We start from the raw sequence: 55,780 nt of genomic DNA on the forward strand, positions 1-55,780 counted from the left end.
CGCGTTCGGTGCGGAAGGCCGCTTCGCGGCGTGTCTTATATGGCCTGCGGCCGCTCACTTGTGCGGAACTCGCCTCGAGGGTGGGCACCGAAGACTCTCCCGGACCGTGAGGCTCGCGTGGGTCGAGCCAAAGCGCGCGGCCGCATCGTCGACAAGCACGCCGACACCAGCGCGAGGAAGGCATTGGGCAATCGGGTACCGGCAACCGCTTCCGCATCGACCCGGAGTTCCGGGCGCGGCTAGGGCCGACGACGGCACGACACAACGGCTCTCCTGCCAGCTGACCGTGTCGTCGTGAGAGACCTTGGCGTCCACCCTCGAGGCGAGTTCCGCACAAGTGAGCGGCCGTAGGCCAAATAGATACATGGGCCGCGCAGCGGCCTTCCGCACCGAACGCGGAGGACCTGTCTGAGCAGCGAGGGTGGGCGCCAAGGTCTCCCCGCGAAGCGCCCAAGTGTACAAAGCGACGGCCCAGCCGAGCCCGCGATGCCGAAGGCGAGCCATGTGCAAGGTGCCAACAAATGCCCGGCATGCCGAGCGCTCGCCCCCGGTAATCCGCGAAGAACCAAAAAAAGGCCCGGGTTTCCCCGGGCCTTCGAGTGAAGCAGACGGGTTGCCCCGGTCTGCCTTGTTCAGAACGCGACGCTGGTCTTCAGACCGAGGACGAACGCATTGTCACGCTGGCTGCTGCCACCCGGATCCTGGATGTACTGGAGGTTCGGACGGATCGCGATCGAGGGAATCGGCGACCAGCTGTAGAACACTTCAGACACACGCTCGTAACCGCGGTTGACGATCGTGTTCGAACCGGTGAGCTCGTTGATCAGGCGCTGGTTCTTCGCGGCGTAACCGCTGGCATACGAACCACCGAAGGCGGCACCGATGAAGTCGTTCGGGCGACCGAACGGGCCCTTGTACTCCATGCCGAGTGCGATCTGGTTGTTCGTGGCCGAGGTGGCGTGGTCGGCGGACGTGATGTTCAGGAACACCGTCGCGCCTGCACCGCCAGCCTCACCCGTAACCTGCTGCTGGAAGGTGATCCATGCGCCCTTGCGTGCGTCGTGCTGCAGCGGCTTGTCGCCGGTGAGCGCGATCGGCTGGCGGTTCACGTCGAGGTAGAGATCGTTACCCTTGGACGTGTTGTACCAGACGCCAGCGCGGTACGAACCCGGCAGACCGTTGACAGTCGGCTTCCAGCCGAACTCCAGCGGAATGAGCGCGCCGGTGGTGCCGCTCGGGAAGTCGGGCACGAGGCCCTTGTGCTGGGCGTACGAATCGTCGACGTACTTCGGGTTGACCTGGTACGCGGCGATCTGCAGGAACGTGTTTTCGGTCGTCGCGTACTTCAGCACCGTGGCCCACTGGCTGGTCGGCCAGTTGACCCAGTAGTCGCCCACGATGTTACCCGGCTGGGCACCGCAGAACGTCAGGTTCTGGAAGTCGCACGAGAACTGGTTGATGTCCTCGCCGACCGGCAGGCGACCCAGCTTCCAGGTCAGGCGGTCGTCGAAGAACTTCTGCTCCAGGGAGAACACCGTGAGGTGCCAGGTCTGGCCGCGACCATAGACTTCCTGAATGAGCTGGTTGTTACCGATGTGGGCATCGGCGCCGATGTTGCGGCCGTTACGGTCGGTGACGAGGACGGTGAACTTCGCACCTTCCCAGCCCCAGAGCTTCTGCAGATCGAACGAGGTGCCGAGCTTCCACTGGTCGGTGTAGCGGGTGATCTGGCGATCGCCGCCGGAGTAGTTGTGCGCGAGTTCCGAGCCGTAGCCCAGATCGAAGGTGACACCCTCATCGGCGAGACGCGAACGCGTTCCGCCCCAGTCACCGAAGAGGTACTTGCTGGTCGACATGCTGCTGAAGTCGGACTTCATCGTGTCGTCCGCATGGGCGGCGGTAGCGCCGAGACCGAGGCAGGCGAGCATCAGACCGGCGAGGGGGCGCTTAGAAAAATGATTGAGCATTACCCTTCTCCCTGAAAAAAATTAAGCTTTTTCGTACTTGGCTTTTGATTATTTAAGTTGCAACGCACAATACTCCCCGTGCGATCAACCGCCGCATTCTAGTGTTTTTGTCGTACTAATGTGTGGGCATTGCGAATTCTGCGCCGGCGCTTTCATCGTGGTTCAGCCAGCGCTGTGTAACGGCCTTCTGTTTTGTATAAAAACGCACGGATTCAGGGCCGTGAGCGTGGTGATCCCCCATCAGGCTCTTTTTCCAGCCGCCGAAACTATGAAAAGCCATGGGAACGGGGATGGGGACATTTATGCCGATCATGCCTACCTGAACGCGATGCGCAAATTCTCGCGCAACGTGTCCATCGCGTGTGAAGATCGCCGTGCCATTACCATATTCATGTTCATCGACCAGCTTCAACGCACTGGCGAAATCCGGCACCCGAACCACGCAAAGAACGGGTCCGAAAATCTCTTCCTTATAGATACGCATGGCGGGGGTGACGCGGTCGAACAGCGTGCCGCCGACGAAGAAGCCCTGTTCGCAACCGGCGACCTGGTAGCCGCGGCCGTCCACGACGAGTTCGGCTCCCGCCGCCACGCCGTCGTCGATATAGCCGGTGATCCGGTCTTTGTGGATCCCGGTAACGACCGGACCCATCTCCACCGTTTCGTCCATGCCGTTGCCGATGCGCAGCGCCTTCACGCGTGGCGCGAGCTTCGCTACGAGTGCATCCGCCGTGGCTTCGCCGACCGCCACTGCAACCGAGATCGCCATGCAGCGCTCGCCGGCGGCGCCGTAGCCCGCGCCGATCAAGGCGTCGGCGGTCTTGTCCAGGTCCGCGTCGGGCATGACGAGCATGTGGTTTTTCGCGCCGCCCAGGGCCTGCACGCGCTTGCCCTGCGAGGTGCCGCGCGCGTAGATGTACTCGGCGATCGGCGTGGAGCCGACGAAGCTCACCGCGCGCACGAGGTCATGGTCGAGCAGGGCATCCACGGCGGTCTTGTCGCCGTTGACCACGTTGAAGACCCCATCGGGCAGGCCGGCTTCCTTCAGGAGCTTCGCCAGTTCCAGTGCGAGCGAGGGATCGCGTTCGGAAGGCTTGAGCACGAAGGTGTTGCCGCAAGCGATAGCCATGGGGAACATCCACATGGGCACCATGGCGGGAAAGTTGAATGGCGTGATGCCGACGCAGACGCCGATCGCCTGGCGCATGGTCCAGGCATCGATGCCGTTGGCGATCTGCTCGGTGTACTCGCCCTTGAGCAGTTCGGGGATACCACAGGCGTACTCGACGACTTCCAGGCCGCGCACTACCTCACCCCTGGCGTCGGAAAGCACCTTGCCATGTTCGGCCACGATGATCCGCGAGAGGCGATCCATATCGCGCTCGATCAGTTCCTTGAGGCGGAACATGACGCGCGCGCGCTTCAGCGGCGGCAACTGCGACCAGGCAGGGAAGGCGGCGTGCGCAGCGCGCACGGCGTGGTCGACATCGGCCACGGAGGCGAGATCCACTTCGGACGCGACGACACCGCGAGCCGGATCGTAGACCGGCGACGAGCCGGACGGCGTACCGGCGTACGGCTTGCCGGCAATGAAGTGAGCGATGCGGGGAAGGGTGTTGCTGGAGGGCTGGGCGGACATGGCGTGGTTACTCCGATCGCGGCGCCGTTAGCGCGCGATCATCCATTCGTGGGCGGGATCGTTGCGGAAATGCCATTCGCGGCGCGGGCCGGCCATGACATTGAGGTAATAGCCGCGGTAGCCGTGTGGCATGACCACGGGGTGGTAGCCGCGAGGCACCATCACCACGTCGTGGTCGCCCACGGCCATCGACTCGTCGATATCGCGGTCGTCCGTATAGACGCGCTGGAAGGCGAAGCCCTGTGGCGGATCGATGCGGTGGTAATAGGTTTCTTCGAGGACGCTCTCTTCGGGCAGGGCGTCGGTATCGTGCTTGTGCGGCGGGTAGCTGGAGGAGTGGCCGGCGGGCGTGAGCACCTCGACCACGAGCAGCGATTCGGCCTGCTCCGTTTCCGGCAGCACGTCGCACACATAGCGGGTGTTGGCGCCGGTGCCGCGCACGGAGCGCTTCATCGAACCTGGCTCGATCAGACGCACATCCAGGCGGCCGCTGGCCGGCGCCGAGGCAATGGCGAGCTCGGCGTCCGACTGCGCGGTGACCTTGTAGACGGACGAGGGCGGCGCGTAGATCGCATGCGTGGAGCGGTCTTCGAAGACGCTGTCGCGTCCGCCGAGATGCTTCCAGTCGTGGTCGCCGACCACGACGTCCACCGTACCGGTGAGGATGACCAGGCAGCCTTCTCGGTCGGCGGGCAGCGAGATCTCGGTGGTCTCGCCGGCGGCGAGACGCCGTGCTTCGAAGCCCACATGCTTCCAGTGCGCCGATTCGGGGGTAACGCGAACGATGGCCTCGCCCTCGGCGGCGGCCTTGACCAGCAGGCTCATGCGACCTCCCTCACCGGCACGCCGTCGAGCAGCGAGCGCAGCGTGTTGTAGCCTTTTTCGGCGAACGCGTAGCTGGGCGCGACGGCAGGGTCCTGCTCGGCCTCGACGACCAGCCAGCCCTTGTAGCCGTGGCTCTTCAGCCGGTCGACGATGCCGGCGAAGTCGATACAGCCGTCACCGGGCACGGTGAACGCGCCATTGAGGACGGATTCGAGGAAGGTCCAGTGACGGTTGCGCGCCATGCGTACGACGCCCGGCCGCACGTCCTTGCAGTGCACGTGACAGATGCGATCGATATGCCTGTCCAGCACGGTGAGCGGATCGCCGCCGCCGAAATAGGTGTGCCCACTGTCGAACAGCAGGCCGACTTCGTCGCCGGTATGGGCCATGAGCTGGTCGACATCCTCCGGCGATTCGACGTAGGCGCCCATGTGATGGTGGTACGCAAGACGTACACCGCGGGAGAGTGTGAATTTCGCGAACTCCGTGAGATTGTCGCCGTAGCGTTTCCAGGCTTCCGCCGTACGCAAGCGCGGGCGCTTGTAGAGAGGATGCGGTTCACCCTGGATGGCGTCGGCCACTTCCCCGTAGACCATGACCTTGCAGCCGTTCTCGGCAAGCAGGCGAAGGTGGGTCTCCACGGCGACGATCTCCTCCTTCGCCGGACGCGCCGCCGCGCGACCGCTGTACCAGCCCGAGACGACGTCGAGGCCGTAACCGGCCATCAGCTCGCGCAACGCGGTCGGATCTTTCGGGAACTTGTTGCCGAGCTCGAAGCCTTCGTAGCCGATCGCCTTGCCTTCGCTGAGCGCGGTGGAGAGCGGTGTCTCGCCACCGAGCGAGGGAAGGTCGTCGTTGCTCCAGGAGATCGGGTTGATGCCGATGCGGATGGGATCGTTCTTCATACTGGCGTGTTCCTGGCCTTGCGGCCCACGGTGGCGGATTCATAGCCCGCGCGCGCGTCGCGCACGGCTTCCCGCGTGGAAACTTCGGGCACCGCCACTTCCCACCATACGCCGCCCTCCTCGGTCGTGCGTGTGTGGTCGGTATCGATGCTGATGAGATAGGTGCGGTCGGCGTCGCGTGCACGTTCCATGGCCGCTTCCAGGCCGGCGATGTCGGCCACGTGCTCGGCGATGGCGCCGAGCGCACGGGCGTGCGCGGCGAAGTCGATCGTCGGCATGCCATGCCTGCCTTGCAGGCAGTCGTCGAACATGTTGTTGAACGGTGCGCTGCCGGTGGCCTGCTGGAGGCGGTTTATGCAGCCGTATCCGCGGTTGTCGAGCAGCACGATGATGAGCTTGGCGTCGAGCATCACCGAGGTGGCGATCTCCGAGTTCATCATCAGGTAGCTGCCGTCGCCCACCATGACGATGACTTCGCGTTCGGGCGCGGCCATCTTGGCGCCGAGACCGCCGGCGATCTCGTAACCCATGCACGAGTAGCCGTATTCCATGTGATAGCCGCCCGGGGTTTCCGTGCGCCAGAGCTTTTCGAGTTCGGCGGGCAGCGTGCCGGCGGCGCAGAGCACGATATCGTCGATGGTGGAGCGCGGCGAAGAGCGTTGTACGGCGCCGATCACTTCACCGTCGTAAGGCAGCCGGCCCGATGGCGCGCTGCGTTGCCCGGTGATGCGCGCGACCACGTGCACCCACTCGCTCGCGGCGTCGCGGGCACGCGTGCTCCAGGCATCGGGAGCGGCCCAGTCTTCGAGGCCGAAGCTCAGGTCGTCGAGCACTTCGCGCGCGTCGCCGATGACTTCCAGGCCGTCGCCCTTCAGGGCATCGAAGGCGTTGACGTTCACCGAGAGGATCGGTACGTGCGCGAACAAGGCGTTCGAGCCGGTCGTGAAGTCCTGCAGGCGCGTGCCGACGGCGATGATCAGGTCGGCATCGCGCAGGAGCGCATTCGCCGAGGATGAACCGGAGACGCCGGCCGGTCCCAAGTGGAGCGGATGGTTCCACGGCAGGGCGCCCTTGCCCGCCTGCGTCTCGCAGACCGGCACACCGTGCTTGTCGGCGAAGTCCAGGAGCGCGCGCGAGGCCTTCGCGTAGAGAACACCGCCGCCGGCGATGATCACCGGGCGCTCCGAGGCTTCGATCGCGTCGAGCGCATACATCAGCTCGTCGTCGGTCGGTTGCGGTGCGCGGAAGACGATCTCGCGCGGCTCGAAGAACGAGGCTGGGAAATCCCAGGCTTCGGCCTGGACATCCTGCGGCAGGGCGAGCGTGACCGGTCCGCAGAGGGCGGGATCGGTCAGTGCGCGAATCGCGCGGGGCAGCGCGACCAGCAGCTGTTCCGGGCGGACGATGCGGTCGAAGTAACGCGAAACCGGGCGCAGCGTGTCGTTGACCGAGACCGTGCCATCGGAGAAATCCTCGAGCTGCTGGAGCACCGGATCCGGCGCGCGCGAAACGAAGATGTCACCCGGAAGCAGCAAGACGGGCAGGCGGTTCACATGGGCCAGCGCGGCGGCGGTGACCAGGTTCGTCGCCCCGGGGCCGATGGACGTCGTGACCGCCATCATGCGGCGACGCATGTGGGTCTTGGCATAGGCGATGGCGGCGTGCGCCATCGCCTGTTCATTGTGCGCCCGGTAGGTCGGCAGTTCGTTTCGCGACGCGTAGAGCGCTTCGCCGATCCCGGCCACGTTGCCGTGGCCGAAGATGGCGAAGACGCCGCCGAACAACGGCGTGGACTCGTCCGAGTCCGCATCGCGGCCGCGCAGCGCGGCAAGATAGCGAATCAGCGCCTGGGCGGTGGTGAGGCGAAGGGTTGCACTCATGCGGCAGCGCCTTCTTTCACGCGTCGATCCGGGGTGCGGCGTGCGTCGCGCCACAGTGCGATCATCCGTTCGAAGGCCGCTTTGGCCTGCGCCACGAGGGTCGCGTCGTCGATCGTGCCGGCGAGCCAGGCCGAGGCCGGCTCGATGAACAGCGTGCGGCCCACGGCGAAGCCACGCACGGTCGAACTCTCGACGGCATCGGCAAAACCGGCGGCCAGGGCATCCTCGGGGGCGTTGAGGCCGAGCAACAGCACGCCGCGGCAGTACGGATCGCGCTCGTGGATGAGTGCGTCGATCGCACCCCAGGCTTCGCGGCGCGGTGGGCAGAGCTTCCACCAGTCGGGGCGGATGCCGAGGTTGTAAATGCGCTTCATCGAGCGCAGCACCTGGTCGTCACGGTGCGCGGCGTCCTTGCAGCCCGGTGGAATGACTTCGAGCAGCAACTCGTGGCCGCTGGCTTTCGCCGCGTCGTACAAAGCCAGCAGCTGGGTTTCCTGCTCGACACGATGCATGGCGTCCGCATCCGGATCGAAAGCGACCAGGCACTTGATGACGTGTTCCTTCGGCCAGCTGACCAACTGGGTGCCGATCGACCGGCCGCGCTCGAATTCGAGCGGGTTGGAGCCGGGCACTTCGACGGGGCGACCGATCCACCAGCCGCGGCCACTGGCCGCGTTGAGCGCATCCTGGCCGTAGCGGTCGTCGGCGAGCAGGCCGATGTGGCCGTGCAACTGGCCGGCGCGCTCGGTTGCCGCCACGGCCTCGACAAGCAGCTCCTTCAGGCGTGGAATCCTGCTTTCCTCGCCGCCCACTTCGCGGCTCAGCTCGAAAAACGGCGTGCGATGGTCGAAGGCGAAGACATAGAGGTCGTCCCACGATGTGCGCGGTACGGACGTGCGATGCAGGTGGGCAAGCTCCTTGTCCAGGTCCGGACGCGCGATACCGCCCTCGCGGGCGAGGAAGGCATCCAGCTCGGCGCGGCTCGGCATGGCCGGGGCGCAACCATGGCGGGACACCACGATGGCGCCGCAGGCATTGGCGAACGCGCACGCGCGCTCGATGCTCTCGCCGCTCAGCCAGCCGGTGAGAAAGCCCGAGAGGAAGGCATCGCCGGCACCGAGCACATTGAGCACCTCGACGCGGCTGCCGCGATAGGTCGGCGCGTCGTCGATGGTCGAAGGAATGAGCCCTTCGATGACACTGCAACCGACGGCGCCGCGTTTGACCACGAGCGTCGCGGCGGTGATGCCGCGAACGGCGCGCAATGCGGCCATGAGGTCTTCACTGCCGCCGGCGATATGGAATTCTTCCTCGGTACCGACGATCAGATCGAAACCGGGAAGGATCGCCTGCAGGTGACGGGTCACGTGATCGGCGGCGACGAAACGCTGCTCGCCGTCACCGCGGCCGGTCAGGCCCCAGAGCACCGGTCGGTAGTCGATGTCGAGCACGGTACGGACGTCGTGCTTGCGCGCCAGTTCGATGGCGCGCGAACTGGCGGCATGCACGCCGGGCTCGGAGAAATGCGTGCCGGTAATGGCGAGCGCGCGACAGGAGGCGATGAAGGCTTCGTCGATGTCGTCGGCGGTCAGCGCCATATCGGCGCAGTTCTCGCGATAGAACAGCAGCGGGAAGGTTTCGCGATCCTTGATCCCGAGAATGGCCAGCGCGGTGAGCCGCTCGTGATCGATGCGGATCTGGCTGACGTCGCTGCCTTCGGCGGCGAGTGTCTCGGTAAGGAAGCGGCCCATGTGATCGTCGCCGACGCGGGCGAGCATGGCCGAACGCATGCCGAGGCGGGCCGTGCCGAAGGCGACGTTGGCCGACGATCCGCCAAGGTATTTGGCGAAGCTGGTGACGTCTTCGAGGCGGGCGCCGATCTGCTGGGCGTAGAGATCCACGGCGAGCCGGCCGAGGCAGGCGACGTCGATGGGGCGGGAGGGGGAACGGGGCAGGGGGCTTCGCATAGGGGTTCCGTGATCAGGCCGCGCGGCCTTCCAGTTCGTCGACCAGGCTCTGGATCTCCGTGCCGCCGGCCATCATGTCGAGCACGGCTTCCTTGGTGATGTCCTTCTTGGAGAAGGTACCCATGGACTGGCCGCGGTTGAGCAGCGTGAAGCTGTCGGCGATCGGATAGGCGTGGTGCACGTTATGCGTGATGAAGATCACCGAGATACCGCGCTCGCGCGCCTGGTGGATGAGTTTGAGCACGTTGCAGGACTGCTTCACGCCCAGGGCGGCGGTGGGCTCGTCGAGGATCAGTACCTTGGCGCCGAAATGAATGGCGCGGGCGATCGCCAGGCACTGGCGTTCGCCGCCGGACATGGTGCCCACCGGCTGGCTCGCGTTGCGCACCCGGATGCCCATTTCGGCCAGCTTGTCGCGCGCGGTCTCGTTGGCGTAGTTCATGTCGATGACAGGGATGACCCCGAACAACTTCTTGCGTGGCTCGCGGCCGGCGAAGAAGTTGCGCGCCACGCTCATCAGGGGGACCAGGGCGAGATCCTGGTACACCGTGGCGATGCCACGATCCAGGGCCTCGCGCGGCGAGTTGAAGCGTACGTCCTGCCCGTCGACGCGGTAGGCGCCGGAACTCGGCTGATGCACGCCGGCGAGCGTCTTGATCAGGGTGGACTTGCCTGCGCCGTTGTCGCCGAGCAGGCAGTGCACTTCGCCACGCTTGAGGCGCAGGGTGACGCCTTGCAGGGCGATGACGGTGCCGAAAAACTTGCTGACGTCGTCGAGTTCGAGGATGTAATCGTCGGCCATGGTGGCGCTCCTACTTCGTCGCCGCAGCGCGGCTGCGGATGTAATGGTTGAACAGGACCGCGAGCAGCAACATGCCGCCGAGGAATACGCGGTACCAGTCGGAATCGATATTGGTGTACGAGATGCCGATCTGCACGACGCCGAAGATCAGCGCGCCGAAGCAGGCGCCGATGACCGAGCCGAAGCCACCGGTGAGCAGGGTGCCGCCGATGACCACGGCGATGATCGCTTCGAATTCCTTCTGCAGGCCGCGGTCGGCCGCGGCGGAGCCGACGTCGGCCACCTGCAGCACACCGAACAGGCAGGCGCAGAACGCGGTGAGCACGAACAGGGAGATCTTCACGCGACGTACCGGAACGCCGACATTCTTCGCGGCGTTGGAATCGCCGCCGACGGTGTAGATCCAGTTGCCGAAGCGCGTGCGGGCAAGGACGAAGCCGGCTGCGAGTGCCATGACGATCCACCACACCAGCACCTTGGGCAGGCCGCCGACCACCGGGTCGCCGCTGGGCAACTTGGTGATCAGGTCCATGCTCGCCAGGCCGTTGAAAAGCCAGTGCAGCGTGGTGCCCTGGAACAGGGCCGCGATCACCGGATCGTCGTTGAATTTGTCGCCGATGCCACTGACGATGGTGCTGTTGGCGAAGCTGGTCGATAGGACCAGCGTGAGGCCACGCAGGATGAACATGAAAGCCAGCGTCACGATGAACGACGGCAGCCTGGTGCGCACGACCAGGTAGCCGTTGAGCGCGCCCAGCGCCATCGAGCCGACGAAGGCGAAGATCACCGCGGCCCAGAGAGGCCAGCCGAGGTACATGGGGGGAATGGCCACCATGACGCCGGCGAATCCGATCATCGAACCCATCGACAGATCGAACTCGCCGGCGATCATGAGGAGGCAGGCGCCCACGGCGATGATGCCGAGGTAGCCGGCCACCTGGGCCCAGTTGATGATGCCATCGAGCGCGAACATGCCCGAACCGCCGGCGAAGACGCCGAAGAAGGCGAAGACGAGCACCGTGCCCGCGATGGACCCCAGTTCGGGCCGGTCGAGCAGGATGCGCCACGGTGAAAGCTTGCGTACGCGTTCGTCCGTGGATTTCGGTTCAATCATGTTCGTGACACTCTCGTTGATGGCACTCATGGCGTGGGTCCTTCGGATCGCTTAGCGGTACGTGCCGGCGTACTTCTCGACCGTCGCCACGTTGTCCTTGGTGACGAACGCGGGACCCGAGCTGACGCCCGTGGCGGTGTAGACCGGATGGAGGTCGTATTGCTTCAGCCGGGCCTGGAACTTCGGGTTGGCCTTGAGCGTGGCGATGATCTTTGCCGGGTCGTTGGTTTTCTGGTCATGCGCGATCACCAGCGCGGCGATGCCCATGTAGCCCTGCAGGTAGGGCTGCTGGTCGATCGCATACTGGATGGTTCCGGACTTGATGCCGGCGATGATCGCGGGCGAGAGGTCGAAGGTGCCGAAGTTGATCTTGCCGGCCAGGTGCATGTCGTTGACCACCTTGATGGTCGGCTCGGCGGCGTTCGGGCCGAGGGCCAGGATGGCCTGGGTCTTCGGGTTGCTGCGCAGGTAGGCACTGACCTTGCTGGCGACCACGGTCGGGTCCATGCCGGTGTCGATCATCGAGGTCTTGCGCCAGTCCTTCACGCCGATCGCGTCGGCGAACCCTTGGCAGCGCTCGAACGAGGCGTTGTTGGTGGCGTAATGGTTCACGCAGACGAAGCTGGTGACACCGGCGGCCTTGGCGCGGTCACCCGCGGCCTTGCCTGCGTCGTACTCGCCCTGGCCGACATGCAGGATCGCGCCGAGTTTCTTGCTCTCGTCCGGCGTGCCCGAGTTGATCGTGACGATGGGAATGCCTTTGGCCGAGACCTTGGCGGCGGGGGACTTGAGCACCGCGAAGCTGGCGATATCGAAGGCGACACCCTGGTAGTTGCGCGCGGCCGCCGATTCCAGCTGGCGAGCCATTTCGCTCAGGTCGCCGTTTCCGGAACCGCGGTAGTCCACATCGACGCCGAAGTCTTCACCGGCCTGCTTGATCGAGTTCTTGATGGTGTTCCACCAGGAGTCGGAGTCGGCGGCGTGGGTAACCAGGACGTATCGGTCGCCCGGGGCCGCCTGGGAGGCGGGGGCGGCGAGACCGAGGCCGAGGGCAAGGGCTGCAGCCAGGGTGGCTTGAATCAGTTTGGATCGCATATTGCCTCCACAGGAGACCGGGTCTACCGGCCGGACGGGTGTCGAATCGCGATGCGGCCGTAGGGCCGCTTTTTTGCCGAAAGCGGACCGAGCATGGACCCGCTGTTCCGGCGTTGCAATTTGCATTGCAGCAAAAAAATAAATGGAAAATATGTTCCATCGCGTGCTTCAATGCGCCCGGTCCCTACAGGAGTGCACGATGGCCAAACGCAGCGAAGCCGATGCCCTCATGCAGCGCATCGCCGAGGAGTTCGAGGCCCTGCCGCGCCAGTTGCAGGGCGTCGCCCGATACCTTGAGGAACATCGGAGTTCGATCATGGTCCAGCGCGTCGGTGAGATCGCCGAAGGCTGCGGGGTGCATGCGTCGGCGGTGGTCCGTTTCGCCCAGCGCTTTGGTTACAGCGGCTTCACCGAGATGCAATCGGTGTTCCGCGATGCGTTCACCGCGCAGACCTCGCCTTCGCGCAGCTACCAGCAACGCATCCGCAGCGTCATCAAGAATCGCGCCTCGGCCATGCCGGCGGTGGAGATCGCTTCGCGCTTCATCGATGCCAGTCGCGCCGGCCTGGACGAACTGGCCGAAGAACTCGACGAGGCACGGTTCCAGAAAGCCGTCGATATGCTCGCCACGGCGGAGAATATCTACGTGATGGGTGTGCGCCGCTCGTTCGCCATCGCCACGTATATCGCCTATGCGCTACAGCACACGCAGAAACGCGTGCACCTGGTGAGCGGCCTCGGTGGCATGTTTCGTGAACAATTGCGCAGCATGGGCAAGGGCGATGCGCTTATCGCCATCAGCTTCCCACCGTTCGGCAAGGAAACCCTGTACGCGATGCGTGTGGCGCAACAGCACAAGGCCAGCGTGCTCGCCATCACCGAGAGCGATCTCGGTCCGCTGGCCCGGCATTCGGATGTCCTGCTCAAGGTGAAGGAGGGGAGCGCGTTCGCGTTCCGCGGCCTCACCAGCACCATGTGCCTGTGCCAGGCGCTGTTCGTCGCGCTGGCCTACCGGCTCGAACTCACAGTTGAAGAAACACTTCCCCGAGGAGAATACGATGATTGAAGTTGCCGTTTTCGGTGCCGGTCGCATCGGCAAGATTCACGCGGGCAACGTCGCCCGTCACCCCGAAGCGCATTTGCGCTATGTGGTCGACGTGCACGCGCCATCGGCGCAGGAACTTGCGGACAAGCATGGCGCCAAGGTCGCCACGGTGGATGAAGCCCTGAACGATCCGGCCGTCGGTGCCGTCGTCATCGGCTCCAGCACCGATACCCACGCCGACCTGATCCATCGCGCCGCCGCCGCGGGCAAGGCGATCTTTTGCGAAAAGCCGGTGGACCTGGACGTGGAGCGCGCGCGTTCCTGCCAGGCCGCGGTGGAGAAGGCCGGCGTGGTCTGCATGATCGCGTTCCAGCGCCGCTTCGATCCGACCTTCTCGGCCTTGAAGAAGCGCCTGGTAGAGGGTGAGGTTGGTACGCCGGAACTGCTGGTCGTCACCAGCCGCGATCCGGGCGCGCCTCCGGTGAGCTACATCAAGAGTTCGGGCGGCATCTTCAAGGACATGCTGATTCACGACTTCGATATTTTCCGCTGGATCCTCGACGACGAAGCGGTGAGCGTCCATGCCACCGGCAGCTGCCTGACCGACCCGGCGATCGAAGCCGCGGGCGACATCGACACCACGGCCGTCACCATCCGCACGAAGAGCGGCAAGCTCTGCCAGATCAATACGTCGCGTCGCGCCGCCTACGGCTACGACCAGCGCTTCGAAGTGCTGGGCAGCAAGGGCATGCTCCAGGCCGGCAACGTCGCGCCGACCCAGGTGGTCTCGCACACGTCGAAGAACATCGCCCACGATCTGCCCGAGCATTTCTTCCTCGAGCGCTATCGCGAGGCCTATGCCGCCGAGATCGCGCATTTCTTCGATGCGCTGGCCGCCGGCACGCCGGTGCGCACCACCATCGCCGATGGCATCAAGGCACTCGAACTGGCCGAAGCCGCCGCCCGTTCCTGGCGAGAAGGCCAGGTCGTGGCCGTGAACATCTGACGCGGAGCGCCCTTCATGACTTCCCTCCGTATCGGCCTGGCCGGCCTCGGCCGGCTTGGCCAGCGTTACGCCGAAAACCTCGCCCGTGCCATCCCGCGGGCGGAGCTGGCTGCCGTGTGCAGCCCCGTCGAGAGCGAGCGTGCCTGGGCGCGCGATACGCTCGACGTGCCCACGATCTACAACGACTACGAGGCGATGCTGGCCGATCCCTCGCTGGACGCGGTCTTCCTGGTCACGCCAACCTCGTTGCATGCGGCACAGATCGAGCAGGCGCTCGATGCGGGCAAGCACGTGTTCTGCGAGAAGCCGTTGTCGCTGGAGCTTGACGATTGCCGTCGCGCCGCCGCACATGCGGCGAAGGCGGGCAAGCGCGCGATGGTCGGTTTCGTCCGCCGCTTCGACGAAAGCTACCGGCATGCGTTCCAGCATATCGAAGCCGGCGGTATCGGCCGTCCCTTCCTGGTCTATTCGCAGACCACCGACCTGGCCGATCCGAGTGGCGCTTTCCTGAAGTTCGCGCCCACCAGCGGCGGCATCTTCCTCGACTGCAGCGTGCACGATGTGGACCTCGCACGCTGGCTGCTTGGACGTCCGAAAGCGAAGAAGGTCTATTCGGCCGGCACGGTGGCGATGTATCCGCCACTGGAAGCGATGGGCGATGTCGACAACGGCATCGCCATCGTCGAATTCGAGGGTGGCCGCATGGCGATGTTCTACGCGTCGCGCACGCAGGCCCATGGGCACGACACCCATACGGACATCACCGGCACGGCGGGGCGTTTGAGCGTGGGCCGCAATCCGCGCGCCGATCGGGTCGAGATCGCCGATGCCAATGGCGTTCGCAATACGGTGTTGCCTTCGTTCTACGAGCGTTTCGCCCCGGCGTTCGTGACCCAGGCGAAGCATTTTGTCGATGCGGTGCTGGACGACACGCCGTTCGAACTGACGATGGACGATGCGGTGGAGGCGACGCGGATCGCCATTGCGTTGAGGGAGTCGTTGCAGAGCGGGCAGCCGGTGGTGCTGGATTGATGTGGGTGGGTCGGCGGCGGACTGGCCGGCTGCCGCCGGTTCGCCGATGAATCGGCTCCCACAAGGCCGCGGTTTCCCGAAGGTCTGCTCGTTGTGGGAGCCGCTTCAGCGGCGATGGGTGCTCGCGAAACCCCGCATGAAGATCCCTTCATAAACGCCCAATGACGCAGCGCAGCAACGCCACGGTATAATCCCAGGCCATGTCTCTTCCTCCCTTAGTTCCCACCCGCGGCCGGCGCTTCGCCGTGACTGCGCGCATCCTGTCGTCGGTCGTCTTCTCCTTCGTCTGCTACCTGTGCATCGGCATTCCGCTTGCCGTCCTGCCGGGCTTCGCGCACCTGGATCTGGGCTACTCCACGATCATTGCCGGCCTTGCCGTGAGTGCGCAGTATCTTGCGACCCTGCTCAGCCGGCCGCATGCCGGACGCATGGCGGACGCGATGGGTCCGAAGCGAACCGTCACCGCCGGCCTCGTAGTGCTGGCGATCTCGGGCCTGTTCCTCGCCTTGGGTGCCATCGTGCCGAAGATTCCGGCGCTGTCGCTCACGCTGATCCTGCTCAGCCGTCTTGGCCTCGGTTTCGCCGAGAGCTGGGTGAGCACGGGCTCCATCACCTGGGGCATCGGCGGTATCGGCGGCGAACACACGGCGCGGGTGATCTCCTGGAACGGCATCGCCACGTACGGCGGTATCGCGGTTGGCGCGCCCCTGGGCGTGATGCTGGCACGGGACCATGGCTTCATTTCGCTGGGCATCCTCACCTTCGCGCTTGGCCTGGTCGCGTTGCCGTTCGCGCTCACGAAGGCACGCGTGGCGCCGAGCCACGGCGAACGCCTGCCGTTCAAGAGCGTGCTGACGCGCGTGATGCCGTACGGCGTGGGCCTGGCGCTGGGTTCGATCGGCTTCGGTTCGCTGTCCACCTTCGTGGCGTTGTATTACGCCAGCCGCGAGTGGGCGGACGCGGCACTGTCGCTTTCGGTCTTCGGTGGTTGCTTCATCGGCATCCGGCTGATTTTCGGTAACGCCATCGATCGCTTCGGTGGTTATCGTGTCGCCATCGTCTCGCTGGTGGTGGAATGCCTGGGGCTGATCCTGCTCTGGCTGGGCACGACACCGCACGCCGCGTTGGCCGGTGCGGCGCTGACCGGATCCGGTTTTGCCCTGGTCTTCCCCGCGCTGGGCGTGGAGGCCGTGGGCCGGGTCAGCACGCACAACCGTGGTGCCGCGCTCGGCGCCTATTCGGTATTCCTCGACGTGGCGCTGGGCCTTACCGGCCCGGTCGGTGGATGGATCGCAGGGTTGTACGACTACCCGGCGATTTTCCTGCTGGCGGGCTTCGCCTCGCTGGCCGCCGCGATCCTTTCCGTGTCGTTGTACCTGCGTTTCGGCCGCGATCCGTCGCCGCGCGATCAACGGGCCAACGCACGGGCATAATGGCTGCCTGATCCCTCACGAGTCTTCTTCATGCCGTACGATCGCAGCTGGATGGGCTTTGGCATTATCGGTGCGCTCGAATCGGGCGGCATCGCGCTGCTGGCCGGCATCGTCGTCTACGCGTTGCTGCATGCGTTCGCCGGCAAGAGCAACGGCTGGAGCGACGGCAAGGAAATATCCATCGCCTTCGTCCTCACCGTGGCGCTCGGTGGCGGCCAGGATATGTGGGACCTGCTTTACTTCACCATGGCGCCGCTGCAGTCGCTGACGCTGTTACAGCTGAAGCTGGCCGCCGTGCACGATCCCGACGCGATCGGCCTGCGCGTGTTCTTCGACATCGTCGGCGCGCTGATCGGCGCTTGCCTTGGTTGGGCAATGTTCTCCGGCGGCTTGAAGCGTCTGTTGGCGGGCATGCGCTCGTCCTGACCGCCGATGAATCGGCTCCCACGGAAGGTCTTCTTCAGGCTTCGTGGCTGAACATCCAGTCCCACAGATCCGGCGTGGCGTACGCCTTCTCCCACGAACCATGATTCACACCGGGAAACTCGGTGTATTTCACTTCGGCATGGCGCTTGAGCAGTGCGGCGTTCATCCGGCGAGACTGCTCGGTCGGCACGACGTTGTCGTCACCGCCATGGAAGATCCACACCGGTAGCTTGCCGACCTTCTTGGCGACCCATGCGTACGCGTCGTCGCCCTTCGGCACGCCGTGGACGTAGAGGTTTCGACCGTCGTCGGGCAGCGCCTCGACACCGCCGCAGATGATCGCGGCCGCGGCGAACATGCCCGGGTGGTCGGCGGCGATCTGCCACGAGCCGAAGCCGCCCATCGACAGACCGGTCAGGTAGAGGCGTTTACGGTCGCCATGGAACTCCTTCACGCTCTTCTCGAGCGCGGCGAGGGCCATGTCGGCATCGGCCTTGTCGGTCCACTCGGTATCGTTCGGCGCCTGCGGAATCACCACGACAGCGGGGAAATCCATGTGCTGCTTCAGCCAGGGCGGCAGGCCCTGCGAAAGCTGCGCCTGGTTGTCGCTTCCCCGTTCGCCGCTGCCATGCAGGAACAGGACGACGGCAGGGCGTTTGCCTTCGACATCGGCGGGGACGAAGACCTGGTAGCGGTAGCTCTTGCCTTGGATGTCCACGCTGCGCTCGACGAGCTGCGCGGGAGCGGCGGACGCCGCGCCGGTGACGACCATGGCGGAGAGGAAGGCGAGAGTACGCAGCATGCGGATGGTTCCAGTCTGAGGTAGGAGCCGATGTATCGGCGATCCCGCGGCAGCGGGCAGGGACGCCCCGGCGCTAGAGGACGGGGTCGAACAGGCGGGCGACGTGCAAGGCCACGCGCTGCAGATAAGTCAGGCGTTTGTAGTCGTTCTCGTTGACCTCTTCCGATTGCGCGAAGTCGTGGGTCAGCATCGCTTCGACATCGCCGGCGAAAGTCTCGTCCACGTTCAACGCGGAGATCTCGAAGTTCAGGCGGAAGCTGCGGTTGTCCAGGTTCATGCTGCCGACCACGGCGGTGTCGTCGTCGATCAGCATCACCTTCTGGTGGATGAAGCCGGGCTGGTAACGGAACATGCGGATGCCGGCCAGCGTTGCCTCGTGCGCATAGAGCGTGGAGGCCATGAACACGGTGCGATGGTCGGGGCGGCTGGGGAAGAGGATGCGCACGTCCACGCCGCGGAACACCGCCAGGCGCAGCGCACCGAACACGGACTGGTCGGGCACGAAGTAGGGCGTGGTGATCCATACGCGCTTCTTCGCTGCGTGGATGGCCTGGGTGAAGAACAGCGAGCAGCTTTCCTGGCGGTCGGCCGGACCCGTCGCGACGATCATCGTATGGGCGCGGCCACAACGTTCCGGCGGCGGCGACGACGGCGGTCGCTCCCCCGTGACCCAGTACCAGTCTTCGGCGAAGACGCGTTGCAGGTCGGCCACGGCGGGTCCTTCGATCTCCATGTGCGTGTCGCGCCAGGGGGAGAGCGGCGGCTTCGCACCGAGGTATTCGTCGCCGGCGTTGAGGCCGCCGACAAAGCCACGGATGCCGTCGACCACGAGCACCTTGCGGTGATTGCGGAAGTTCAGCTGGAAACGGTTGCGCCAGCGGCGCGTGGCGAAGCGGCGCGCGGTGACCCCGCCGTCGCGAAGTGCGTCGACGTAGCTCGCCGGCAGGTCGTGGCTGCCGATGCCGTCGTAGAGCAGGCAGACCTCGACGCCGGCCGCCGCGCGCTCGAGCAGGGCGTCGCGCAGGCGCCGGCCCAGCACGTCGTCATGGATGATGAAGAACTGCACCAGCACATAGTGTTCCGCCCGGGCGATGGCGGCGAACATGGCCTTGAACGCATCCTCGCCATCGATATGCAGCGACAGGCCGTTGCCGCCATGCATGGCTGTCTTCAGCATGCGGCCGATGGCATCGTAGCGTGGGTCGCTGACCGACGCGGTAACCGGGAGCAGGCCGGGCCGGGCGGAAACTTCGGCTTCCTCGTGGAGCATGAAAAAGCGGGCCTGGCGCTGACGGTGCAAGTCCACATAGCCGCCGAAATGGCTCGCGCCGAGGAAAAAGTAGGGGACCAGGGTGACGTAGGGCAGCAAGACCAGCCCGAGCGCCCAGGCGAACGCCCCCTGGGCTGTGCGCGTATGCATCACGGCGTGCATGGCGGCGAAGATTCCCGCCGCGTGCAGGGTCAGTGCGGCGATGGCGATCATTGAACCGATCATGGGCTTGGCACCCCGATCTTCAATTCTGCGGCAAGAGTCTTTGTCGCGTGCGGGTGTATGTGCATAAGGGCCTGGGGCGGACAATCCACGTTATCGCTTCCTACGAGCCTAACCCATGAACTCCTCTTCGTCCCGCCTGCCCTTGCTGGCACTGGCCGTGGCCGCGTTCGCGATCGGTACCACCGAGTTCGTGATCATGGGCCTGCTGCCGGAGGTCGCTACCGACCTCAAAGTGAGCATCCCTTCCGCCGGCATGCTCGTCTCCGGTTACGCCCTGGGTGTCGCCGTCGGTGCGCCGTTGCTTGCCGCGCTCACCGCGACGATGGAGCGCAAGCACGCCTTGTTGCTCCTGATGGGCCTGTTCATCCTCGGCAACGCCTTGTGCGCCATCGCCCCGAACTACGACATCCTGATGGTGGCCCGTGTGGTTGCCGCCTTCTGTCACGGCTCGTTCTTCGGCATCGGTGCGGTGGTCGCCGCGCATCTGGTGCCGGCCAACCAACGCGCGCGCGCCATCGCGCTGATGTTCGCCGGCCTGACCCTGGCCAACGTGCTCGGCGTTCCCTTCGGCACCTTCCTCGGCCAATGGGCCGGCTGGCGCTCGACGTTCTGGGCGGTCACCGGCCTGGGCGTGATCGCCGCGCTGGGCGTGGTTCGCTTCGTTCCCTCGCTGCCCGACCTCAAGGCGCCGGACATGCGCCGCGAACTGCGCGTGCTACGCGAGCCGCAGGCCTTGATCGCGCTGGGCATGACGGTGCTCGGCTTCGGTGGCGTGTTCACGGTGTTCACCTATATCGCACCGATCCTGCAGGAACAGTCGCATGTGAGCCCGCACTGGACCGGCGCCGTGCTGATCCTGTTCGGCATCGGCACGACCATCGGCAACATGCTTGGTGGGCGCCTCGCCGACTGGAAGCTGATGCCGTCCCTGATGGGCATCCTCGTCGTGCTCACGGCGCTGCTGGTCGCCTTTGCCTGGACCATGCATTCGACGATCGCCTCCATCGTCACCGTGTTCCTGTGGGGTATCGCCGCCTTCGCCACCATCGCCCCGCTGCAATCGCGCGTGGTGCACGTGGCCGGCGACGCACCGAACCTGGCTTCCACGCTGAACATCGCTGCATTCAACCTGGGCAATGCGGGCGGCGCGTGGCTCGGCGGCGCCGTGCTTGCCGCGGGCTACTCGATGCCGGCGGTGAGCCTGACCGGTGCCGCGGTCACCGTGGCCGGGCTCCTTGCTACGATGGCCAGTATTGCGCTCGAGCGCCGCCGTCCCATGACGTCCGTGACCGAAGGCGCCTGACTTCCAGGAGAGCTCCCATGAAAGCCGTCGCTTATCGCACCCCGCTTCCCGTGAACGATCCGCAGAGCCTGCTCGATGTCGAGCTGCCCAGGCCCGAGGCGCGCGGCCGCGACTTGCTGGTGAAGGTCGAGGCGATCTCGGTGAATCCGGTGGACACCAAGATCCGCAGGAACACCGACCCGGAAGGCAGCGACAAAGTGCTTGGCTGGGATGTGGCGGGCACCGTGGTCGCGGTCGGTCCGGAAGTGCGGCGCTTCAAGGTGGGCGACGCCGTGTGGTACGCCGGTGCGCTCGACCGCCCGGGCGCCAACAGCGAATTCCACGTGGTTGACGAGCGCATCGTCGGACGCAAGCCGTCCACGCTGAGCATGGCCGAGGCGGCGGCGCTGCCGCTGACCACGGTGACGGCGTGGGAGCTGATGTTCGAGCGCATGGGTATTCCGCACGGCGCGCAGGGCCGCCCCGCGACCCTGCTGGTCGTCGGCGCCGCGGGCGGTGTGGGATCCATCGCCGTACAGCTTGCGCGGCGGCTTACCGGCCTCACCGTCATCGGCACGGCGTCGCGTCCGGAAACGCGTGAGTGGGTCGAGGCGATGGGCGCGCACCACGTGATCGACCACTCGAAGTCGCTGGTCGACGAGGTGCGCGCGGTCGCGCCGGATGGTGTCGACTATGTGCTGAGCCTGACGCGTACCGAAGAGCATTTCCCGGCGTTGGTCGAGCTGCTCAAGCCACATGGCAAGTTCGGCCTGATCGACGATCCTGCCGAGCCGATCGACATTCGCCTGATGAAGCGCAAGAGCCTCTCCCTGCACTGGGAGCTGATGTACACGCGCTCGCTGTTCCACACCGAGGACATGGCCGCACAGGGCCGCATCCTCGACGAGGCGGCGAACCTGGTGGATGCGGGCGTCGTGAAGACGACGATGCGCGAGCATGTCGGTGTCATCGACGCGGCCAATCTGCGCAAGGCGCACGCCATGCTCGAGAGCGGCAAGACGATCGGCAAGGTCGTCCTCGCAGGGTTTGCCTGAGAGGAGACCGGCGACAGGGTGCCTAGCGCGCGTGCGCGCGCTCGGCACTCTCGGCCATGAGCATGTTGGCCACGCTCTGCGCCTGTTTGCGGATTTCCGGGATGGCCGTGGATTCCCACAGCGCACCGCGCAGCAGGCTGCCGACCGCGAACAGGTTCGAACGCGGACGGCCATTGCCGTCGAGCAGATGTCCATCGGGCAGCGCGGCGAAACCCAGGCCCAGCGGGTCCGGCTTCACCAGCCCGTCGATCACCAGCTGCCGCACCAGGCGGTGCTCCGTACGCAGCGTGTCGGTGTTCAGACCGACCGTCTGAATCACGATATCGTAGGATTCCACGGCTTCACCGCCGCCCGGAAGGGCGCGCCTCACATCGAGAGCACCCTCGACGGACAGCGAGACACTACGCATCCGTCCGCGTCCGCGAGTGAGGCGGCCGGCACGTTCCAGCCCCGCGATGGCGCTCGCCACCTGCGGCGGCATGCGGTGGCGCGCCCGTTCCCATGCCCAGCGTGCGTGACGCAGGAAGCGTGCGCGCTCGGCCTCGGGCAGATCGGCCCATAGCGATTGCGTGTGTGGACGCAGACCGTCGACCAGGGTCCGCCAGTCCTCGGCCTGCGCCGCCGCGTCGCGTAGGGCGCGCATCCACATGCGCAGGTTGGGGTCGTCGCGCATGGTCTCGACCAGGTCGCCGTCGTCGTCGCCGGGTGCGGATGCGGAAGCCAGGTGCGGCTCGGGCAGCTTGCCGTGACGCGAGAGGGCGGTGAACGCGGCGTTCGGCCAGCGCGCGGAGAGTTCGAGAAGGACGTCGACGGCCGTGAGGCCAAGACCGATCACCAGTACGCGCAACGGCCGTTCGTCCACCGGCGCCGAAACCAGATACGGCCAGGGATCGGTCACGTAACGGCCGCTGGCGATCGCGGCGTCTTCCACGCCCGGCAGCGGGCGAGGAGGCAGCGAACCGATCGCCAACACGGCGGCCTCCGCCTGCGCGACTTCGTCGCCGTAGCCGATCGTGACGCCTTCACTGGACGGCACCAGGGACTCGGCCATGAACGGTATGACGTTCACATCGTGGCCGAACGAGCTGGCGTTCTTGACCGCCTGCTCGACACGCGACTGGAGGAAGTCGCCGTACATTCGGCGCGGCAGGAAATCCGAACCCTTCACGGCCGGATTCAGCGCCTGCGCGTATTCGAGGAATCCGCCCGGCTTGCTGACGAACATGCCCATGGAAGCGGCACGGACGTTGAGCAGGTGGCGTTCCGATGGCGTGCCATAGGCGACGCCGCGCCCGGCGCCCGCGGCGCCGGCATACCAGTTCAGGTGCAACGGCCGGGGCGTACGACGCTCCAGCAATTCGCTCACCAGCGTCGCCGCTGCCGCGCCACCGCCGATGATGGCGACTTTATGAAACATGCTTTGGTCCTTCGCCCTTGGGTTAGGGGTGGAGGGCCGTTAGACCGTCAGGCCGTCAGGCGTCCCGCAATAATCGATTGCCTCGGTCGCGCGATCCAGTGTCCCGAAGGACCGGGCTGCTCATACGCGAGGTACTGTGCCAGATCGCCACCGTACACGTGAAGCGTGAGCGCGGTGTCGTGCCGCGACAAATTGCGGCAGCGATGGGCGTGCGCTTCCGTGGCTTCGAACCACGTCGCATCGCCGGGCCCGAGCCAGGTGCGGCCGATGCTGCGCAGCGAATGATCGGCGTCGTCCTTGTCGAAGGATTCCACTTCGAGGGCGCCCGCGATCATGGCTTCCAGGCCCCACAGGCCACCGTGGTCGTGCACCGGCGTGGCATAGCCCGGAGGCCACGCCAACACGAGGATGCTGACGTCCGGACGGGCGCGTTCGGCCACCATCCAGCGTTCGAAGCCGCGACGGCGCTCGCGCAACGGCCCCAGCGCGTCGATAACGTCGGCGTGGCGGACGTGCAGCACCCGGCCGATCTCACGCCCCATGGAGGCGAGGTCGGGGTGCTCCACGTCCGAATGATCGAGCGCGATGTCCCGCAAGGTCTTGATGATGGAAGAACGCTTACCCATGGCCCAAGGCCGTCCAATGAATCAACTGGCGGGAAGTGGAGCATGGGTCCCGTTAAACAGTCGTAACCCGGGACTTTCGCAAAGCGCTTTAAACTGTTCCCGCGCAGGCCGCATCGAACTGTCGGAACCGCCCCCTGGCGGCTGTCGTCCCACGGAGAGTAAAGCCATGATCGTCCTCACCTCGCTCGTCGTCCTTGCCGTCGGTTTCTGGCTGGTCTTCGCGCTGCTCGGCGCAGTGCTGAAGCTGGTGTTCGGCATCATCGGCGGTGTTTTCAGCATCGTCGGCGGCGTCCTCAGCGCCGTCATCGGCGGCGTGGCGATGCTGGTGGTGGCGCCCGTCGTCGCCCTGGCCCTGCTGCCTGTCCTGCTGCCGGTCGCCTTCCTGGCCTTCATCGTCTGGGCCATCGCGCGGTCGTCGCGCCGCCCGGACGTGGTCGTGATGCCGGCGGCACAGCGCTGACCGGAACGCCCCGGCCCGTGCCGGGGCGTTCCTCGCCCGGCCTCAGATACTCCGGAGGTCGAAGGTCACCGGGATGCGCGCCCAGGCCCGGACCTGGTGTCCGTTGGCCTGCGCCGGCTGGAAGCGCCACCTCGCCAGCACCTGGTCGCGGGCCGCCCGGTCGAGCAGTTCATGGCCGCTGCTGGACTCGACGATCACCTCCAGCGGCTTGCCTGTCTCGTCGACCAGCACGCGTAGCGTCACCGTGCCCTGCATGTGCCCGCGAATGGCCTGGGCGGGATACCTCGGCGCGGGCGCGGATACGTAGGCCAGGGTGGCCTCGACCGGCCCGGCCTGCACGGCCGGCGGCGACACCGTATCGACCGCCGCCGCGGGAGGAGTCATCGGCACCGAGCCCTCGTCGGAAGCGACGGGCGGCGCGACGACCGGTAGTGCTTCGACCTGCTTCTGCACGTGCGTGACGACGGGCGCCTTCGTCGGCAACCGTTCGAGCTCGATCGGCGGTGGCGGCTTCACGGGTGGCGGTGGTTCGACGAACTGCAGGACGAAGGTCTTGGGCGACGGGGGCGTGTCCGCCATCTGGGCGACCATCGGTCGCATGACGGCGATAAGCGCGGCGGCGTTGAGCGCGATGGCCGCACTCATGGCGACGATGCGGACGGTATCCGGGTGAATCCCGGCCAGGGACTGCGGACGAGCGAACGACATGAGCCACCTCCTGCAACGTGGGGGAAGGTAAGGCGCGGTCGGGAACACGGCCGGTGGGGACCGGCGGGGATCGTGTTCAGGTCCGGTTGCAGAGTAGGCAGGCTTCGAAGGAACTTGCAAGCTGGCCGTTTAGATGGCTTTTCGTTACCCCTGACGGAACCTCAATGCGCCACCAGCATCGGCACATCCGATTGCATGAACAGGAACCGGGTGGTTCCGCCCAGCACCATCTCCGACAACCGCGACCGCCCCCAGGCGCCCATCACGATCAGGTCCGCCTTTTCCTGGTGGGCGAGGTCGAGCAAGGCCGGACCGGGCGAAGCCTGCGCCGCCGCATCCAGCCTGCGCACTTCGGCCTTCACCCCATGGGTGTCGAGCCAGCCGCAGATATCGGTATCGGGTAGCGCACAGGTGTCGAGGTCTTCATCGCGGCTGCCGTCGATGACGGTGACCCGGGCTGCCTTGCGCAGCAACGGAAGCGACGAACGCACGGCAAGCGCGGACTCGCGGCTACCGCTCCAGGCCACCAGCACGTGTTCGCCAAGGGTCTCCACCGGCGCCGCCTCCGGCACCACGAGCACGCCCCGGCTGGCGCCGAAGACCGTGCGGGAGACGACCCCGAAGCCGACCGGCGCGTCGCCGCGCATCGTCGACGAACGTTCCATCACGAGCATGTCGTAGCCGGCCGAGGCATGGCAGAGCAGGGTGACGGTGTCGCCGTTGCCGACCCGCCAGTTGCCTTTGAGGCCGCGGGATTGGAGCAGCTGCGACCAGTCCGTGCCGACCGCCTTCGCGTCCGTCGCGCGCTGGCGCACCGCGTCCAGTTGCATCGGTACCGCTTCGGGCACGGTGAAGGCCGCCGCGGGCAGGTCCACCACGTGCATGGCATCGAGCCTGGCGTCGATACGCGTGGCGATGGCCAGGGCGGCGCGCAGGCCGGCACCCTGCGGAGGAAGACGACCGATGTGCAGGAGCAGTTCGAGTGTCATGGCCCATGGAACAACGTGCGGCGCGCGAGGTCAATGACCGTCTGCGGCGGCTACCCAATTGCGAGCGTTTCGCAACGAGCGGTGGCATCGGTTACCCTCGGATCTTTGCGTCGTCCGGAATCGTCATGGCCACCGAAATCGCGCAGCCCAGCTATCCCTTCGCCGAGGAAGTCGCCAGTAGCGTGATCCACGCCATCGGCCTGGTGTTGAGCATTGCCGGGCTGGCTATCCTCGTCGCGTTCTCGGCCATGTACGGCGGCCCGCGCGCGGTGGTCGCCAGCTCGGTCTTCGGCGGCACCTTGATCCTGCTGTATACGGCCTCGACGCTGTATCACTCGATCCCCGGCCCGGCCGCCAAGCGCGTGCTACGCACCTTCGATCACATCGCGATCTTCCTGCTGATTGCCGGCACCTATACGCCGTTCACCCTGCTGGCCTTGCCGGGGGCATGGGGCTGGGGCCTGTTCGGCATGATCTGGACGCTGGCGATCGTCGGCAGCCTGGCCGAACTGGGCATGCTCAAGCGCTATCGCAAGGCGGCCGTGGCGATGTACGTGCTGATGGGCTGGGTCGCGGTGATCGCGATCGAGCCGCTGCGCGAGAACGTGGAAACCGGCGGGCTGTTGCTGCTCCTCGCCGGCGGTCTGGCTTATACCTTGGGCGTGCCTTTCTACATGGCGCGGCGGCTGCCCTACCACCACGCGATCTGGCACCTGTTCGTGCTTGCCGGCAGCGTGCTGCACTTCCTGGCCATTCTGCTCTACGTCATCCCCGACGCACCCGGCCACTGATCCACCGCGGAACCGAATGCGTTAAGCGACCAATCGCCAGCGATCCTTACCCAGTAGGAGCCGCTTCATCGGCGATCGGTTGCCAGCCGCCGACCTGTAGGAGCCGCTTCATCGGCGATCCGGTGCCAGCCGCAAACCTGTGGGAGCCGCTTCAGCGGCGAGTCTGGTGCCAGCTGCAACCCTGTGGGAGCCGCTTCAGCGGCGAATCCGCGGCAGCGGGCCAGGTTTCCTCAAGCACCCTGTCGCCGCTGAAGCGACCCCTACACAAGCACAAAGCGATCAACCCTTTTTCTTTTCCTGCTCCGGAATGAAGCGGGTGCGTACCGCTTCGCCGAGCAGGTCCGGCGGCAGCAGGCCCTGGGCGATCAGGAAATCGTTGAAGGCCTTGCGGTCGAACTTCCTGCCCAGCCGGGTCTGCGTTTCGGCACGTAGCTGCAGGATGCGCGTGTACCCGTAGAAGTAAGCGGTGGCCTGGCCGGGGCTGTTCAGCGTGTAGCGATCCAGTTCCTGACGCGCCATCGGCTCTGACAGGCCGACGTCGTTGACGAGGATGTCATGTGCACGGTCGCGGTCGATGAGGCCGAGGTTGAGCATGGGGTCGAGGAAGGCGCGCGCCGCACGCAGCAGGCGGAATTGCAGCGCGATGAACTGACCTGCCGGTGGCTCGTAGGGCATCATTTCCATTTCGGAATAGAGCGCCCAGCCTTCGACGTTCACGCTGTTGAAGGCGAACAGGCTGCGCGTGAGCGACACACCCTGCTCGACCATCGCGGCGAATTGCAGCTCGTGCCCCGGTCGACCTTCGTGCGCGGTCAAGGTCCACGCCGCGGCCTCGAAGGTGAAATCGTCGTATGCCTGCGTCTTCTCGCCGCTGGTCGGCGGATTGCCCGAGGTTAGCACGAAGGTGCCGCGCTGCCCGGTGTTGCCGACGAAGGGCGGCGGGTCCATGTGCGGTGCCGGCGTGCGCGCATTCTCCGCCTCGGAGGCCAGGCGCATGGCCATCTGGCGTTTCGGCAGTTCGACGATGCGCTGCTTGCGGATCGTGTCTTCGATCTTCAGCAATACCTCGTGGTACGTGGGTTCGACCTTGTCCTTGGCCAGCTGCTTCTTCTTCAGGCCCTTGAGCACATCGCGATAATCGCCGTCCGGCAGCCCTTCGGCCTTGGCGACCACCGGCGCGAGCGCCTGCAGCGCATAGGTGGTCTCCATGAACTCCAGCTGCGCGCGACCGATCAGGTCACGTGGCGTGATGTCGAGACCGACCTGTTCGAGGTTGTACGCATACAACGGCTCGGGGAGACGGAAGTCCGTGCGCGCGCGCGGCAGCACCGTCTTCTTCACCCAGGCGTTGTAATCCTTCAGTTGCTTGTCCAGCTTCGCCATGGCTTCGTCGCTGCCGGCGACCTTCTTCTCGACGAAGAGCTTGCGGATGCCGTCGACGTAACGCTGGGTGTTGCCGAGTTTCTGCTCGACGTCGGCCTTGACCGGTCCGAGCAGGGCCTTGTCGTTGAGCTTCTCGTTGGTGCGAGCGCGCGCCTGGTCGACCAGCGGCGTGCAGCCCGGCGTCATGCCGACGTAGCACTTCAGGCGGCCGAGCGCGGCCTTGTTCTGTTCCGCGGTGCTCTGTTCGTTGAGTAGCGAGAACTCGCCACTGAAGACGATCTGTCCCGCGTCGTACCAGGGCAGCAGGTACTTGTCGTTGAGATCGAGACCCTTGATGCTGCCGTCGATCTGCTTGATCAGGATCTGCAAGTCCTGATGGACGTTGGGATTCTTTTCCTCCGCCAACCGCTGCGCGTACGTCGCGCGCGCCGCGACGAGGGCGTCGCGCTGGCGTTTGTCCGTATCGGGGCCAAGGTCCGCGGTTTTCTCGTCGTAGCCCTTCACACCGATATCGGTGGCCGATTCGGGGCTGAAGCGGGCGGTGATGTCGAGCAGTGCCTGGGCATCCGCGTTGCTGCGGGCGATCCAGTCGGCGGGCTTGGTGTCCTGCGCATGCACGGCGCCGATGGCGAACGTGACGGCAGCGGCCAGGGTCAGTCGTCGGAACATGGGTCTCTCCCCCGTGATGATCCGCCGAGACTAGCCGTTGCGCCGGGCTGCCGCCAATGTGCCGGAAGACCGGTCAGTTGAAGAGCAGCGCGACACCCGCCATGCCGATCATGAGGAAGGACAGCACGACCTTGGCGAGAACCCCCAGCAACATGCCGAACCAGGTGCTGACGCCGACATGCGCCGAGCGCAGGACGCTCTTGCCCGACCACAGCTCGCCGATGACGGCGCCGGCGAAGGGGCCGATGAGCAGGCCGGGAAGACCGAAGAACATGCCGACGGTCGTGCCGATGCCGGCGCCCCACAGCGCCCGTGGGCTGGCTCCGATCTTCTTCGCTCCCAGCGAGCCGGCGACGAAGTCCACGGCGATGCCCAGGGTGGCGACGATGCCGATCGCCACCAGCCAGCCCCAGCCCAGGTGGCGGTACTCGTCCACGGCCGCGGCCAGCCAGATGCCGCCGAAGATCATCGGCACACCGGGCAGGATCGGCAGGATCGCGCCCGCCAGGCCGCCGACGATCAGGGCGGCCGCAAGGACGTACAGGAACAGATCCATCAGCGAAACGCCTCGCGGTATTCCGGCTTGAGATAGGCCGAGAAGGCGTCGCTGGGCACGTCCACGGCTTGCGGGCCGGCGGCGTACGAGGCCACCTGGTAGGGCGGGAAGATGAAGGTAAGACCGTGCACCTTGTTGTCCGGGCCGGTGAGCAGGCTGAAGACACGGAAGTGATCCTTGCCCGGTTCGGTGCCTGCGTCGATCTGCGCGCTGTCCGAGGCGAGTGGCTCGTCCTGGTCGTCCAGGGCGGTGAGCAACTGACGGCGGGCCTCGGCGGCGAAGGCCTTTTCGGCCGCGTGGGGATCGGCAAAGAGCTCGCGAATGCCGACGACGCGTCGCGCCTGGATGTCGTAGGTGAAGCTATCGACGATGGGCGCCGGATGCGCCGCGCCGGTAAATGCGGAGCCATCGACCTGCACATTGATGAAGCGGTCGGTGCGCGAGGCGACGGCGATGTCCAGGTCGAGGTCCCAGGGCAGCTCACGGGCGCGCTCGCGCGCACCGGGCGCGTCGAGGCTGTCCATGAAGGCGCGCTTCTGCCGGTCCACATACCGCTGGATGGTCGCGCGCAGGGGTTCGGCCCGCTGCGGCAGGTCGGGCAGGGACAATTCCATCGTATACAGGCCCTCCTGGCCGGATTCGGTATCCTTGTCGACGCTCGCCCGTGCGGGCGGCGGCGAGTCCCCGCCGTTCGTCCGGTCCGCGCCGCCGCGGCAGGCAGCAAGGCCGGCCGTGGCAAAGACCAGCGACAGGATGTGTCGCACCAGCATGTCGGCAATTCCTCCCTGCGAGGCTACGCATCTTAGCGTAGCCCTCTTGCGGCACAGGAAGCGTCAACGAACCGAAGGAAACGCGTGCACGACACGATGACGGAAACCGTCACCCTCCTCAAAGCCGACGAGCTCGGCCGCATCGAGCGTGTCCAGCGTGGCGGCGTGCAGCTCATTCGTCGCGATATCGCAGCGGCACGCTGGTGGGCACGCTGGTTCGCGCGTCGTGCCGCCGCGCGCGAAGCGCGTGCGCTGGCCCGGCTCGACGGCATCGACGGCGTGCCGCGACTGCTGGCATGGAATGGTCGCGTGCTCGAGCGCAGCTACATGGCGGGCGAACCGATGCAGGTGGGCAAGCCGCTGGACCCCGCCTACTACCGCGACGCCCTGCGCCTGCTCGCCCGGTTGCACCGGCGCGGCATCGTGCACAACGACCTCGCCAAGGAGCCGAACTGGCTGGTGCGTGACGATGGATCGCCGGGGCTGGTGGATTTCCAGATCGCCTGGACCCGGGGGCGCCGCGGCAACCTGTTCCGGCTGCTGGCGCGCGAAGACCTGCGTCACCTGCTCAAGCACAAGCGCACATATGCGCCTGAGCGCCTCTCTGCCCGGCAGCGGGCCATCCTCTCCGCGCCGGCACCCCATTCGCGACTGTGGCGCGCGACCGGCAAGCGACTCTACAAGCTCATCGCGCGACGGGTCTTCGGCTATTGGGACAACGAAGGCCAGGGGCGCATCCGGCGCTGAGACGGATCACTTCTCCACGAAGGCGCGCTCGATCACGTAATCCCCCGGCTCCCGCGTGCGCGGCGAAGCCTGAAAGCCTTCACCGTCCAGCAGCACGCAGATATCGTCCAGCATCGAGGGGCTGCCACAGAGCATCACGCGATCTTCCGCCGGATTGATCTGCGGCAGGCCGAGCGTGCGGGCCATCTCGCCATCGGCGATAGCGTCGGTGATGCGGCCACGGTTGCGGAACGCTTCGCGGGTGACCGTCGGGTAGTAACGGAGCTTCTCGCGCACCAGCTCGCCCAGGTACTCGTGTTCGGGCAGTTCCTTCTCGATATAGTCGGAGTAGGCCAGGTCGTTCACGTGGCGCACGCCGTGGGCGAGCACGATCGTGTCGAAGCGCTCGTAGGTCTCCGGGTCGCGGATGATCGACAGGAACGGCGCCAGGCCCGTGCCCGTGCCCAGCAGGTACAGGCGCTTGCCCGGCTTCAGGTCGTTCAGTACCAGGGTGCCGGTCGGCTTTCGGCTGACGATGATCGGGTCGCCCGGCTTCAGGTGCTGCAGGCGCGAGGTCAGCGGGCCGTCCTGGACCTTGATGCTGAAGAACTCCAGGTGTTCCTCGTAATGGGCGCTGGCGATCGAATACGCCCGCATCAGCGGACGGCCTTCCACTTCCAGGCCGATCATCACGAAATGCCCGCTTTCGAAGCGAAAGCCCGGATCGCGCGTGGTGCGGAAGCTGAAAAGCGTGTCGTTCCAATGGTGCACGTCGATGACGTGCTCGGTCGCCAATGCCACCATGGTCTGTTCAAACCTCGAAGTCGTCGTGACGGAGCTACCGCGCCATGCGCGGGTGCCTGGGGATCAGCTGGGGAAGCGGCCCGCGGGGCCGCGCTGCCTCGCGCGTCGTGGCGCCAAGGATAATCCATATCCCCCGGTGGCCCCAACCTCTAAGATGCCAATCCCCGATGGAACAAGGTGCTACCGATGACGAAGCCCGACTATGCCGAGGGCCAGGTCTGGACCTACGACCACCGCCCCGGTGAGGACGGCTCCCGGGTCGCTATCCGCAAGATGGGGGTGGAGCCGGAGGACGGCGAGGTTTTCCACATCTCCATCCTGGGCGTGAAACTGCGTAACCACCGCGTGCCTGGGGGCGCCCAGCCCGCCATGCATCACGCCGCGGTCCTGCGGACGACGCTGGACAAGAGCCTGCGCGAACTGACCCCGGCCGCCGATCCGGACACCGCCTGGGAGAACGGCTACGCCGTCTGGCGCCAGGCATATGACAACGGCGACGCCGGGGTCTTCGAACTCAGCGTCGCCGAGATCCTCGGCTACATCGAAAGGGTGGTCGCGGCTTCCGGGGAAGCCCGCTAGACAGCTGGCCCGCGCTAAACGGCAGACCTGGGAGGGCCGCTTCAGCGGCATCCGAGCGGCAGCTTCTCTGCTTCGTGGGATTTTCGCCGCTGAAGCGGCTCCCACATTCCCTTCAAAAAAAAGAGCGCCCGGCTTCGGAAACCGACTGGGGAGGAGTCGGAGTCCGAAGGGGGCGCAAGAACTACACAGGGATTTGGAAGGGTTTAAGCGTTCTTAGAAGTCGTACGTGACCGCGAGGCGGCCGTAACGCGGATCCTGCGTGTAGAGCGGTACGCGGTAGATCGTGTTGACGGTATTGGCCGGGCCTTCGCTTGCCGGGTAACGGAAGATCGCGCGCTGCTCGTTGAGGACGTTGAAGACATTCGCCGAGAAGGCGAGCTTCTGGTCGGCCCACATCGGGCGGTACGTGATGCCCAGGTCCAGGTTGAAGGTCCACGGCAGGCGGCCATGGCTTCCCGGCGGGGAAGGTTCGCCGTTGCAGTAACGGTACGAGCTGCCGTACGACACCGGATCGGTGTGGTCCGGACCGTAGTAACCGGTGCAGACTTCCGGCGCGCCGGAAGCGGCCTGGAGATTGCCCGAGACCTGCCATTCGGGAGCGAACTGCCAGTAGCCGTACGCCTTGAAGACGTGGGTATGGTCGTTACCCTGCGGACCGTTGGAGTTCTCCATGACGTAGCGGTTGTCCCAGTCGACGCTGCCGGCGGCGCCGTCCTGACGGGTATCCGTACGGGCCTGGCCTTCCGTGTTGCCGTAGCTGCGCGAGAACACATAATCGAACTTGCCGTACCAGACGCCATCGAAGCTGTGCTCGATGAAGGTCTCGAGGCTGTAGTACTTGCGCTTCAGGGCCGGGAAGCCAAGTTCGTCACGGCTGAGCGGTACTTCCCGGGCGATGCCATTCGCATCGAGAACGGTGAACGTATTCGCTGCGCCACCGTTGATCAGGTAGCAGCTGTTGGTCGAGCCAACGGTGTAGCCGAGGGCCGCGGCCTTGTCCGTCACAAGTCCGATATCGCAGAAGTCGTCGATGGCGGCGTGCAGCGTGCGCTTGGTCAGCTTCGCACCGTAAACCCAGTTGGTGCCGAGGGTCTTGTCGAAGCCCAGGATGTACTCGTCCTGGTTCTCCGCCTTCAGGCCCTTGCCGGCCACGGTGCGCGGGTCGGGCGGAATGCCGTACGAGTTGTTCGCCGAGACCGGCCCGCTGATCTGGGTCAGGCCCGTCGGACGGCCCAGGGCGTCGATGCCGGAATAGGTGTAGTACTGCTGTGTCGCGGTATAGCCGGCAGCCGCACCCGTTGCCGGGTTCAGTGGCAGGCCAAGGTAATAACGACCGGCATTGCCGAAGACCTTGAACGACCCGTCGCCGTTCACGTCCCACGAAGCACCCAGGCGCGGCGCCCACTGCGGCTTGGTCTGCGTGATGAAGGCCTGGCCGGACTGGTTGTAATCGGTGAACTGGTCGTTGCGCAGGCCAAGCGACAGCAGCACCGTGTCGGTGACCTGCCACTTGTCTTCGATGTACTGCGCGCGCTGGTCGGAACGAACGTTGACCAGGTTGTTGACCACGTTCTTGCTGACGTAATAGCCGCCTGCGCCGTTCGGGAACAGGGCCGGCGCGGGGACGAAGTTGATGCCCGGCGCTTCGGAGATCGGGGTGTTGGGGCTGTCCGTCTTGCCGTAGGTCCAGGCGTAGCCGGGGCCCGGGCTGTTCGTGCCGAAGTCTTCGGCGCGCGACTTGACGTTGTCGATACCGGCCGAGATCGTGTGGTCGCCGAGGGTGTAGGCGACGTCGAAACGGAAGTTCGTCGACTTGTTGCCACGACCGGGCGAGCTGAGGTCAGCCACCTGGTTGTTGTGGATCGCCGTACCGCCGTTCAGGGCCGGGTTCTGCTGGTCGGAGCTGTCGACGCGAGCGAGGGTCGGATCGTAGTTCGTCGGCTGGTCGTAGTTCTTCGTCTGCATCTGGCCGTACATGGCACTGATGGTCAGGCTGTCGGTGACGTAGCTGGTGAACTTGCCGACGTACAGGTCGCCACCGGTCTTGGTGTTGTCGACGTCGCCGATCTTGTTGGTGCGCTGAAGATTGGCGTAGTCGTAGTTGTAGCGCGTGCCCGAGCCTTCGCGCTTGTCAGAGGCGCCAGTCAGTTCGAGGATGTTGCTGTCGTTGATGTTCCAGTCGAGCTTGGTGTACCAACGGGGCGCCTTGTAAGTATTGGTCGAAGCCGGCGGGTTGGTACCCACCGAGTTGACGTTGTGCTGTCCGGTTTTCTCGAACTCGCCCGCGACGAAGAAGAACAGCTTGTCCTTGATCAGCGGCCCGCCGGCATACGCGCTGACCGTGGTGATCCACTGGCGGTTCTGGTCCTTCGGCTGGTAGAGATCGCCGGCCGGCGCGGACGAGGGAATACGCGTGTAATACAGGTTGTCATTGTCGGCGCGCGCGAACGCGGGCTGCCAGATCACCTGGGCGCCGAAGTGCCACTCGTTGGTACCGCGCTTGCCCACCTGGCTGATTACGCCGCCGTCGGAGCGGCCGTACTGTGCGCTGTAACCGCCGGTATAGACCTCCTGCTGGTCGATCGCACCGTAGGGCAACTGCAGGCCGCCGACCGCGCTGAGCGGGTCGGTCGTGTTGAAGCCGTTGACGTAGTAGGCGTTCTCGTTCGACGCGGCGCCGCCAAAGCTGGCGATCTGGTGGCCGGTATCGCTCTTGAAGTTGCCGCCGTTCATGACCACGCCGGGTGCGAGCTGCGCGATGGCTTCGGCGCTGCGTCCCAGTGGCAGCTTGGCCAGCTGCTCGGACGTGATGATGGTGCGCGAGTCGACCGCGGTCACGTCGATATTGGGCATGGCGGTGCCGGTCACCGTCACGCCGCTGAGCGATGTGGCATCCGCGCTCGTGCTCGCCGCTTCCGCCGGCGCGTTGAACGACACGTCGGTACTGGAACCCACGCGCAGGCTTACGTCCTTGCGCGAGTCGACGGTGGCGCCGTCGCGTTGCAGGCGCACCGTATAGGTGCCCAGCGGGAGCTGGTTGGCGGCGTACTTGCCGCGCGCGTCGACGGGTACCTCACGGCGGAAGCCGTTGGCGCTCTCGATGAGGACGGTTTCATTGCCGGCAACCGGTACGTTGCCGTTGATGCTGCCGGTAGTGGACTGCGCGTAGACGCTCGAAACGCCGCCCAGGCAGGTACATACCGCCAGTGCGAGTGCGCTCCTGCGAAAGAGAAACTGGTTTTTCATGCCTTCCCCGAAATATTTACCCTGACATGACGGCAGCACGGGGTCGCAGCGACAGGCCCCCGCCGTCGCCGTGAAATGGAGCCCCGAAGACTCCCCCTCCCGCACTCCATCGCTTAAACGTTCATTTGCCTCGATCCAAACGAACTGGTCTCACGGTTTACAGGAGGCGATTGGAGTTGTCCAGAGCTTCGAACAGGCGTTTGGATGGCCGTCCAGCCGTCCAAATGCGATGACGCGACGCAGCAGAAAATGATGTAACTATGGGTATTTGAGCGATTTTATGGGTTTGGCGGACATGCCATGAACTCTGTGAAGGCGGCCGTCCGGAGGTCGCAAAAAAAACTCGAAGGAAGCGGTGGTTTGGTATTTGCCGAGCACAAACGGGCCACTTGCTTGGATCGTGGCAAATCTCATGCCAGCGAGCCCTCACCCGGCGTCGACCCGACCTGCCCGACATTTCCCAGATGAAGATCGCCACCTTCAACGTCAACGGCATTCGCGCCCGGCTCGACCACCTGCTGACCTGGCTCGAGCGCGAAGCGCCGGACATCGTCTGTCTCCAGGAATTGAAGTCGACGGACGCGGCCTTCCCGGTCGACGCGATCAACGACGCCGGTTACGGAGCACTGTGGTCGGGGCAATCCTCATGGAACGGGGTCGCGATCCTGGCCAAGGGTGTCGACCCGGTGGAGAGCCGGCGCGGTCTTCCCGGCGACGCCAGGGACACCCAGAGCCGCTACCTCGAGGCGGCCGCCCATGGGGTTCTGGTCGGATGCCTGTACCTGCCCAATGGCAATCCGCAGCCCGGGCCCAAGTTCGACTACAAGCTGGCGTGGTTCGAGCGCTTCCTGCGCCATGCCGCGGCCTTGATGAAAAGCGGCCACCCCGTTGTTCTGGCCGGCGACTACAACGTCGTCCCGACGGACGAGGACATCTACGACCCGAAGGGCTGGCGGCGCGACGCCCTTCTCCAGCCGGAGAGCCGCGAGGCCTACGAGCGTCTTCTGGCCCAGGGGTGGACCGATGCCCTGCGCAAGATCCACCCGGACGAGCGGATCTACACGTTCTGGGACTATTTTCGCCAGCACTGGCCGCGTGACCGGGGCCTGCGCATCGATCATCTGCTGCTGTCGAAGGACCTCGCGGGCCGCCTGAAGGACGCCAATGTCGACCGCTGGGTCCGCGACCTGCCCAAAGCCAGCGACCATGCGCCGACCTGGGTCCAGCTGAAGGCCGCCAGAGCCCGCCCCTGAAGCCGCTTGAATCGCCGGTGGCGCAATAGGTAACCGATGACGGGGTGCCAGGGGCCGCACGCTGCACTTGCCACCACCTGCACAGGTCCTAGACTAGGCAGTTATCAGGGGAGGGGCGGACCGGGCGGGAATGAAGATCGATGGCGGCAGCGTGAATCGCCCCGAGCCGGTAATGCTGAGCGAGGTTGCCGAGCGGCTGCGCAATCCCCGCATCGACCGGATCGTGGCCAGCTTCCACGAATACCGCGTCTCCCTCATGCGTACCGTGGTCCTGGGTTTCGTGGTGATCTGGACCGCGGCCTGGCTCCATGGCCCCACGACGATGGCGCTCGAGGCCCATCGCGCTTTCCCGGTTGCACTTGCCCTGTTCGCCGTCAGCGCCCTGTGGATGCTCTTCATCCGCGCGCGGCAGGGAGGGCAGAGTACCCCTGTCGACGTGATTGGCAGCGTGGCCAATTTCGCCATGGTCGCCTTGCTGCTCAAGGCGGCCTTCATGCTGGTGATCACGGTGACCGCCGTGCTGCCCTTCCTGTCGGTCGCGGTCGGCGTGCGCTACAGCCGTCGCGCTTTCGCCGCCGGTGTGGCCGCCTCGGTGGCGATCCTGCTGTTCAGCGCGCCGGACGGCTACTGGATCGGGCGTCCCGCCTATGCGCTCTATGCGCTGGCCCTGGTGATCGTCCTGCCGATGACGCTGTACCGGATGATGGATGCGCTGCGCGAAGTCTCCGCCGAGGCGATCGCATCGCGCGAAGCCCAGCACCGTTTCATCTCCATGATGAGCCACGAGATGCGGACGCCATTGAGTACGGTGATCCATTCGGCGTCCCTGATCGACACCGCGGTGATGACCGATGACCAGCGTCGCCTGGTCGCCCTGCTGTCGACCAATGCCAACGCCCTCCTGCACCGGGTCAACGCGGTGCTCGACGTCGCCTCGTTCGCCGGTGGAAGCTTCGCGCTGCGCCACCAGGCGTTCGCTTTCGACGAGGTGCTGGCGACGGTGGGGGCAGTGTGCCGCCCCTTCGCCGCGGAAAAACGCATCGCCTTCAGCCTGGCGCGCGATGCCTCCGTGGAGGGTGTCTTCAACGGGGACCCCGGGCGCATCGAGCAGGTGCTCTCCAACCTGGCATCCAACGCGTTGAAGTTCACGCCGCCCGGTGGCTCGGTGAGCGTGCGCGTGGAGCTTCACGAGGGTGTGGGGGGTCGTGATCCGACGATCACCTGCAGCGTCTCGGACACCGGCATCGGTATCGCCGATGCGGACAAGCAGCGCATTTTCGACCCGTTCCATCAGCTCAGCGCCGGGGAAAGCCGGCGTCAGGAAGGCGTGGGCCTGGGGCTGTATATCGTTCGCAACGTGTCCGAGCAGATGCAGGGCGGCCTGGATGTGACCGACAACCCCATGGGCGGAGCCATCTTTACCTGGCGCTTCCCGCTGCCGCGGGCCGCGGCGGGCGCACGTAGCGCGGCGGACATGCCACTGGTCGAGCTGCTCGACGAACACCGTTCCCGCGTGGAGTCGCAGCGCTGCCTGGTGGTGGACGACAATGCGGCCAACCGCGAGATCGTCGGGCGCATTCTCGAGCGTGCCGGACACCAGGCCATTTTCAGCGCGAATGGCGACGAGGCACTCGCCCGCCTGGGTTCGAACGGTTTCGACCTGATCTTCATGGACCTGCACATGCCCGGCAGTTCCGGTTGGGACGTGCTCGGTCGCATCGATGTGATTCGCCGCACGGAGAGCGTGCCGCCGATCGTCATGCTCAGCGCGGATTCCAGCCACGACGCGGTGCGTATCGCATTCAAGGCAGGTGCACGCGCCTATCTGACCAAGCCGATCGCCGCACAACGCCTTCTCGACGTGATCGAGTCCATCGCCGACGAACGGCGCATGGAGGAGACCGCACGCGGCTGGCAGCAGCCCTTGCTGGACGAGCTGCCGGAACGCCGCACATCCGGCACGCCCCTGGACGAGATGCGTGCGCTGACCAGCGCCGAGGAATACGTGAGCTTCATCGACCTGTGCTCGCGCACGGCGGAGAACCATCTCGATACCCTGCGAAACGCGGTGTTGTCGCGCGATATCGCGACGGCCGCCGAATGCATCCACGCCCTGCGCAACGTGTTGGGCAATCTCGGGGTACCGGGCGCCTCGAGGGTCTGCGACGACCTCTCCGTGCTGATCGACGCCGGTGGCGACATGCGCGCCGCCATCGTGGAACTGGATGCGCTCGCGCGGTCGGCACGACGGTTTGTCGAGACACGCCGCCAGGGCATAAGCACGTCCGCGGACGCGGGCGCGTGAGCGAACTCGAGCGCGCTGCGCACGAGGTCGAGCAGAGGGAGCGGGCGGCGCAGGCGATCAAACCCGACAACGAGGCACGCATCGTCTTTCACGGCGAGGCGCCGCATCGGCGACGGCCCTTCGCCGTGGTCTACCTGCATGGCTTCACCGCCAGTCAGGCGGAAGGTGCGCCAGCCCATCGGGAGATCGCCGATGCCCTTGGCGCCCATCTCTATCTCCATCGGCTGGGCGACCATGGCAGCGATGCGCCCGAGGCGATGGCCGGCGCGTCGCCGGAGCGCTGGCGCGCCGACGTCGAGCAGGCGCTCGGGATCGGCCTGGCGCTCGGCGAACGCGTGGTTCTTGTCGGCACGTCCATGGGAGCGTCGTTGGCGCTGGACATGGCGGCGAGCCGGCCGGAGGCTGTTGCCGGCGTCGTCGCCTGGTCGCCGGGTATTCGCGTGTACGATCCCGCGCAACTACGTGCCGCGGTGATGCTGCAGGGCGCCGTCGCGGTGCCGGGCGAGCGCACCGACTTCCAGCGCCGTTACTGGTCCGCCATGGTCCATACCGACGCTTACCGAGCCATCGCCCGCCTGTTCATCGAGCGCATGCGACCCGAGGTCCTCGAACGTGTCGCCTGTCCGGTCTTCTTCGGGATGTGGGATGGCGGCGATGGCGACCACGACACCCTTGCCTCGGTCGGCGCCATGCGCCATGCGTTCGGCTGGCTGGGCACGCCCGCGTCGGGCCGTCGGCTGGTGGCCTACGATCATGCCGCCCATGTTCTGGCGTCGCCGGAACGCTCGCCGGCCGCCGCGCGCGTCCTCGCCGATTCGCTCGCCTTCCTGCGCAACGTCGGCCTTACGCGCTGAAGCCCGCGCGCGTTATCGTGGACCCTGGACGGGTGGTGGGATGAACGGGGTGCGCCTTGCTTGCGCGATAGTCACATGGGTCGTGCTGGTCGTGGGCTGGCTCGTCGTCGTGCCCGTTGTCCGCGCCGCCGACAGTCGCGATCGTGCCATCGATCAGTTCTATCACACGGCGTGGACGGTTCGCGAAGGCGCGCCCGGCCAGGTCACCGCACTGGCGCAGACCAGCGACGGCTACCTCTGGCTCGGCACCCAGACCGGTCTCTACCGTTTCGACGGCGTGCGGTTCGAACGGTTCCGCCCGCGCGAGGGCGGCGACTTCCTTGCCTCCAGCGTGGCGTCCCTTTACGCGCCGCCATCCGGTGGCCTGTGGGTGGGGTTTCGTTATGGCGTCGCCAGCTTCGTCACGGGCGATCGCGCTACCCACTACGCGGCCTCGTCGGGTTTACCCACCGCCACCATCTACGCCATCGGTGGCACACCCGACGGGCACATCTGGGCGGCGACGTTCAATGGCCTGGCGCGACTCGACGGACAGCGTTGGTCATTGGTCGGTGCATCGATGGGCTTGCCGGGCAATCGCGCGCGCAACCTGTCGGTCGATCGTGAAGGGCGCCTCTGGGTGGCCACCGACCAGGCCCTGGCCTGGCTTCCTCCGGGTGGCAAGCGATTCGAGCTGGCCACGCGCGCGGTCGGTCGGGTGAACCGGATCGCCGAGGCGCCCGACGGTACGATCTGGGTGGCCGAAGCCGATGGGGGCGTGCGGCCTGCCTGGGCCGGGGACGCGCCTGCCGAAGACCGCGGGCCCAGCCTCAACCTTTCATCCGCCGGCTTGCTCTTCGATCGCGACGGAGCTCTGTGGATGCCCACGCTTGGCGACGGTATCCGCCGCGTACCGCGCGTGCGCGACCTTCCGCGCCAGCGGATCGAGGCGAGCGGCACGGCGGCGCAGCAGTTCGTCGAGCGCGACGGTCTGAGCTCCGACTATCTCAGTGCGGTGATCCAGGATCGGGAAGGCAACATTTGGGTTGGCGGCAGCCGCGGACTCGATCGCTTCCGCATCAGTCGTCTATTGCCCGCACCGCTTTCGCCCGGTGCCACCGACTTCGCGCTGGTCGCCGCGCAAGGTCATGGGGTGTGGGTGGGGACGAAGAATCGTCCGTTGACGCATGCCGATGCCACCCAGGTCGAGCCGGGCGATTTTCCCGAAGCGATCACGGCGGCGTCGCGCGATCGCGAAGGCACATGGCTGGGCGGCCCGCACGGGGTCTGGCGTTTGCACGATGGCAAGCCGGAGCGCTTCGCGCCGCTGCCCGCCGAGGACTACACCGGCGTGCAGGCCATCGTGGGCGACGGCAAGGGCGGCGCATGGTTGTCGATCAATCGGCCCGGCATCTACCACTACACCGCAGGGGCCTGGGTCTACGACGCCATGCGGGCGATCGCCAACGATCCGGCTCCGCTCATCCTCATGAACGACATGCGCGGGCGTTTGTGGATGGGGTTCGCACGCAACACCATCGTCATTCGCGACCGCGGGAAAGACACCGTGCTCGGACCGGCGAGCGGCCTCGCGGTCGGTAACGTCACGGCGCTGCTGGAAGATCGCGGCGCCGTCTGGTTGGGCGGCGAACTCGGTATCGGCGTGGTCGTCGGCGAGCACGCACGCATGCTGGCCACGCTGGGCGAACCCTTGCGTGGCGTCTCCGGCCTGGTGCGCGACGCACGCGGCGACTTCTGGGCGAACACCGCGCAGGGTGTGGCGCGTATCGACGGTGCCCACATGGCGCGCGCCCTGCAGGATCCCTCGTACCGTCCGCCGGTGAAGCTGTTCGATTCGCTCGACGGTCTGCCGGGGACGCCGGCTCAGTTCCGCCCGTTGCCGACGGCGCTCGTCGCCGACGACGGCCGTCTGTGGTTTGCGACGACCAGTGGCGTCGTCTCGATCGACCCGGCCGATGTGCCGCGCAATCCCCTGCCGCCGCCCGTGTCGATCCGTTCCATCACGACCGACGCCGGAAGCTGGCCGGTGACGGCCACCGTGAACCTGCCCGCGCATACCGAGCGCCTGCGTATCGGTTACACCGCCACCAGTCTGTCCATGCCCGAGCGCGTGCGTTTCCGTTACCGCATGGAAGGTATCGACACGCGCTGGCGCGACGCGGGCACGGAGCGCGAAGCGGTGTACACCGATCCGCCGCCAGGCAGCTATGTCTTCCGGGTCACCGCGGCGAACGAAGACGATGTGTGGAACGAGAACGGTACCTCGATCGCGATCGTCGTCGCGCCCACGTTCTTCCAGACGCCCTGGTTCGTCGTCATCTGCATGGTCGTGGCCTTTGCCGCGTTGTGGCTCGCTTTCTACCTGCGCATGCGCCGCATGGAAGCGCAGCTGCGCGCGCGCCTGCACGAGCGGCATGCCGAGCGCGAGCGTATCGCTCGTGAATTGCATGACACCTTGCTGCAGAGCATCCAGGGACTGACCATGCGCTTCCAGGCGATCGCCAATCGCGTGCCCGCCGACCAGCCGCTGCGTATCGCCATGGAAGGTGCGCTCGATCGCGCGGAGGAGGCGCTGGTCGAAGCGCGCGATCGCGTGCGCGATCTTCGTGGGCATGCCGGCGAAACCGCTGCACTGGATGTCGCGCTGGCCGATCTCTCTCGCGCTTATGCGATGGACCACACGGTGCCCGTGCTGGTCGAGACGGACATCGACATGCGCGACATGGATATTCTGGCCCGGGACGAGCTTTACGGCATTGCACGGGAGGCGGTGCACAACGCGATCGCCCACGCGGAGGCATCGCGCATCGAGGTGACGATCACCGCCGACGCGGGCGAGCTGGTCATGCGCGTCCGCGACGACGGTCGCGGCATCGACGACGCCGTGCTTCGCAGTGGCGGCCGTGCCGGTCATTGGGGTCTGCGTGGCATACAGGAGCGCGCACGGACCATCGGCGGCAGCGCGGCGTTCGCCTCACGTGCCGATGGCGGCACCGAGGTCATCGTGCGGACACCGATGAACCGGGTGTTTCCTTCACGTGCCCGTTGGTGGCGGCGTGGATGGCGGGAGCGCGGCTAGCGCTCCCGTCGTTGGCTCAGCGCCAGCCGCCGGCGGCGTCGACAAGGGATCCGGAAACCCACTTTGCATCGTCCGAGGCGAGGAACGCGACGACGGTAGCGACGTCGTCCGGTTGCCCCAGGCGTCCGAGCGGCGTCGTTCCGATCACCATCTTTTCGAAGTCCGCGCTGCCTTCCATGCTGTTGAAGCCCTCCGTAGCCGTCGCGCCGGGGTTCACCGCGTTGACACGAATGTTCCTTGCGCCAAGCTCCTTCGCGAGCACGCGTGTGATGGTGTTCAACGCGCCTTTGGTCGCCGCATAGACCACCGAGTTGGGTTGGGCCATCTCGCCGACCACCGATCCGATATTGACGATGTTGCCGCCATCGGCCGGAAACAGCTTCAGGGCCGCCTGGCTGGCCATGATCAATCCGCCGACGTTGACATCGAACATCGTCGCGATGTCGTTGCGGGTCACGCCTTCGAGCGGTCCGAAGGTGTAGACGCCGGCGTTGTTGACCAGGATGTCGAGACGGCCGTAGGCGGCGCGCACCCCGTCGAACAGTGCCGCGATGCCTTCTTCGGTGGCGACGCTGGCGCCGATGGCTACCGCTTCGCCGCCGGCGGCCTTGATCTGGGCGACGACGCGTTCGCCATCGACCTTGCTCGACGCGTAGTTGACGGCGACCGAAGCCCCCTGTGCGGCGAGCTCGCGGGCGATCGCGGCGCCAATGCCTTTCGAGGCGCCGGTCACGAGGGCGACTTTGCCGGCGAGGCGCGGCAGGGGAGGGGTTTTGAGCTGAGCATTCATGGGAGCATCTCTGCTAGGCGAGGAATGTCGCTACTCTGATTCATGCGCTCCGCGGCGTGTAGTATGTCCAAACGACTTATTCTTATACGTGCCCGACATGAGTGACCGGCTCTCCGCGCTACGGCTGTTTGTTCGGGTAGCCCGCACGGGAAGCTTTTCCCGTGCGGGGCGTGAGCTCGGTTTATCGCAGCCATCGGCCTCGCGCGCGATCGCTGCGCTCGAAGCGGACGTGGGCGTCGCGTTGTTCACGCGTTCCACGCGAGCCGTGGTGCTGACCGATGCGGGCAACGATTACCTCGCTCGTATCGAGTCGCTGCTTGCCGCCCTGGACGAAGCCGACGAGGCGGCTCGCGGCACGGGCGCCTTGCGTGGGCTGCTCCGTGTCGCGCTACCCACCAGCCTGGCGTCCCGCGAGGTCGTGCCGCGGTTGCCGGATTTCATCCGGGCCCACCCCGCGCTTCGCATCGAATTGCGCGTGGAGGACCAGCGCCAGGACCTTCTGCGCGAAGGCATCGATGTCGCGCTCCGCTTCGGTGTCATGCCCGACTCGACCGCCGTAGCCAAGTTGGTCGGGGCCAATCCGCGCCTCGCGGTCGCCGCGCCGTCGTACCTCGCGCAGGCAGCCAGGCTCGCGCACCCCGACGATCTGGCATCGCACCGTATCGTTTTGGGTCCACCGGGCATAACGGCGGGGGCCTGGTCGTTCGAACGGGACGGCCGCACCGTTTCGATCGCGGTGGAAAGCCAGCTGACCGTGACCTCGAACGAAGGCGCGGTGGCCGCCGCGGTCGCCGGGCTCGGGATCGTCTCGACGGGCTATTGGGGCTGCCGCAACGAACTCGAGGCCGGCCAGCTGGTTCCGGTGCTTCGCGAGTGGACGCTCGCATCCTCGCCGCTCTACGCGGTCTTTCCCGGCGGCCGTGCCGCGACCGCCGCCGCGCGCGCCTTCATCGAGTACCTCGCGCAGGGGCTGGGCCGGCATGGCTGAACTCACGACGTTGGCTTCGCTGGTCGCCGACCTGGAGGCCGACGAGGGTTGGCGCGAGCCGATGGCGTTCGCCCGGCGTGCCGATGCGATGGACCGGCTCGACCTTTACCTCGTGGGCGCGAGTACGAGTGAGGCCAGGGACACCGCCGAGCGCCTTATCGAGGCCATGGAAGCGGTCGACCGCAGCCTTTTCGACCATCTGCGCGAGCGTATCCGCCGGGGCGAGGGCGCGCAGGCGCTATCGCCGTGGATCGGTCTCGAGGCGTCGCCGGGCCAGCATTACGACGCACTGGACGCCCTGCTCGCGGGCGTACTGGCCATCGACGCGCCGGCGATCGACGAGACCGCGCCGCCGCCGGAGATGGTGTTCTACCAACCCAGCCCGGCAAGGCACATCGTGGACGGTGTCCGTCGCGCCGCGATTTCCGCCGGCGACGTCGTCATGGACCTGGGTTCGGGCCTGGGCCACGTGTCGATGCTGGTACACGTCCTCACCGGCGCGGGCACGCGCGGCGTGGAGCGCCAGCCGTCGTATGTCGACAGTGCGACGCGGGCGGCGCTGGCGCTGGGCTTGTCGGGCGTGAGCTTCGCGACGGGTGACGCGCGCCAGGTCGATCTGGCTGGCGTCGACGTGTTCTACCTTTTCACGCCGTTCCTCGGCACGGTGCTCCGGGATGTCCTGTTGCGGATCGAGGCGGAGGCCGCGTCGCGGTCGGTGCGGGTGGTCGTGCTGGGGCCTTGTGCACGCACCTTCGCGCGAATGCCCTGGCTACGCAGCGACGATCCCGACCCCGCGGCGACGGATCGCATCGTCGTGTTTCGTTCCTCGAGCTAGGTTTACCAGCGCCCGCGACCGCCGCCGAAGTTGTTGTTCATGCCACCGACGGAAATGCTGACGCCGCCGGTGGGGTGCTCGCAGTCGCCGAAGGCCTGGCTGAGGCTGACCACACCGCCCTGGTAGCTTCCGCTACCGCCATGGCTGGCACTGACGACGCCGGTGGTGAGGCTGCCGTGCACCTGGGGCTTGTTATAGGTGGCATCGTCGCAGCGCGGCACGCCGCTGTCGGTCTCGGTGTTGGCCATGCGGCCGCTGGTGTCGCCGTAGTAGGCGCCCGGGGGGTCTTTCGGGCGGGACGGGGTGACCGCCACGTTGCCGCCACCGTTCTTCGGCGCGGTGCCGGCGACGCTGCCGGCCACGGCGGGCGTGGCGGTGCTGCTGGCCGGCGCAGGGACGTAGTCGGCGGGTAACCGCAGGTTCAACGGCTTGCTGGCGTCCTGCGCCCACGCGGTCGTGGCAGTGAGGGCGAGGGCGGCGAGGGCGATCTTGGCTTTCATGGGAAGCTCCGGGGACAGACTCTCGAACGCTCGAGAGCGCGTCCGGTGTACCGGCCTTTGATAGCCGCGTGCCGGTCGGAGTTCCCGGCCGGCGTAACCTACCTTACTCCGTGAGTGCCGCGTCGGCGTCCTCGGGCACGGTTTCACCCAGGCGGGCGCGCAGGGTGTCGATCTCGCGACGGAGGTTGCGGTTCTCGGCTTCGAGGTCGGCCACCTGTTCCCTAAGCGCCTTGACTTCGTCGGTGGGCTTTTCGCGGGGCTTGCGCTTGGACTCGCGCACCCGCTTGGCGGCCTGTTTCAGTTCGTCGTCGCCCGCGGTGGCGGCTGCCCGCTGCTCGTCCTCGGGCAGGCTGGCCACCGCGGCGGCGGCACTGATGGAGAGGGCGCCGGACTTCACCGCGGCGACCACCTCGGGAGCGGCCTCCTTGCGGATCTTCTCGATCATGCCGACCTGGTTGCTGCTGATCCGTGCTTCCCGGGCGATGTCCTTGCGGCTGTCGACCGGCGCGGCCTTCGGTGGTTTCGGCGCCGCCGGCTGGGCATCGGTGGTGTCGAAGGGCACGTCCGCTTCGGCCATCTGCGCGCGGCGCTCGGCGAGGATCTCGCGCTTGCGCAGGGCCAGGACGCCGCGTTGGAAGTCCGACACGCTGCGCCGGCCCAGATGCTGCTCGATCATCCACAGGTGCACGTCGTCGATCGAGCGGAAGCGCTCGTTCTGCACGGTCTGGAATGGAATGTCGTGCTTGCGGCAGATGCCGTAGCGGTTGTGACCGTCCACCAACGTGTCGCCCCACAGCACCAGCGCGTCGCGGCAGCCTTCGGAGAGGAGGCTGCGCTCCAGCGACTCGTACTCGTCGGGCGTCAGCGGGTCGATGTAGGCCTTGAGTTCTTCGTTGACGACGATGTGCATGAGAGGCTGCCCTGTAAACCACAACCGGCCATTCTACCGGAACCCCTTCTCCATTCCCTCCGGACGCCTTTTGTTGCAAACTCACATACGTCGTGGCAGGGGCTTCCACGACCCATGAAAGGACACCGGATCCGCGCCACGGCGCGTGTCCGATCGCGCTTGCGCTCGGCGCATGGTTGGGAGAAACACATGACGGGATTTGCAAGGAAGTTGGCAGTCGCGCTGGCGCTGTCGTGGGTGGCGCTCGTCGCACAGGCATCGCCGGTGTCGGAGCTGCCCTGGAAGTTCGGACCGACCAAGGTGCAGGTCGGTTCCTGGGCGACCCTGGAAGTGCCGAAGGGGTATGCCTTCCTCGATCCGGAAGGCACCAAGCAGCTCAACGTGCTGATGGAGAATCCGCCGGATCAGAGCGATACCTATACGCTCGCGCCCGACGACATGGCGTGGACGGCCTTCTTCGACTACGACGACGTGGGCTATGTGAAAGACGACGAGAAGCTCGATGCCGACGACATCCTGAAGAATGTCCGCGAAGGCACCGAGGAGAGCAACAAGGAACGTCGCTCGCGCGGCTGGGACACGCTCACCCTCATCGGCTGGAAGAATCCTCCGCAGTACGACAACGAATTCAAGTCGCTTGCCTGGTCGTTCATCGCGCGCAACGACAAGTCGCAGACCGAGGTGGTGAACTACAACGCACGCATCCTCGGCCGTAGCGGGGTGATGAACGTGGTGTTGGTCGCCGATCCGAACGCCCTGGCAACCGCCGTCAGTCAGTTCAAGGGCACCATGGGCGGCTTTGCATTCGCTCCCGGCCAGGCCTATACGGATTTCCGCAGCGGCGATCGGGTCGCCGAGTACGGACTGGCCGCACTCATTACCGGCGGTGTGGCTGCGGTAGCGGCGAAGAAGGGCTTCTTTGCCGTGATCGGTACCTTCCTCGCCGCCGCATGGAAGTTCATCCTGATCGGGTTTGCCGCGCTGGGCGGCGCGATCAAGCGCCTGTTCGGTCGCAAGGCGCAGTAACCACCATGCTGCTGTCATCGTGGTGGCTGCTTGCCGGCGTCGCGGGCATGTATATCTACGACGCCGTGCTGCTGCTTTACCACAACGAAGTCGTCTTCTTCCAACGCGGCGACGGATCGTGGTCGTTCTCGGCGGGCTCGGATTTCGAGCTCGCCGGTCGCCATGTCTATATTCCCGCCTTGCTGGCACCGCATCGTCCGCTAATCCGCTTGCGCTGGTCCTCGTCGCAGGTGCCTTCCCGTTCGCCGTTGCGTGGATTGCGCGCGTGGCGTGTCGGCGTCGCCGCCGTAGCCATGCCGGTGATGTGGTTGGCCACGGTGTTCGCCGCCATGCCGCTCGTGCTGATGGGCTCGGCGCCGGTCCTGCTGGGCTGGATGGCCGTGCTCTACGCGAGCATCGTGTTCGCCGTGTATCGCGTGTGGCGTCTTCGCAAGGTCACCGGCTTGGGCGCAAGGGAATGGACAGGCATCGCCTCGGACGCCCTCCTGTGCGCGCCGTACTCGCTCGATCTGGTCCGCAAGCAGGGCCAGCGCGCGGCTGACCGTTTCGACCTCGTGTCCATCGCCCACCGCCTGCTCGATGCCGAAGACCGCGCGCACCTTACGGATACCATTCGCATGAAGCTGCAGCGACACATGGACATCGAAGACGCGGGCAGCGAGCGCCACGTCCAGTTGATGACTTATCTGCAACAGATCGAGGGCGCGCTGGCATGACCCTGGCCGACATCATCGTTATCGCCATCTGCCTGGCACTGGGCTACAAGTTCGCTTCGTCGATGATGAGCAAGTCGGCCTCACCGGCCGATGAGGGTAACCGCCCCGAACCACCGAACCTTTTCCTGCGCCAGCCGCCCTGGCACGAAGTACTCGGCGTCTCCGCCGATGCGACGCACGACCAAATCGTCGGTGCCTATCGGGCGCGGATGAGCGAGTACCACCCGGATAAGGTGGCCAACCTCGGCCCGGACATTCGTGCGCTGGCCGAGCAGAAGGCAAAAGAAATCAATGCGGCATACGCTGAGGCTATGGCCGAGTATTCCGGTTCACGTGGGGCGTAGTGCGGGCAATACCAGCTTGCTACTGCAGAGGTTCCACCGATGGACCAGCCTTGGAGCATGCGTGACTTCGTGTTGGTCGACCCGACCGGCGCGCTGTGGCGAACCGGGCGGAACATCGACGTAGCCTAGGCAAGGCGCTCGAACTTCGTCACCGTCTTGCCTTTGTAGGTTGCATCGCCGAACGCTCGGTAGCCGAGCCGTTCCGCGACACGAACCGAAGGCTGATTCTCGGGCGCGATGATGCATACGGTGCGACCCGGTTCGCGTCGCGCGAAGTACCAGTCGTGTGCCGCCTGGACCGCTTCGGTGGCGTAGCCCTTTCCGTGCGCGGACCTTGCAAGCACCCAGGCTGCTTCCGGATAGGGATCGAAGTCCTCGCCCAGGTCGCGGTGGAATGTCGCCAGGCCCACGTCGCCGACGAAGCGACCGCCATGCTTCTCGCGCACAGTGAACAGGCCGTGCCCGAAGGCCGACCAATGGCCGATGTTCCTGAGCAGCTTGATCCAGGTGTCCTCGGACGTCGCCGGGCCGCCGATGAAGTGCATCACCTCCGGATCGGTACGCGCCGCATGGCAGTCGTCGAAGTCGGTGACCGATGTGGGGCTGAGGATCAGGCGTTCGGTGACGATCATGGCGCTCGGGTTCGCTCGGCTGAAAGTGATCTCAGTCTAAGGGTGTTCACGCTTCGGGCGCGAGCCGGCCGACGGTTGCCGGCCTCCTGCGGATCGGCAAGAATCGGTCCTCGCCAAGGTTCTTAAGGATGGGAAACGTCGATGACATCACGCATGTGCCTTGCACCATGAAGAAGTCCACGCCCGGTGAAACGGATTCGGCCGCCGCCTTGATCGACAAGCGCATCGCCGACCTCGGCGACTGGCGTGGCGACACGCTCGCGCGCATGCGCAAGCTGATTCACGAAGCGGCGCCCGACGTGGTCGAAACCTGGAAGTGGATGGGCACACCGGTCTGGGAACACGGCGGCATCATCTGCACCGGCGAGTCGTACAAGGCGAAGGTGAAGTTGACCTTTGCCAAAGGCGCCTCGCTGAAAGATCCTGCCAAGCTGTTCAACTCGAGTCTGGATGGCAATGTCAGGCGCGCCATCGATATCGGCGAGGGCGAGAAGGTCGACGCGAAGGCATTCAAGGCGCTTGTTCATGAGGCGATCGCGCTGAATGGCCTGCCTAAGCGCAAAGGCTAAGCAAGCCAGCCGCTGGAATACGGTCTTCCGCCTTGCCGTCGCGCCCACGATGGACTCGACGGCACGGAACAAGCTATATGGCTACGTCCAGCTCCAGCAATAGCTCGTCGAGCCGTTCGAGGGTGGAAGCCAGGCCGTCCTTAAGCCCCATGTCGATAGCTTTTTGCACGTCATCGGCTGAGTTGTACTGCACAACCGTGGTGACAAGGGTTCGCTTGTTGGCGTCAGTGAAAGCGACCTCCCAGCGTGACCTCGGCATGTCGGGATTCACATCCCCGGCTTCATCACAGAAACCGTCCAGGGCAGCATAGTTGTCGATCGGATTGATGTCCTGATAGTCCAGGCGATTCCAGAAAGTCTGGCCATCGGGGGTGATCATTGCGTAGTGCCAATAACCACCGACCCTGAAATCCATGTGCCTGGTCTGGGTCGTGAGTGGCTTGGGAGCGAACCATCGATCAAGCAGTTCGCGCTTCGTATGGCAGTCCCATACCAACTGGCGGTCCGCGGCAAATTCCCTTTTTACGACGATGCTGTTCTTTGCTTTATCGACGGAAAAATCGAAATGAAGCTCAGCTTTCACGTTCTTCTCCATTGAGTGATTCCAAGAGGCTATCGAGGTTCTGGTATCTGCTCGCCCACATGGAGCGCTGGTCCGCGAACCAGCGCTCCGCAGCTGCCAAGCTCTTCTGTTCGAGCGTGCATGTCCGTGTACGACCATGTTTTCTTGAGCGGATCAATCCGGTCCTTTCAAGAATTCCCAGGTGCTTCATGAAAGACGGTAAGGCCATAGCGAACGGTTGGGCCAGCTCGCCTACCGTTGCGGGCCCCCTACCGAGCCGTTGAACGACCGCCCTGCGCGTCGGGTCGGCGAGCGCCTGAAAAACCGAATCCAATGCCGCTGAATTGTTAGCCATATGGATAACTATATATTCGGTAACATAGGTGCGCAAGGGCCGGGGCCGGAGTCGGATGGGTCGTCGGATCCAGGTCGGAGGTGAGCTTTCAACGAGTGCTCATCAAAGCCGATATTTGCCGAGGGTGGGGTGCCAGTTCGGAGTACGCGATGAAGTACGTGGATGGAAGGTTGGTGTTGGCGGGTGACATAGTGCGAATCGACGGCCGGTATCGGGGAATTGTGATCGCTGCCATCGATGACAGGAGTTATCTACCCGGAGGCGAGGACTGGGAGTATCTCGGAAGCGGGGCGATGATCGACACTGACTTCGGCGGGCTTGTGCACTACCAGCAAGACGATGAGGAACTGGTGCTCGTTCATCGAGCTTATAAATGACAAGTGGGCGTTGTTGCGGCCACGACACTGATTCCGCCGCAACGCGTGCTGGTCGAATAGTCGGCTTGATGTGCGTCGCACCCGTCGTCATTGCAGGGGGCCGATGATCAGAAATCAAGTTGTAAAAACCAACATGCGAGACACCAACTACGTATTGCACCCGCGTGGAGATGAACTTGAAGATTTACGGATACAGCGACGAAGGGCTAGCCATCGAAGAAATTCGGCCAAATGAGCTGGCGGAGATAACTCTCGTGGCGACTCCTTCCGAACTACGGAAGATCGTGGCTTTCTTGACAGCGGCGGCGGAGCAGATGGAGCAGATGGGGGCCGTCTATGAGCACGAGCATCTTGCAGACAAGCAGCCAGGGTTCGAGGAATCACCTCATTTTGTGGTTTTCAATCCTACTGCCCAGCAGGCTTTGAAGTCGCCTGCGCTGTAGCCAATAGTCGTCAATGGGTCCTAGCAAAGACTGCCAACGGTGGGAATGATCCATGAGGAAGGGTCGGCGGTTTAGGAAATGGCTGTTCGTTGCGATGGGAGTCGTTGCTGTTATCGCGGCCACCTCTTGGATGTATGCGGTGAGCGGCTTCTCACTGGCATACGTCCCTTGTGAGGGGATATTTTCGTTTGACGCCAAGTTTGTTCGATGCCAAAGGCCGGTTTTCTTCCTTTGGCTGTTCTGGGTCAGTGTTGGAATTGGCATCAGCTTGGGCGCGACGGCGTTGTATCTGTCGATTGTTCAGCACCGAGAGCGGACTCGTTCACCGGACAACGGAGCCTGAAAAGCCCGCGGTGGGCGATCCCCGCAACCACCAGCAACGCTTCGCGTTCCGAGGCACGCATGTAGAATATCTGCCATGCACGCTATCAATCGAAACGACTTCCAGCTATCGATTGCCCCCATGATGGATTGGACGGATCGTCATTGCCGGTACTTTCATCGCCTGCTCTCGCCCCACGCGCGGCTCTACACCGAGATGGTGACGAGTGCCGCCCTCGTGCGCGGCAAGCAGGTTCGCCTGCTCGAGCACAGCCACGAGGAGCACCCGGTCGCCCTGCAGCTTGGCGGCAGCGATCCCGTCGAACTGGCCAAGGCCGCGGTGATGGGGGCCCAGGCGGGTTATGACGAGATCAACCTCAATGTCGGCTGCCCATCCGATCGGGTGCAGTCGGGCAAGTTCGGCGCCTGCCTGATGCGCGAGCCGGACCTGGTCGGCGACTGTGTCCGAGCCATGGCCGATGTCGTGGACGTGCCGGTGACGGTGAAGTGCCGCATCGGCGTGGACGACCAGGACGAATACGCCGACCTCCAGCGTTTCACCACGCGCATGATCGAAGCCGGCGTGGACATCCTCGTCGTCCACGCTCGCAAGGCCTGGCTGGAAGGTCTCAGTCCCAAAGAGAATCGCGAGATCCCGCCGCTGGACTACGAGCGCGTCTATCGCCTGAAGCGCGAATTTCCCGAGCTGACCGTCGTCATCAACGGTGGCATCACCACGGTGGAGGCGGTCCGGGAGCATCTGGGGCAGGTGGACGGCGTGATGATCGGCCGGGCCGCCTATCACGACCCCTTCGTCCTGGCGAAGCTGGAAGCCGATCTCTACGGCACCCCGCTCCCCGAGCGGAGCGACGTGCTGGATCGCATGCGTATCTATATCGAGGCCGAACTGGCTCGCGGCACCCAGCTCAAGCACATCACCCGGCATATCCTGGGCCTGTACCAGGGCGAGCCGGGAGCCCGGGGTTTCCGTCGCCAGCTGAGCGAGGGCGCCCATCTGCCGGGTGCGGATTGGGGCCTGATCGAGGCCGCCATGGCGCCGCTTCGCCAGGCAGCCTGATTCCGTTCAGCTTCGGGCTGGTCGGGGCTCGGCATGATCGGCCGACCAGTCTTCCTGCGCCAGACATGAAAATCACGTTTCGTCCGCTATTTTTCGCCGCACTTTGCCTTGCGTCGCCCTTTGCCGTGCAGGCCGACCAGTCGATGACGCTGGAGCAGGCGGTGAGCAAGGTGCAAAAAGACACCGGGGGCAAGGTGCTGTCGGCGGATACGCGGCTCGTCGAGCGCGGTCGCTTTACCGAATACCGGGTCAAGGTCCTCACCCTGGACGGTCACGTCCGTGTGGTCCCGATCCGAACCGAAACTGCCAAGCCCCTGGACGCGAGCGCCGGGGATAACAAGGAGAAACATTGATGCGAATCCTGCTTGTAGAGGATGAGGCCCCGCTGCGCGAGACCCTCGCCGCGCGCCTGAAGCGCGACGGCTTCGCCGTGGACGCCGCCCAGGACGGTGAAGAGGGCCTGTATCTGGGTCGCGAAGTACCGTTCGACCTGGCGATCATCGACCTGGGCCTGCCCAAGCTGTCGGGCATGGATCTGGTCAAGGCCCTGCGCGAGCATGGCCAGCGCTACCCGATCCTGATCCTCACTGCCCGCGGCAGCTGGCAGGACAAGGTCGAAGGCCTGAAGCACGGTGCCGACGACTACCTGGTCAAGCCGTTCCACGTCGAGGAGCTGCTGGCCCGCATCAACGCCCTGGTCCGTCGCGCGAGCGGCTGGTCTAAGCCGGTGCTGGCCTGTGGCCCGATCAAGCTGGACACCACGGCGCAGACCGTCACGGTCGAAGGCCGCCAGGTCGACCTCACCAGTTACGAATACAAGGTGCTGGAATACCTGATGCTGCACGCGGGCGAGCTGGTCTCCAAGGCCGACCTCACCGAGCACATCTATCAGCAGGACTTCGACCGCGACTCCAACGTGCTCGAGGTGTTCATCGGCCGTCTGCGCCGCAAGCTGGATCCGGAAAGCGCGCTCAAGCCGATCGAGACCGTACGCGGCCGCGGCTACCGTTTCGCCATCCCGCGTAACGAAGCGGACGAAGATTGATTCACCGGGGGTGTCGCGACGAGGTCGTCGCGCCACCCCGAGGTAAGCTCGAAGCATGGAAAACGCTTCACCCACCAAACGCCGGCCCCTTTCGCTGGCCGCGCGCGCGGCGCTGGCGACCGGTTTTGCGCTCGCCGCCTTCCTGGGTCTCACCGGCCTGGCGCAGAACAAGGCGAACTACGCATCCGAGTTGTCGGCCATGCACGATCGGCTGCACAACTATGCCATCGCCTATATCACCGGCACGGACACGACCCGCGCCGGCAAGGTCACCACGCCGGACAGCCAGCCGAACCCCGACTTTTCGCGTCCGGGGTCGGGCCTGTACGCCATCATCGTCGGCAACGACGGCTTTCGCTGGGAATCGTCCTCGGCGCTGGGCCGCGACTTCGATTTCGTGCGCATGCTGTCGCCGGGCGAGACGGCGTTCGAGCCGGTGGAGACACGTAGCGGCAAGCTCTACGTCTTCAGCTACGGTGTCTCCCTGGATACGACCGACAAGCGCAGCGTGCCGCTGACCTTCGCGGTGGCGCAGACCGAAGACCAGTTCGAACGCCAGGTCGCGACGTACCGGCGTACGCAGTTCCTGTGGCTGGCCATGCTGGGCATGATGCTCATGCTGCTGCAGCTGTTCCTGCTGCGCTGGAGCCTGTTGCCGCTGCGCCGCGTGTCCAGCGATCTGGCGCACATCGAGCGTGGCACGCGCGATCACCTCGACGGCCCCTATCCGGTCGAGCTGACGGTGCTCACCCGTCGCCTCAACGCCTTCATCGACAGCGAGCGCGAGCAGCGCTCGCGCTACCGCGACACGCTGGCGGATCTTGCGCACAGCCTGAAGACACCGCTGGCTGTCGTGCGTTCGCAACTGGAAACCGATGGCGACGCGCGCCGTCTGCGCGGGGACATCCTGGACCAGGTGCGCAAGATGGACGAGATCGTGGCGTACCAGCTGTCGCGTGCCGCCACGTCCGGTCGCCGCACCATCGCCGCGGAAGAGCCCATCGCCGGACACGCCGAGGACCTGGTGCAGAGCCTGGAGAAGGTCTATGCCGCCAAGAATGTGTTGTGCGAATTCGAGATCGATGACGGCGCCGCCTTCCCCGGCGAGCAGGGCGACCTGCTCGAGTTGATGGGGAACCTGGTGGAGAACGCCTTCAAGTGGGCGTCGCATCGCGTACTGCTTACCGCGCGCAGCAGCGGGAAAGGCAAGGGTCGCAGCGGGCTCGAGCTGATTGTCGAAGACGACGGCCCCGGCATCGCCGACGACAAGATCGAGAAGATCCTGCAGCGTGGCGTGCGCGGGG

General features: G+C 65.6%; 53 protein-coding genes (1 of these 53 cut by a window edge). 27 read left to right on the forward strand and 26 right to left on the reverse strand.

Features of this window, described 5'->3' with window-relative positions; genetic code table 11:
* Nucleotides 1-632: 632 nt before the first annotated feature.
* The 9 genes from VM621_RS02245 to VM621_RS02285 form a co-directional block, all read right to left on the reverse strand.
* Nucleotides 633-1,967 carry a carbohydrate porin gene (locus tag VM621_RS02245; RefSeq protein ID WP_325467366.1) on the reverse strand — a complete coding sequence of 445 codons (1,335 nt, stop codon included), beginning with the start codon at nucleotides 1,965-1,967 and terminating at the stop codon, nucleotides 633-635.
* A 115-nt stretch (nucleotides 1,968-2,082) separates the two neighbouring features.
* The gene (locus tag VM621_RS02250) at nucleotides 2,083-3,606 is read right to left on the reverse strand and encodes a CoA-acylating methylmalonate-semialdehyde dehydrogenase (RefSeq protein ID WP_325467367.1); all 1,524 of its coding nucleotides are present in this window, start codon (nucleotides 3,604-3,606) and stop codon (nucleotides 2,083-2,085) included.
* Nucleotides 3,607-3,633: 27 nt separating this feature from the next.
* The gene (gene iolB, locus VM621_RS02255) at nucleotides 3,634-4,431 is read right to left on the reverse strand and encodes a 5-deoxy-glucuronate isomerase (protein ID WP_325467368.1); all 798 of its coding nucleotides are present in this window, start codon (nucleotides 4,429-4,431) and stop codon (nucleotides 3,634-3,636) included.
* Nucleotides 4,428-5,336, reverse strand: a complete 909-nt coding sequence (gene iolE, locus VM621_RS02260; protein ID WP_325467369.1) for a myo-inosose-2 dehydratase — start codon at nucleotides 5,334-5,336, stop codon at nucleotides 4,428-4,430. The genes iolB and iolE overlap by 4 nt, the downstream gene beginning before the upstream one ends.
* Nucleotides 5,333-7,216, reverse strand: a complete 1,884-nt coding sequence (gene iolD / locus VM621_RS02265; protein ID WP_325467370.1) for a 3D-(3,5/4)-trihydroxycyclohexane-1,2-dione acylhydrolase (decyclizing) — start codon at nucleotides 7,214-7,216, stop codon at nucleotides 5,333-5,335. The genes iolE and iolD overlap by 4 nt, the downstream gene beginning before the upstream one ends.
* Nucleotides 7,213-9,183 (reverse strand): bifunctional 5-dehydro-2-deoxygluconokinase/5-dehydro-2-deoxyphosphogluconate aldolase, encoded by a 1,971-nt coding sequence (locus VM621_RS02270; RefSeq protein WP_325467371.1) that lies wholly within the window; start codon nucleotides 9,181-9,183, stop codon nucleotides 7,213-7,215. The genes iolD and VM621_RS02270 overlap by 4 nt, the downstream gene beginning before the upstream one ends.
* A gap of 13 nt (nucleotides 9,184-9,196) precedes the next feature.
* On the reverse strand, nucleotides 9,197-9,985 hold the full coding sequence (locus tag VM621_RS02275) for an ATP-binding cassette domain-containing protein (RefSeq protein WP_325467372.1): 789 nt from the start codon (nucleotides 9,983-9,985) through the stop codon (nucleotides 9,197-9,199).
* A gap of 10 nt (nucleotides 9,986-9,995) precedes the next feature.
* Nucleotides 9,996-11,129: an ABC transporter permease gene (locus VM621_RS02280; protein WP_325467373.1), complete on the reverse strand. Its 1,134-nt coding sequence runs from the start codon at nucleotides 11,127-11,129 to the stop codon at nucleotides 9,996-9,998.
* Between the two features lie 21 nt (nucleotides 11,130-11,150).
* Nucleotides 11,151-12,194, reverse strand: a complete 1,044-nt coding sequence (locus tag VM621_RS02285; RefSeq protein WP_325467374.1) for a sugar ABC transporter substrate-binding protein — start codon at nucleotides 12,192-12,194, stop codon at nucleotides 11,151-11,153.
* 199 nt (nucleotides 12,195-12,393) lie between these two features.
* Between VM621_RS02285 and VM621_RS02290 the strand changes: the two genes are divergently transcribed.
* The 5 genes from VM621_RS02290 (at nucleotide 12,394) to VM621_RS02310 (ending at nucleotide 17,136) form a co-directional block, all read left to right on the forward strand.
* Nucleotides 12,394-13,260, forward strand: a complete 867-nt coding sequence (locus VM621_RS02290) for a MurR/RpiR family transcriptional regulator (protein ID WP_325467375.1) — start codon at nucleotides 12,394-12,396, stop codon at nucleotides 13,258-13,260.
* Nucleotides 13,253-14,245, forward strand: a complete 993-nt coding sequence (gene iolG / locus VM621_RS02295; RefSeq protein WP_325467376.1) for an inositol 2-dehydrogenase — start codon at nucleotides 13,253-13,255, stop codon at nucleotides 14,243-14,245. Before VM621_RS02290 ends, iolG begins: the two co-directional genes overlap by 8 nt.
* 15 nt (nucleotides 14,246-14,260) lie before the next feature.
* Entirely contained in the window at nucleotides 14,261-15,277 is a 1,017-nt protein-coding gene (locus VM621_RS02300) for a Gfo/Idh/MocA family oxidoreductase (RefSeq protein WP_325467377.1), read from the forward strand.
* Between the two features lie 245 nt (nucleotides 15,278-15,522).
* Nucleotides 15,523-16,710, forward strand: coding sequence for an MFS transporter (locus VM621_RS02305; protein WP_325467378.1), 1,188 nt, complete (start codon nucleotides 15,523-15,525; stop codon nucleotides 16,708-16,710).
* Between the two features lie 30 nt (nucleotides 16,711-16,740).
* Nucleotides 16,741-17,136, forward strand: a complete 396-nt coding sequence (locus tag VM621_RS02310; protein WP_325467379.1) for a hypothetical protein — start codon at nucleotides 16,741-16,743, stop codon at nucleotides 17,134-17,136.
* Between the two features lie 34 nt (nucleotides 17,137-17,170).
* Here the strand turns inward: VM621_RS02310 and VM621_RS02315 are convergent, their stop codons facing one another.
* A complete protein-coding gene (locus VM621_RS02315; RefSeq protein ID WP_325467380.1) occupies nucleotides 17,171-17,938 on the reverse strand; it encodes a prolyl oligopeptidase family serine peptidase in 768 nt (255 codons plus the stop codon).
* A gap of 73 nt (nucleotides 17,939-18,011) precedes the next feature.
* Nucleotides 18,012-19,421: a cardiolipin synthase gene (gene cls, locus VM621_RS02320; protein WP_325467381.1), complete on the reverse strand. Its 1,410-nt coding sequence runs from the start codon at nucleotides 19,419-19,421 to the stop codon at nucleotides 18,012-18,014.
* A gap of 127 nt (nucleotides 19,422-19,548) precedes the next feature.
* Here cls and VM621_RS02325 point away from each other — a divergent pair, with 127 nt between their 5' ends.
* Nucleotides 19,549-20,736 carry an MFS transporter gene (locus tag VM621_RS02325; protein ID WP_325467382.1) on the forward strand — a complete coding sequence of 396 codons (1,188 nt, stop codon included), beginning with the start codon at nucleotides 19,549-19,551 and terminating at the stop codon, nucleotides 20,734-20,736.
* A gap of 17 nt (nucleotides 20,737-20,753) precedes the next feature.
* On the forward strand, nucleotides 20,754-21,770 hold the full coding sequence (locus VM621_RS02330; RefSeq protein WP_325467383.1) for a zinc-binding alcohol dehydrogenase family protein: 1,017 nt from the start codon (nucleotides 20,754-20,756) through the stop codon (nucleotides 21,768-21,770).
* A 22-nt stretch (nucleotides 21,771-21,792) separates the two neighbouring features.
* On the opposite strand, the gene VM621_RS02335 is transcribed toward VM621_RS02330, so the two are convergent.
* Nucleotides 21,793-23,187, reverse strand: a complete 1,395-nt coding sequence (locus VM621_RS02335; RefSeq protein WP_325467384.1) for an FAD/NAD(P)-binding protein — start codon at nucleotides 23,185-23,187, stop codon at nucleotides 21,793-21,795.
* Nucleotides 23,188-23,234: 47 nt separating this feature from the next.
* Nucleotides 23,235-23,813, reverse strand: a complete 579-nt coding sequence (locus tag VM621_RS02340; protein ID WP_325467385.1) for a cysteine dioxygenase family protein — start codon at nucleotides 23,811-23,813, stop codon at nucleotides 23,235-23,237.
* Nucleotides 23,814-23,979: 166 nt separating this feature from the next.
* Between VM621_RS02340 and VM621_RS02345 the strand changes: the two genes are divergently transcribed.
* Nucleotides 23,980-24,273: a hypothetical protein gene (locus tag VM621_RS02345; protein WP_325467386.1), complete on the forward strand. Its 294-nt coding sequence runs from the start codon at nucleotides 23,980-23,982 to the stop codon at nucleotides 24,271-24,273.
* Between the two features lie 42 nt (nucleotides 24,274-24,315).
* On the opposite strand, the gene VM621_RS02350 is transcribed toward VM621_RS02345, so the two are convergent.
* Entirely contained in the window at nucleotides 24,316-24,981 is a 666-nt protein-coding gene (locus VM621_RS02350; protein ID WP_325467387.1) for a TonB family protein, read from the reverse strand.
* 161 nt (nucleotides 24,982-25,142) lie between these two features.
* Entirely contained in the window at nucleotides 25,143-25,970 is an 828-nt protein-coding gene (locus VM621_RS02355; protein WP_325467388.1) for a universal stress protein, read from the reverse strand.
* Between the two features lie 125 nt (nucleotides 25,971-26,095).
* Here VM621_RS02355 and trhA point away from each other — a divergent pair, with 125 nt between their 5' ends.
* Nucleotides 26,096-26,761, forward strand: a complete 666-nt coding sequence (gene trhA, locus VM621_RS02360) for a PAQR family membrane homeostasis protein TrhA (protein ID WP_325467389.1) — start codon at nucleotides 26,096-26,098, stop codon at nucleotides 26,759-26,761.
* Between the two features lie 279 nt (nucleotides 26,762-27,040).
* Here the strand turns inward: trhA and VM621_RS02365 are convergent, their stop codons facing one another.
* From VM621_RS02365 to VM621_RS02375, 3 genes are all read right to left on the reverse strand, one after another.
* Nucleotides 27,041-28,813 (reverse strand): DUF885 domain-containing protein, encoded by a 1,773-nt coding sequence (locus tag VM621_RS02365; RefSeq protein ID WP_325467390.1) that lies wholly within the window; start codon nucleotides 28,811-28,813, stop codon nucleotides 27,041-27,043.
* 73 nt (nucleotides 28,814-28,886) lie between these two features.
* Entirely contained in the window at nucleotides 28,887-29,369 is a 483-nt protein-coding gene (locus tag VM621_RS02370; RefSeq protein WP_325467391.1) for a DUF456 domain-containing protein, read from the reverse strand.
* Nucleotides 29,369-30,139: a DUF3298 and DUF4163 domain-containing protein gene (locus VM621_RS02375; protein ID WP_325467392.1), complete on the reverse strand. Its 771-nt coding sequence runs from the start codon at nucleotides 30,137-30,139 to the stop codon at nucleotides 29,369-29,371. Before VM621_RS02375 ends, VM621_RS02370 begins: the two co-directional genes overlap by 1 nt.
* Nucleotides 30,140-30,235: 96 nt before the next feature.
* Between VM621_RS02375 and VM621_RS02380 the strand changes: the two genes are divergently transcribed.
* Nucleotides 30,236-30,886, forward strand: coding sequence for a serine/threonine protein kinase (locus tag VM621_RS02380; protein WP_325467505.1), 651 nt, complete (start codon nucleotides 30,236-30,238; stop codon nucleotides 30,884-30,886).
* Nucleotides 30,887-30,892: 6 nt separating this feature from the next.
* Here VM621_RS02380 and VM621_RS02385 read toward each other — a convergent pair whose 3' ends face one another.
* Nucleotides 30,893-31,669, reverse strand: a complete 777-nt coding sequence (locus VM621_RS02385) for a ferredoxin--NADP reductase (protein ID WP_325467393.1) — start codon at nucleotides 31,667-31,669, stop codon at nucleotides 30,893-30,895.
* Between the two features lie 186 nt (nucleotides 31,670-31,855).
* Between VM621_RS02385 and VM621_RS02390 the strand changes: the two genes are divergently transcribed.
* Nucleotides 31,856-32,248, forward strand: a complete 393-nt coding sequence (locus tag VM621_RS02390) for a hypothetical protein (RefSeq protein WP_325467394.1) — start codon at nucleotides 31,856-31,858, stop codon at nucleotides 32,246-32,248.
* A gap of 213 nt (nucleotides 32,249-32,461) precedes the next feature.
* Here the strand turns inward: VM621_RS02390 and VM621_RS02395 are convergent, their stop codons facing one another.
* The gene (locus VM621_RS02395) at nucleotides 32,462-35,494 is read right to left on the reverse strand and encodes a TonB-dependent receptor (protein WP_325467395.1); all 3,033 of its coding nucleotides are present in this window, start codon (nucleotides 35,492-35,494) and stop codon (nucleotides 32,462-32,464) included.
* A 464-nt stretch (nucleotides 35,495-35,958) separates the two neighbouring features.
* On the opposite strand from VM621_RS02395, the gene xth reads away from it, so the two are divergent.
* The 4 genes from xth (at nucleotide 35,959) to VM621_RS02415 (ending at nucleotide 42,985) form a co-directional block, all read left to right on the forward strand.
* Complete coding sequence (gene xth, locus VM621_RS02400) at nucleotides 35,959-36,747, forward strand: exodeoxyribonuclease III (protein ID WP_414674476.1); 789 nt, start codon at nucleotides 35,959-35,961, stop codon at nucleotides 36,745-36,747.
* A 130-nt stretch (nucleotides 36,748-36,877) separates the two neighbouring features.
* Entirely contained in the window at nucleotides 36,878-39,052 is a 2,175-nt protein-coding gene (locus VM621_RS02405; protein WP_325467396.1) for a hybrid sensor histidine kinase/response regulator, read from the forward strand.
* Nucleotides 39,049-39,906: an alpha/beta hydrolase gene (locus VM621_RS02410; RefSeq protein WP_325467397.1), complete on the forward strand. Its 858-nt coding sequence runs from the start codon at nucleotides 39,049-39,051 to the stop codon at nucleotides 39,904-39,906. Before VM621_RS02405 ends, VM621_RS02410 begins: the two co-directional genes overlap by 4 nt.
* A 40-nt stretch (nucleotides 39,907-39,946) precedes the next feature.
* The gene (locus tag VM621_RS02415; RefSeq protein ID WP_325467398.1) at nucleotides 39,947-42,985 is read left to right on the forward strand and encodes a sensor histidine kinase; all 3,039 of its coding nucleotides are present in this window, start codon (nucleotides 39,947-39,949) and stop codon (nucleotides 42,983-42,985) included.
* A 16-nt stretch (nucleotides 42,986-43,001) separates the two neighbouring features.
* Here the strand turns inward: VM621_RS02415 and VM621_RS02420 are convergent, their stop codons facing one another.
* Complete coding sequence (locus VM621_RS02420; protein ID WP_325467399.1) at nucleotides 43,002-43,775, reverse strand: glucose 1-dehydrogenase; 774 nt, start codon at nucleotides 43,773-43,775, stop codon at nucleotides 43,002-43,004.
* Between the two features lie 97 nt (nucleotides 43,776-43,872).
* Here VM621_RS02420 and VM621_RS02425 point away from each other — a divergent pair, with 97 nt between their 5' ends.
* A complete protein-coding gene (locus tag VM621_RS02425) occupies nucleotides 43,873-44,763 on the forward strand; it encodes a LysR family transcriptional regulator (protein ID WP_325467400.1) in 891 nt (296 codons plus the stop codon).
* Nucleotides 44,756-45,598, forward strand: a complete 843-nt coding sequence (locus VM621_RS02430) for a hypothetical protein (protein WP_325467401.1) — start codon at nucleotides 44,756-44,758, stop codon at nucleotides 45,596-45,598. Before VM621_RS02425 ends, VM621_RS02430 begins: the two co-directional genes overlap by 8 nt.
* Before the next feature lie 2 nt (nucleotides 45,599-45,600).
* Here the strand turns inward: VM621_RS02430 and VM621_RS02435 are convergent, their stop codons facing one another.
* Together VM621_RS02435 and VM621_RS02440 are read right to left on the reverse strand one after the other, a co-directional pair.
* On the reverse strand, nucleotides 45,601-46,098 hold the full coding sequence (locus VM621_RS02435) for a hypothetical protein (protein WP_325467402.1): 498 nt from the start codon (nucleotides 46,096-46,098) through the stop codon (nucleotides 45,601-45,603).
* Nucleotides 46,099-46,201: 103 nt separating this feature from the next.
* Nucleotides 46,202-47,008 carry a plasmid replication/partition related protein gene (locus tag VM621_RS02440; RefSeq protein WP_325467403.1) on the reverse strand — a complete coding sequence of 269 codons (807 nt, stop codon included), beginning with the start codon at nucleotides 47,006-47,008 and terminating at the stop codon, nucleotides 46,202-46,204.
* Between the two features lie 189 nt (nucleotides 47,009-47,197).
* On the opposite strand from VM621_RS02440, the gene VM621_RS02445 reads away from it, so the two are divergent.
* From VM621_RS02445 to VM621_RS02455, 3 genes are read left to right on the forward strand one after another with little or no spacing between them, the layout of a single operon-like run.
* Nucleotides 47,198-48,034: a DUF2167 domain-containing protein gene (locus VM621_RS02445; RefSeq protein ID WP_325467404.1), complete on the forward strand. Its 837-nt coding sequence runs from the start codon at nucleotides 47,198-47,200 to the stop codon at nucleotides 48,032-48,034.
* Between the two features lie 5 nt (nucleotides 48,035-48,039).
* A complete protein-coding gene (locus tag VM621_RS02450; RefSeq protein ID WP_325467405.1) occupies nucleotides 48,040-48,750 on the forward strand; it encodes a hypothetical protein in 711 nt (236 codons plus the stop codon).
* A complete protein-coding gene (locus tag VM621_RS02455) occupies nucleotides 48,747-49,094 on the forward strand; it encodes a J domain-containing protein (RefSeq protein ID WP_325467406.1) in 348 nt (115 codons plus the stop codon). The genes VM621_RS02450 and VM621_RS02455 overlap by 4 nt, the downstream gene beginning before the upstream one ends.
* A 125-nt stretch (nucleotides 49,095-49,219) precedes the next feature.
* Here VM621_RS02455 and VM621_RS02460 read toward each other — a convergent pair whose 3' ends face one another.
* The gene (locus VM621_RS02460) at nucleotides 49,220-49,726 is read right to left on the reverse strand and encodes a GNAT family N-acetyltransferase (RefSeq protein ID WP_325467407.1); all 507 of its coding nucleotides are present in this window, start codon (nucleotides 49,724-49,726) and stop codon (nucleotides 49,220-49,222) included.
* A 128-nt stretch (nucleotides 49,727-49,854) separates the two neighbouring features.
* Between VM621_RS02460 and VM621_RS02465 the strand changes: the two genes are divergently transcribed.
* Nucleotides 49,855-50,295 (forward strand): DUF1801 domain-containing protein, encoded by a 441-nt coding sequence (locus VM621_RS02465; protein ID WP_414674477.1) that lies wholly within the window; start codon nucleotides 49,855-49,857, stop codon nucleotides 50,293-50,295.
* A gap of 73 nt (nucleotides 50,296-50,368) precedes the next feature.
* Here the strand turns inward: VM621_RS02465 and VM621_RS02470 are convergent, their stop codons facing one another.
* Nucleotides 50,369-50,890 carry an SRPBCC domain-containing protein gene (locus VM621_RS02470; protein WP_325467408.1) on the reverse strand — a complete coding sequence of 174 codons (522 nt, stop codon included), beginning with the start codon at nucleotides 50,888-50,890 and terminating at the stop codon, nucleotides 50,369-50,371.
* Nucleotides 50,868-51,212 (reverse strand): metalloregulator ArsR/SmtB family transcription factor, encoded by a 345-nt coding sequence (locus VM621_RS02475; RefSeq protein ID WP_325467409.1) that lies wholly within the window; start codon nucleotides 51,210-51,212, stop codon nucleotides 50,868-50,870. Before VM621_RS02475 ends, VM621_RS02470 begins: the two co-directional genes overlap by 23 nt.
* A gap of 149 nt (nucleotides 51,213-51,361) precedes the next feature.
* Here VM621_RS02475 and VM621_RS02480 point away from each other — a divergent pair, with 149 nt between their 5' ends.
* The 6 genes from VM621_RS02480 to VM621_RS02505 form a co-directional block, all read left to right on the forward strand.
* Nucleotides 51,362-51,589, forward strand: a complete 228-nt coding sequence (locus VM621_RS02480) for a hypothetical protein (RefSeq protein ID WP_325467410.1) — start codon at nucleotides 51,362-51,364, stop codon at nucleotides 51,587-51,589.
* 176 nt (nucleotides 51,590-51,765) lie between these two features.
* Nucleotides 51,766-52,032, forward strand: a complete 267-nt coding sequence (locus tag VM621_RS02485; protein WP_325467411.1) for an Imm32 family immunity protein — start codon at nucleotides 51,766-51,768, stop codon at nucleotides 52,030-52,032.
* 418 nt (nucleotides 52,033-52,450) lie between these two features.
* Nucleotides 52,451-53,431: a tRNA dihydrouridine(20/20a) synthase DusA gene (dusA, locus tag VM621_RS02490; RefSeq protein ID WP_325467412.1), complete on the forward strand. Its 981-nt coding sequence runs from the start codon at nucleotides 52,451-52,453 to the stop codon at nucleotides 53,429-53,431.
* A 65-nt stretch (nucleotides 53,432-53,496) separates the two neighbouring features.
* The gene (locus tag VM621_RS02495; RefSeq protein WP_325467413.1) at nucleotides 53,497-53,784 is read left to right on the forward strand and encodes a hypothetical protein; all 288 of its coding nucleotides are present in this window, start codon (nucleotides 53,497-53,499) and stop codon (nucleotides 53,782-53,784) included.
* Nucleotides 53,784-54,476, forward strand: a complete 693-nt coding sequence (locus VM621_RS02500) for a response regulator transcription factor (RefSeq protein ID WP_036115892.1) — start codon at nucleotides 53,784-53,786, stop codon at nucleotides 54,474-54,476. Before VM621_RS02495 ends, VM621_RS02500 begins: the two co-directional genes overlap by 1 nt.
* A gap of 55 nt (nucleotides 54,477-54,531) precedes the next feature.
* Nucleotides 54,532-55,780 carry the 5' portion of an ATP-binding protein gene (locus tag VM621_RS02505; RefSeq protein ID WP_325467414.1) on the forward strand. Its footprint extends 137 nt past the window's final position, so 1,249 of the gene's 1,386 nt are visible here — the first part of the coding sequence; the start codon lies at nucleotides 54,532-54,534; its stop codon lies beyond the right edge, outside the window.

Source organism: Luteibacter sp. (assembly GCF_035539195.1).
Taxonomy (GTDB): Bacteria; Pseudomonadota; Gammaproteobacteria; order Xanthomonadales; family Rhodanobacteraceae; genus Luteibacter.

Coding starts and splice junctions, on each gene's coding strand:
- VM621_RS02245 (WP_325467366.1), bottom strand. CDS start 1,967: ATGCTCAATCATTTTTCTAAGCGCCCCCTCGCCGGTCTGATGCTCGCC.
- VM621_RS02250 (WP_325467367.1), bottom strand. CDS start 3,606: ATGTCCGCCCAGCCCTCCAGCAACACCCTTCCCCGCATCGCTCACTTC.
- iolB (WP_325467368.1), bottom strand. CDS start 4,431: ATGAGCCTGCTGGTCAAGGCCGCCGCCGAGGGCGAGGCCATCGTTCGC.
- iolE (WP_325467369.1), bottom strand. CDS start 5,336: ATGAAGAACGATCCCATCCGCATCGGCATCAACCCGATCTCCTGGAGC.
- iolD (WP_325467370.1), bottom strand. CDS start 7,216: ATGAGTGCAACCCTTCGCCTCACCACCGCCCAGGCGCTGATTCGCTAT.
- VM621_RS02270 (WP_325467371.1), bottom strand. CDS start 9,183: ATGCGAAGCCCCCTGCCCCGTTCCCCCTCCCGCCCCATCGACGTCGCC.
- VM621_RS02275 (WP_325467372.1), bottom strand. CDS start 9,985: ATGGCCGACGATTACATCCTCGAACTCGACGACGTCAGCAAGTTTTTC.
- VM621_RS02280 (WP_325467373.1), bottom strand. CDS start 11,129: ATGAGTGCCATCAACGAGAGTGTCACGAACATGATTGAACCGAAATCC.
- VM621_RS02285 (WP_325467374.1), bottom strand. CDS start 12,194: ATGCGATCCAAACTGATTCAAGCCACCCTGGCTGCAGCCCTTGCCCTC.
- VM621_RS02290 (WP_325467375.1), top strand. CDS start 12,394: ATGGCCAAACGCAGCGAAGCCGATGCCCTCATGCAGCGCATCGCCGAG.
- iolG (WP_325467376.1), top strand. CDS start 13,253: ATGATTGAAGTTGCCGTTTTCGGTGCCGGTCGCATCGGCAAGATTCAC.
- VM621_RS02300 (WP_325467377.1), top strand. CDS start 14,261: ATGACTTCCCTCCGTATCGGCCTGGCCGGCCTCGGCCGGCTTGGCCAG.
- VM621_RS02310 (WP_325467379.1), top strand. CDS start 16,741: ATGCCGTACGATCGCAGCTGGATGGGCTTTGGCATTATCGGTGCGCTC.
- VM621_RS02315 (WP_325467380.1), bottom strand. CDS start 17,938: ATGCTGCGTACTCTCGCCTTCCTCTCCGCCATGGTCGTCACCGGCGCG.
- cls (WP_325467381.1), bottom strand. CDS start 19,421: ATGATCGCCATCGCCGCACTGACCCTGCACGCGGCGGGAATCTTCGCC.
- VM621_RS02325 (WP_325467382.1), top strand. CDS start 19,549: ATGAACTCCTCTTCGTCCCGCCTGCCCTTGCTGGCACTGGCCGTGGCC.
- VM621_RS02330 (WP_325467383.1), top strand. CDS start 20,754: ATGAAAGCCGTCGCTTATCGCACCCCGCTTCCCGTGAACGATCCGCAG.
- VM621_RS02335 (WP_325467384.1), bottom strand. CDS start 23,187: ATGTTTCATAAAGTCGCCATCATCGGCGGTGGCGCGGCAGCGGCGACG.
- VM621_RS02340 (WP_325467385.1), bottom strand. CDS start 23,813: ATGGGTAAGCGTTCTTCCATCATCAAGACCTTGCGGGACATCGCGCTC.
- VM621_RS02345 (WP_325467386.1), top strand. CDS start 23,980: ATGATCGTCCTCACCTCGCTCGTCGTCCTTGCCGTCGGTTTCTGGCTG.
- VM621_RS02350 (WP_325467387.1), bottom strand. CDS start 24,981: ATGTCGTTCGCTCGTCCGCAGTCCCTGGCCGGGATTCACCCGGATACC.
- VM621_RS02355 (WP_325467388.1), bottom strand. CDS start 25,970: ATGACACTCGAACTGCTCCTGCACATCGGTCGTCTTCCTCCGCAGGGT.
- trhA (WP_325467389.1), top strand. CDS start 26,096: ATGGCCACCGAAATCGCGCAGCCCAGCTATCCCTTCGCCGAGGAAGTC.
- VM621_RS02365 (WP_325467390.1), bottom strand. CDS start 28,813: ATGTTCCGACGACTGACCCTGGCCGCTGCCGTCACGTTCGCCATCGGC.
- VM621_RS02370 (WP_325467391.1), bottom strand. CDS start 29,369: ATGGATCTGTTCCTGTACGTCCTTGCGGCCGCCCTGATCGTCGGCGGC.
- VM621_RS02375 (WP_325467392.1), bottom strand. CDS start 30,139: ATGCTGGTGCGACACATCCTGTCGCTGGTCTTTGCCACGGCCGGCCTT.
- VM621_RS02380 (WP_325467505.1), top strand. CDS start 30,236: ATGACGGAAACCGTCACCCTCCTCAAAGCCGACGAGCTCGGCCGCATC.
- VM621_RS02385 (WP_325467393.1), bottom strand. CDS start 31,669: ATGGTGGCATTGGCGACCGAGCACGTCATCGACGTGCACCATTGGAAC.
- VM621_RS02390 (WP_325467394.1), top strand. CDS start 31,856: ATGACGAAGCCCGACTATGCCGAGGGCCAGGTCTGGACCTACGACCAC.
- VM621_RS02395 (WP_325467395.1), bottom strand. CDS start 35,494: ATGAAAAACCAGTTTCTCTTTCGCAGGAGCGCACTCGCACTGGCGGTA.
- xth (WP_414674476.1), top strand. CDS start 35,959: ATGAAGATCGCCACCTTCAACGTCAACGGCATTCGCGCCCGGCTCGAC.
- VM621_RS02405 (WP_325467396.1), top strand. CDS start 36,878: ATGAAGATCGATGGCGGCAGCGTGAATCGCCCCGAGCCGGTAATGCTG.
- VM621_RS02415 (WP_325467398.1), top strand. CDS start 39,947: ATGAACGGGGTGCGCCTTGCTTGCGCGATAGTCACATGGGTCGTGCTG.
- VM621_RS02420 (WP_325467399.1), bottom strand. CDS start 43,775: ATGAATGCTCAGCTCAAAACCCCTCCCCTGCCGCGCCTCGCCGGCAAA.
- VM621_RS02425 (WP_325467400.1), top strand. CDS start 43,873: ATGAGTGACCGGCTCTCCGCGCTACGGCTGTTTGTTCGGGTAGCCCGC.
- VM621_RS02430 (WP_325467401.1), top strand. CDS start 44,756: ATGGCTGAACTCACGACGTTGGCTTCGCTGGTCGCCGACCTGGAGGCC.
- VM621_RS02435 (WP_325467402.1), bottom strand. CDS start 46,098: ATGAAAGCCAAGATCGCCCTCGCCGCCCTCGCCCTCACTGCCACGACC.
- VM621_RS02440 (WP_325467403.1), bottom strand. CDS start 47,008: ATGCACATCGTCGTCAACGAAGAACTCAAGGCCTACATCGACCCGCTG.
- VM621_RS02445 (WP_325467404.1), top strand. CDS start 47,198: ATGACGGGATTTGCAAGGAAGTTGGCAGTCGCGCTGGCGCTGTCGTGG.
- VM621_RS02450 (WP_325467405.1), top strand. CDS start 48,040: ATGCTGCTGTCATCGTGGTGGCTGCTTGCCGGCGTCGCGGGCATGTAT.
- VM621_RS02455 (WP_325467406.1), top strand. CDS start 48,747: ATGACCCTGGCCGACATCATCGTTATCGCCATCTGCCTGGCACTGGGC.
- VM621_RS02460 (WP_325467407.1), bottom strand. CDS start 49,726: ATGATCGTCACCGAACGCCTGATCCTCAGCCCCACATCGGTCACCGAC.
- VM621_RS02465 (WP_414674477.1), top strand. CDS start 49,855: ATGGGAAACGTCGATGACATCACGCATGTGCCTTGCACCATGAAGAAG.
- VM621_RS02470 (WP_325467408.1), bottom strand. CDS start 50,890: ATGGAGAAGAACGTGAAAGCTGAGCTTCATTTCGATTTTTCCGTCGAT.
- VM621_RS02475 (WP_325467409.1), bottom strand. CDS start 51,212: ATGGCTAACAATTCAGCGGCATTGGATTCGGTTTTTCAGGCGCTCGCC.
- VM621_RS02480 (WP_325467410.1), top strand. CDS start 51,362: ATGAAGTACGTGGATGGAAGGTTGGTGTTGGCGGGTGACATAGTGCGA.
- dusA (WP_325467412.1), top strand. CDS start 52,451: ATGCACGCTATCAATCGAAACGACTTCCAGCTATCGATTGCCCCCATG.
- VM621_RS02495 (WP_325467413.1), top strand. CDS start 53,497: ATGAAAATCACGTTTCGTCCGCTATTTTTCGCCGCACTTTGCCTTGCG.
- VM621_RS02500 (WP_036115892.1), top strand. CDS start 53,784: ATGCGAATCCTGCTTGTAGAGGATGAGGCCCCGCTGCGCGAGACCCTC.